A 57,671-nucleotide genomic window follows, 5' to 3' on the forward strand; every position below is an offset into this window, starting at 1 on the left:
CTCATTATTTAAATATCTTTGAACAATTTCTAATTTCTTTTCGAATGTAAATTTGGTCATAAAAACACCCCGTAAATATTAGTTTGGTGTCTAACATTTACGGGGCAGATCAAAACCAGGGGCTTTTCTAATTTTTCTTTAGTTTCAACACCATTTCTTCATCAGGAGTAACATAAACTGTCTGTTGGTTGTCATAAATGACAAAACCTGGTTTTGCGCCACTTGGTTTTTTTACATAGCGAACCTTTGTAAAATCAACCGGTACGGAGCTTGAATTTCGTGCTTTGCTGTAATAAGCAGCCAAAACGGCTGCCTCCCGAATGGTTTCATCAGAAGGTTCTTTGCTACGAATCACCACATGAGAACCAGGAATGTCCTTTGTATGAAGCCAAATTTCGTCTCTAGCAGCTAGCTTATTGGTTAAATAATCATTTTGCTTATTGTTCTTCCCAACAATGATGTCTGTTCCATCAGAAGAGACAAAGTGATCTAAAACCGGCTTTGCATTCTGAATTTTTTTGCCGTTCCTTTTCTTCCGGTCGCGGATATAGCCACCCTCTACGAGCTCCTCGCGAATTTCTTGTAAATCCTTTGGAGAGGCTGCAATTACTTGCTGCAACAAATTATCAAAGTACGCTGCTTCTTCCTGCGCTAATTCTATTTGCTCTTTTACAATGGCTACAGCATTTTTTGCCTTTTGATACTTAGAAAAATATTTTTGGGCATTTTCAGAAGGTGTTTTCCTCGGGTCTAAAGCGATGGCAATCGTACTACCATGTTCATCATAATAATTGACCACTTCTATTTCCTTCATACCCTTTTTCGCCGCATAGAGGTTAGCTGTTAATAGTTCGCCATAGCGCTGAAATTGATTGGCACGCTCAGCGTCCTTTAACGTATCCTTTAGTTTTTCAATTTTCTTTTCATTCTTTTCTTTCTCATTAGTAATAAACCGTTCAATATCATTCCCTTGCTGCTTCACCCTGTCACGTTCCGCCTTACCGAAATAAAAGCGGTCTAGCATTTCGCTAAGATTAGGATAGCTTTTCGTTTCCCCATTCAAATGCTCAAGTGGAAATAAATAAAATGATTCTTTTCCACCACTGGAAATAATAGAAGGAGAAATATGATCAGAAGCTATTCTACCTATTAACCGGGTAAAGGTTGAAGGAACGGTGGTGCGATTTGCCAGTCCGCTTTGGAAAAGTACCTCTTTAGCAAAAAGGGGAGAGGTACCGGCAAAATGTTCGACAAGCTGACGGTCAATCCTGCCTCCATTAAAATCAACCTTCTGTAAAACATCTTCTTCAACAGCTGTAAATGGGTTTACCTTATTTTGTTCTGGAGGAAATACGTAAGGCTGGCCTGGTAAAATCGCTCGATGGCTGTTAACAGCAAAAGAAACATGCTTAATACTATCAAGGATGACATTTCTTGTTTTATCTACTAAAACTATATTGCTATGCCTGCCCATAATTTCAATAATTAATTGTTTATAGCTAATATCACCGATTTCATTCCGACCTTTTATTTCAAATATAATCATTCGATCGGTTTCAACTTGATATAAGTCTTCTAATATATAGCCTTCGATATGTTTTCTAAGCAACATACAAAACATTGGTGGTTCGCTTGGATTTTCATAGGCTTCATTTGTCAGCTGTACTCTTGCGTAGCTTGGATGGGCTGAGAGGAGAAGCTTTTGATTGACTCCATTTGCCCGGATTGTAAGAATTACTTCATTTTTATATGGTTGATGGACTTTGTTGATTCGACCGCCTTTTAAGGAGCGAACAAGCTCAGCAACCATTGCTTTTGTAAATAAACCATCAAATGACATGGGAAAACATCCTTTACACTTTCATATGAATTGGTTCTGTTAAACTTGCCTGTTGATTTCCGCTCCAGGCACGAGCGGTTCGCGGGGCGGTCCGGGAGCCTCCTCGTCGCTCACTCCTGCGGGGTCTCCCGTGACCAGCTACTCCCGCAGGAGTCTTCGTGCCTTCCGCTCCAATAAGCGTTTTAACATAGCCTATGAATTAATTATATCCTACTATTTTCAAATCTGTCTTATTTATCGTTTGTTAATAGGCTGGGTTTTAACTAATTCTTTCATCATATCATAGCATTTTTTTGGACGACCCTGAATAAGCTTTCCTTAGAGTATGTCAATAAAGGGGGAAGTGAGATGGTCGGATGAAATTCCATGAAATGAAGATAGAACAAGTAGAAAAGGCCTTAGAAACCGACTTTTCTTCTGGATTATCACAGGAAGAAGTAAAAAAACGGATAGACCAGTACGGGCTAAATGAATTAGAAGAAGGAGAAAAGCAATCGGCTTTACTCTTATTTTTTAGTCAATTTAAAGATTTTATGGTCTTAGTACTTCTTGCAGCTACCTTGATATCTGGATTACTTGGCGAATATATTGATGCAATTGCGATTATCGCCATCGTCATTATAAATGGTTTTCTTGGTTTTTTCCAAGAACGGCGGGCAGAAAAGTCACTCCAGGCGCTAAAGGAATTATCTGCTCCACAGGTGTCAGCTCTTAGGGATGGTCAATGGATCAAGATTCCTTCAAAGGAAATTGTCGTAGGTGATATTTTAAAGTTTAGCAGCGGAGATCGGATTGGTGCTGATGTTCGTGTAATTGAGTCAAAAAGTTTAGAAATTGAGGAATCTGCTCTTACGGGTGAATCTGTTCCGGTTGCTAAACATATAGACAGCTTAACCAATCCAAACCCTGGAATTGGAGACATGGAAAATATCGCTTTTATGGGTACGATGGTAACTAGGGGAAGCGGCATTGGAGTTGTAATGGCGACGGGTATGAAAACCGCCATGGGGCAAATTGCTGATTTACTCCAAAGTGCACAATCACAGGATACTCCATTACAACGTCGCTTGGAGCAGCTAGGGAAAATCTTAATAACTGTTGCCTTATTGCTGACGGTCCTTGTGGTGGTAGTAGGGGTATTACGTGGACATGATTTATATGAGATGTTTTTAGCGGGGGTTTCTTTAGCTGTTGCAGCCATTCCAGAGGGATTGCCTGCAATTGTGACGGTGGCATTATCACTTGGTGTACAGAAGATGATTAGGCAAAATGCGATTGTTAGGAAGCTACCTGCAGTCGAAACACTTGGTTGCGCCTCTGTTATTTGCTCTGACAAAACTGGAACAATGACCCAAAATAAAATGACCGTAACGCATTTGTGGAGCGGTGGACAAACTTGGACTGTAGACGGCGTTGGCTACGAGCCGCAGGGCCAGTTTTACCGGGACGATCGAACCGTACAGCCTAAAGATGAGAAAGCCTTACAGCAAATGCTGATTTTTGGTATGTTATGCAATCATTCAGACCTAGTGATAAAGGATGATGAATTTACGCTGGATGGAGATCCAACGGAAGGCGCCTTATTAGTAAGTGCAATGAAAGCAGGCTTTGAAAGGACAAAGCTATTAGACGAATTTACTATTGTGAATGAATTTCCGTTTGATTCTGCAAGAAAAATGATGAGCGTTCATGTAAAAGATAAACAAGGCAGGCATTTTATTATTACAAAAGGTGCCCCAGATGTCATTTTAGGGATTAGTGAATCGATCCTATGGGATGGACGGACTCAATACTTAAATAGGGATTCGCAAAATAAGGTCCAGGATGCAATCAATGGTCTTGCTTCACAGGCACTTCGGACCATAGCTATCGCTTTTAAACCAATATCTACAAACACCGTCATTTTAAGTGAGCAGGAAGCAGAAAAACAGTTAACATTCATTGGAGTCCAAGGAATGATTGACCCGCCAAGACCTGAAGTAAAAGATGCCGTGAAAGAATGTAAGGAAGCTGGTATTAAAACGGTAATGATCACGGGAGACCACGTGATTACAGCAAAAGCAATTGCTTCCCAACTAGGCTTTTTAACTAAGAAAAGCAAGGTGTTGGATGGAAAAGCTTTATCTAATATGTCAGTGGAAGAACTTGAGGAAATAGTCGATGATGTTTCTGTTTTTGCAAGGGTTTCCCCAGAGCATAAGTTGAAAATTGTTAAAGCGTTACAAAATAGGGGGCATATTGTTGCCATGACAGGGGATGGAGTAAATGATGCTCCTGCAATAAAGGCAGCAGATATCGGCGTATCCATGGGGATTACAGGGACCGATGTGGCAAAAGAAGCTTCGGCGCTCATTCTGCTGGATGATAATTTTGCTACGATTAAAGCTGCGATTAAAGAAGGCAGAAACATTTATGAAAACATACGTAAATTTGTCCGTTATTTACTGGCATCCAATGTTGGTGAAATATTAGTCATGTTATTTGCAATGATTTTGGCATTGCCGCTTCCTCTCGTGCCAATCCAAATCCTTTGGGTTAATTTGGTTACGGATGGACTTCCTGCTATGGCACTTGGACTCGATCGACCAGAGGAAAATGTAATGAAACGAAATCCAAGAAGTCCTAATGAAGGTGTTTTCTCCCGGGGGTTAGGTTGGAAGGTTGTTTCAAGGGGATTCCTGATTGGGATTGTAACCTTATTATCGTTTATGATTGTTTATGGTAATGATCCGAGTAAGCTGCAGTATGCTCAAACAGTTGCCTTTGCCACACTAGTAATGGCTCAGTTAATCCATGTGTTTGATTGCCGGAGTGAAAAATCGGTCCTGTCAAGAAATCCATTTGGGAATCCATATCTAGTTTGGGCGGTTATTTCATCACTATTGTTAATGCTTGTTGTTATTTACTATCCACCTTTGCAGCCTATTTTCCATACACTGCCGATTCTTGCGAAAGATTGGTTGTTAATTGTAGGACTATCCTCTATTCCAACTTTTTTACTAGCAGGGACATTTTTATTAAGAAAAACAAAATAAAGTATGTTATAATCCAAAAGGTAATAGATGCCACTCTATTACCTTTTGTCTTTTTTAATAAAAAGCCGATCATTTCTCAAGGATTGGATGTGCAAGTGATGGTTATTAGTATGACAGGCTTTGGCAGAGCTAAGACTGAATCGCAGTTCTTTTCTGTAAATGTAGAAGTTAAAACGGTAAATCACCGTTTTTGTGAAATGAATATTAGAATGCCAAGGCAGTTATTAAAAATAGAAGATAAATTAAAAAAGAAACTAAGCCAGCAGATTCGACGTGGACGAGTAGAAGTTTATGTCAGTGTAGAGGGTGAGGGAGTTGTTACCCGAAAGGTTCACGTGGACTGGAATCTGATTGATGAATATTATCAATTTATAAATGAAGCACGAAGCAAATATGGTGTGGAAGGAACTGTAACTATACACGATTTGCTTGGTCGAAGTGACCTATTACATATTGAAGAAAGTGAAGTCGGCAACGAAGAACTCGAAAATTTAGTTCTAACCGCTACGGAAGAAGCTGTTCAATTATTATTACAAATGAGAATTGCGGAAGGGGAAGAAATAAAAAAAGACCTGATTGCCATCTTAGCACAATTAGAAAACGATGTATTTGAGCTTCAGAAATATGCTCCTCTCGTTGTTCAATCCTTTAAGGAACGTCTGACGAAAAGAATGCAGGAGTTTTTAAATGGGCAATTGGACGAAACAAGAATATTAACTGAAGTTGCCGTTTTTGCTGATAAAGCGGATATCAATGAGGAAATTACTCGTTTAAAAAGTCATATTCAGCAGTTCCTTCAGACGTTAAAAAGTCAGGAACCGATTGGGAGAAAGCTTGATTTTCTTGTTCAGGAAATGAATAGAGAGGCTAATACTATTGGTTCAAAAGCGAATGACTCAAACATTGCGAAACAAGTGGTAGAGATCAAGAGTTTACTTGAAAAATTGAAGGAACAGGTTCAAAATATCGAATGATTTGTTTAGAAACTGTTTACCACGGTCAAAATATATTATTGATGATTGGATGATGACCATGTCGATTAAATTAATTAATATTGGATTTGGAAATATCGTTTCGGCCAATCGGATTATTTCAATTGTTAGCCCCGAATCTGCACCAATAAAAAGAATTATTCAAGACGCCCGTGACCGGGGGTCCTTGATTGATGCTACATACGGTAGACGTACACGTGCTGTCATTGTCATGGATAGCGACCATGTCATTCTGTCAGCTGTACAGCCAGAAACGGTTGCTCATCGATTATCTGACCGTGATGAAACTATTGATGAAGGGTAGGATTCTTAATAATGCAGGAAAAAGGATTACTGATTGTACTTTCAGGGCCATCTGGTGTTGGAAAAGGAACGGTACGAAAAGAAATATTCTCTCATCCAGATACAGCTTTTGAATATTCTATATCGATGACAACTCGCTTACCACGTGAGGGAGAAGTGGATGGCGTAGATTATTTTTTTAAATCGAGAGAAGAGTTTGAAGCGTTAATTGAGCAAGGGAAACTTCTAGAATATGCAGAATTTGTTGGGAACTATTATGGCACTCCTGTTGATTATGTTCGTCAAACCTTGGATGCAGGCAAAGATGTATTTTTAGAAATTGAAGTAAAAGGTGCTAGACAGGTACGAGAAAAGTTTCCAGAAGGGCTGTTTATTTTCCTTATGCCGCCAAGCCTGTCTGAATTAAAAAATCGAATTGTTACTAGAGGAACTGAAACAGAAGATATCATTCATAATCGCATGCTCTCTGCTCGAGAGGAAATTGAAATGATGGAATTGTATGATTATGTGGTTGAAAACGACCAAGTGGAACGTGCATGCGAACGTGTTAAAGCAATCGTTACTGCAGAGCATTGTCGTAGAGAACGTGTAGAGCATCGCTATAAAAAATTATTGGAGGTTGAATAGAATGTTATATCCTTCTATCGATTCATTACTTGAAAAAATTGATTCCAAATACTCACTAGTTTCCGTTGCGGCAAAGCGTGCACGCGTAATGTCGCAAGTAAGGGACGAAAGACTAGCGAAATACGTCTCTTATAAATGTGTAGGTAAGGCGCTAGAAGAAATTTATAGCGGAGAGCTTACTTACCGTATTGCAAAAAAAGAAACATCTGATGAATAGATAAGAGTAGCGAACAGACATAAACATGAATGAAGGCCTGACGACAAAGGAAATTCCTTACGTGTCAGCCTTTTTTATTTGGCTTTAACTATGAAAGTTGAATTTTGTCGACATACAGTAGGAAAAAGATGAAAAAATGTTACTATTACAGCATAATAGAAGGTAAAGATTAATGGACGGATAAGAAATGGGGGATTCGGGTCATGGTAAAGGATAAGAAAATATTATTATGTGTGACAGGGGGAATTGCTGTTTATAAAGCAGCAGCCTTAACAAGTAAACTTGTTCAAGCTGGGGCACAGGTGAAAGTCATTTTAAGTGAATCTGCTGAAAAATTTGTTACCTCATTAACCTTTCAAGCACTGTCCCGCAATGAGGTTTATACAAACACCTTCGAAGAAAAAAATCCGCAAGTTATTGCCCATATTGATCTGGCTGACTGGGCTGATTTAATTTTAGTTGCACCGGCAACGGCTAATACCATCGCAAAATTAGCTCATGGTATTGCTGACAATATGATTACGACAACGTTGCTAGCTGCAACGGCACCCGTTTGGATTGCTCCAGCAATGAATGTACATATGTACGACCACCCGGCAGTGAAAAAAAATATTGCCACTTTAGTTGATTACGGATATCAATTTATTGAACCGAGTGAAGGTTATCTGGCTTGTGGATATGTTGGAAAAGGACGGCTTGAAGAACCAGAAAAAATTGTTGAATTAGTCCAGGCTTTTTTTAGTAAGGAAGGATTAAAACTAAAAGGTAAAACAGTCTTAATTACTGCGGGACCCACCCGTGAAAAAATTGACCCTGTACGTTTTATTTCTAACCATTCAACTGGAAAAATGGGCTATGCACTTGCAGAAGCGGCACAGAGACAAGGTGCACGTGTCATCTTAGTTTCAGGTCCAGTCCAGTTACCGTCACCTGCTGGAATGGAAGTGGTCAACATTGAAAGTGCTGACGATATGTATCACGCCGTTATGAACCACTACGAGAGTGTCGATGTTGTAATTAAGACTGCAGCTGTAGCTGATTATAGGCCTAAAACAACCTATGACCACAAAGTGAAGAAGCAGGAAGGCGACTCCAGCATTGAATTAGAAAGAACAAAAGATATTCTGTTTGAGTTAGGTAAAAGGAAAAAGCATCAAATATTAGTTGGGTTTGCCGCAGAGACCGATCATATCGAAGAATACGCAACCAAAAAATTAAACAGAAAAAATGCAGATATGATTGTCGCCAACAATGTGAAAGCAGAGGGTGCTGGGTTCGGAACAGATACGAATATTGTAACGCTCTTTAAACGTTCTGGAACGGTTACTGAATTACCGCTCATGTCAAAACAGGCTGTTGCCGAAAAGATTATTGATGAAATTACTTCTCTTATAGAAGGATCTGGAAAATAATGAATATTGCAAGTGTTATTGTTGATGTCCCAACAAAACAAACGGATAAGACCTTCGATTATTTAATACCCGAAGAATGGATAGGGACCATTCAACCAGGGATGAGGGTAGTTGTCCCTTTCGGACCGAGAAATATTCAAGGATTTGTTATGGACATCAAAGCTGAATCGAAATTTAAAAAGTTAAGAGAAATCATTGAACCAATGGACCTCGAACCCGTGTTGAATCATGAATTATTAGAACTTGGTGACTGGCTGACAGAGAATACACTTTGCTTTAAAATTTCTGCCTTTCAGGTCATGCTGCCGGCTGCATTAAAAGCAAAGTATGAAAAAAAAGTGAAGCTTGCCTCGAATGCAAGGGTTTCTGACCTTCCGCTAAATCTTCAGGATTTGTTTACAAACAATGGAATGGTAAAGTGGGAAGAGGCAATATCTACTGGAATTGTCCCTGTCTTGCAACGTGAAGCAGCCAAACACAATCTTGAAGTAATTTACGAAGTCAAAGAACGAGTACGAAAAAAACAAATGAAGTTTATTCGCCCGCTCGTGTCTCTTGAGGAATTGAAGGAAGAAGCAAAACGTTTATCTGCTAGAGCTGAAAAGCAAAAGCAAGTATTATACTATTTTGTTGAGAATTTTGATGCTATTGAGTTAAGAAAGTTGACAGCAGAAATAAACACCACTTCCTCTACCATTAAAACCCTGGTTGATAAGCAGCTACTTACAGAGTTTGAATTGGAGGTTTATCGGGATCCTTATGAAAATCGATCATTTGAACGAACCAAACCATTACCTCTAACTTCTTCGCAGCAAACAGCCATTGAACCGATTTTAGATTCTATTGAGAATCAAAAACATGAAGTATTTCTCCTCTATGGTGTTACAGGAAGTGGGAAAACGGAAATATACTTACAATCCATACAGGAAGTAATCGAAAAAGGAAAAGAAGCCATTGTTCTTGTTCCAGAAATAGCTCTAACTCCTCAGATGGTTAATCGCTTTAAAGGGAGATTCGGGGATTTAGTTGCGGTATTGCACAGTGGGTTATCAGCTGGTGAAAAATACGATGAATGGCGAAAGATTCAACGTAAGGAAGTAAAGGTGGTTGTCGGAGCTCGTTCCGCTATCTTTGCTCCCTTTGAAAACCTTGGAATTATTATTATTGATGAGGAACATGAAACGAGCTATAAGCAGGAAGAAATGCCGAGGTATCATGCAAGAGACGTGGCAGTTCAAAGAGCTAAGACGTACAACTGTCCCGTAGTCCTTGGCAGTGCTACCCCATCCCTTGAATCGTTTGCAAGGGCACAAAAAAAGGTGTACCAGCTATTGTCGCTGCCAAGTCGTATGAATAACCAATCGCTTCCCTCTGTCGATATTATTGATATGCGAGAGGAGCTTCGTGAAGGAAATCGGTCGATGTTTTCCAGAAAGCTTTTTGAAAAGCTCCAAGATCGGATTGAGAAAAAGCAACAATCTGTCTTATTTTTAAATAAACGAGGTCATTCATCCTTTGTTATGTGCCGGGATTGTGGATATGTCATGAATTGTCCATACTGCGATATTTCCCTTACCTACCATCGGGTAAATGAGCATATGAAATGCCATTATTGCGGTTATGAGACGTATGTTCCTAGTAATTGCCCTGAATGTTCAAGTGAGTATATCCGCTATTTTGGAACGGGCACACAAAAGGTTGAAGAAGAGCTCGGGAAAATTCTCCCAGAAGCAAGAATCATCAGGATGGATGTGGACACAACTGGAAGAAAGGGAGCGCACGAAAGGTTACTAAAGGATTTTCAAGATGGAAAGGCAGATATTTTGTTAGGCACTCAAATGATTGCTAAAGGGCTTGATTTTCCAAATATCACACTAGTTGGTGTGCTTTCGGCAGATACTATGCTCCATTTACCAGATTTTCGGGCCTCTGAAAAAACCTTTCAGCTTTTAACCCAAGTGAGTGGGAGGGCTGGGCGCCACAAACTGCCAGGGGAGGTTGTTATTCAAACCTATACCCCTGAACATTACAGTGTGGAGTTAGCTGGCACGCAAGATTATGATCTATTTTATCAGCGGGAGATGATGATTCGTAAAACCCACCATTATCCGCCGTTTTATTACCTCTCACTCATTACTATCAGTCATGAGCAGTTGATCACAGTAGTATCAGCTACAGAGAAAATTGTAAACTATGTCCGCTCACAGCTTTCAAAGGAAGCAGTAGTTTTGGGACCTGCGGCTTCACCGATCCCTAGGATTAATAATAGATATCGCTATCAATGTCTGATAAAATACAAGCGGGAACCGAACATGACAAAAACGTTAAAAACCATTCTAGATCAATATCAAATGGATACAAAGAGTGGTTTACTGGTTTCTATTGATGTCAACCCGTTTATCTTAATGTAAACTGGGTGAAAATAATAATAAAAGAATGCTCTTTAATGGGCATAACGGAGGAACTGATTTGGCAGTAAGAAATGTTGTTATTCATCCTGCAGAGATACTAGAGCAAAACTGTGAGGCAGTGTTGAATTTTGATAAGAAGCTAGCGAAAATACTAGATGATATGTATGATACGATGATTGAATATGACGGGGTGGGTCTAGCCGCACCCCAAATAGGATTGAATGCACGGATTGCCATTGTTGATATTGATGACGAATTAGGGACTATTGAAATGATTAATCCCCGTGTTCTAGAAACATCGGGCGAACAGACAGGTCCTGAAGGCTGTTTAAGTTTCCCAGGATTATTTGGTGAGGTGACAAGGCCTAATTTTGTTAAGATAGAGGCATTTGATCGAAAAGGCAGGAAATATACTTTAGAAGCAGAAGAGTTCCTGGCTAGAGCGATTCAACATGAAATTGACCATCTTAACGGAATCTTATTTACATCAAAGGTAACAAGATACCTTGAGGAAGATGAGTTAAAAGGAGTAGAAAGTGAATGACGAAAATTGTTTTTATGGGTACCCCGGATTTTTCGGTCCCCGTTCTTCAAAAAATTATTGAGGACGGCTATGAGGTAATAGGCGTAGTCACTCAGCCTGATAGGCCGGTAGGAAGAAAAAAGGTGTTAACCCCACCTCCTGTTAAAGTGGAAGCCTTGAAACATGGCATCCCCGTTTTCCAACCAGAAAAAATCCGTCAAGAAGAAGAGCTTAGTAAAATCCTTTCCTTAGAGCCGGATCTTATTGTAACAGCTGCTTTTGGTCAAATATTACCTAAAAAGCTGTTGGATGCTCCTAAATACGGCTGCATAAATGTACATGCATCCCTTCTGCCAGAACTTCGTGGCGGTGCCCCAATCCACTACGCTATCATTCAAGGGAAAAAGAAAACCGGTGTGACAATCATGTATATGGTAGAGAAATTAGATGCCGGGGATATTTTAACAACTGTGGAGGTTCCAATCACTGAAGAAGACAACGTAGGAACACTCCATGATAAGTTAAGTGCTGCTGGATCAAAATTGTTATCAGAAACCTTGCCACTTTTATTAGATGGAAAGCTTACCTCACAACCTCAAAATGAGGAACAGGCTACATTTGCATCCAATATTAAACGTGAGCAGGAAAAGATTGACTGGAGCCAGACAGGTGAACAAATTTATAACCATATCCGTGGATTAAACCCGTGGCCCGTTGCTTTTACCACTATGGAGGGGCAGGTAGTGAAAATTTGGCGAACCGAAAAAGTTGCTGACTCAAAGAGAAATGAGCCAGGAACGATTGTAAAAATAGAACCAGATGGATTAATAGTAAGTACAGGAAATGAAACGGCTATAAAAATCCTAGAGCTTCAGCCTTCAGGTAAAACCAAAATGATGAGTGAGCAATTTTTACGCGGTGCCGGTTCAAAAATATCATTAGGCAGTAAGCTGGGAGAATAAAATGACAACGAAGAAAAATAATGTACGTGAAATTGCCTTGGACCTATTAACAACAATTGAGAAAAACCAATCATATAGCAATTTACTTCTTAACACGACGATTGAAAAAAATGAGCTGTCACAAAAAGATGTAGGATTGTTAACGGAATTAACCTATGGAACCTTGCAAAGAAAAATGGCCTTGGACTTCTACCTGAATCCGTTTATCAAAGATAATAAAAAGTTAGCTGATTGGATTCATCATTTACTCAGGCTTACGCTTTATCAGATGGTGTATCTTGATCGTATTCCAGATCGAGCAGCTATCTACGAAGCAGTGGATATTGCGAAGAAGCGAGGACATAAAGGAATTGCCAGTTTGGTAAATGGAGTTTTACGAAGTATACAAAGAAAAGGACTCCCTTCATTAAATGAAATTTCTGATCCAAACAAAAGATTAGCAATGGAAACAAGTCATCCAGAATGGCTCGTAACTAGATGGGTGGATCAATTTGGGTTTGATAAAACAAAAGAAATGTGTGAAATTAACTTAACAGCACCAATGCAAACAGCAAGAGTGAATCTGACAAAAATTTCGCGAGATGAGTGTGTTGCTCTTTTAGAAGAGGATGGCTTTCAAATTGAAAAAAGTCCTATAATACCTGAAGCAATTAGATGTTTAAAGGGAAACTTAGCTTCCACGATTTCCTTTAAATATGGAATGTTTACCATTCAGGATGAAAGCTCCATGCTTGCTACTTACGCATTAGGGGCAGAGAAAGATGAGTTTGTCCTCGATGCTTGCGCAGCACCTGGTGGAAAAAGTACACATATTGCTGAAAAAATGAATAATACGGGTGAAGTGATCTCGGTTGATCTCCATCAGCATAAGGTACGATTAATTAACGATAACGCACGCCGTTTAGGGTTAGAAAATATTAAAACAAGTGTATCTGATTCTAGACATTTACAGGATAAGTTTAAGGATGTATTATTTGACCGCATTCTTCTCGATGCTCCATGTTCTGGCCTTGGAGTAATGAGACGAAAGCCCGATATGAAATATACAAAAACTGAAAAAGATTTAGAGCGGTTAAGTACCATACAGCAGGATTTATTGAAGTCAGTATCGCCTTTACTAAAAAAGGGTGGCATTCTTGTCTACAGTACATGTACAGTGGATAAAGAGGAGAATGAAAATACTGTATTGAAGTTCTTGGAGAATAATTCAGACTTTGAACCTGATTTAACTTTTAAAGATAGGATGCCGGAAGCTGTTCAGCCATTCATAACAGGATATGATTTGCAAGTCTTTCCACAGGATTTTGGCTCAGACGGTTTTTATATTGCAGTACTAAAAAAAGTATAAGCGCCTAGGTGCTGAAGTTAGACAATTGAAAGAAGGTGTAAACAGTTGGAACAATTAAATACAACTGAGAAGAAAACAACATTAGATAATAACCTGCCCTCCATCTATTCCTTGGAGCTTCATCAATTAAAGGAATGGTTATCAGAGAATGGAGAAAAACCATTCCGTGCAGAGCAAATCTTCGATTGGCTTTACAAAAAAAGAATTACTTCTTTTGAAGAGATGAGCAACTTAGCAAAAGGCTTAAGAGATAAGCTAGCAAATCATTTTCAAATCACTACCTTAAATACGGTCATTCAACAGACTTCAGCTGATGGAACGATTAAGTTCTTATTTGAACTTCATGATGGATATTCGATTGAAACCGTTCTAATGCGTCATGATTACGGGAACTCCGTTTGTGTTACAACTCAGGTTGGCTGTCGAATTGGCTGTACTTTTTGTGCATCGACATTAGGTGGATTGAAAAGGCATCTAGAAGCAGGCGAGATTGTTGCCCAAGTAGTTAAGGTACAACAGGCACTTGATGAAACAGAGGAACGTGTAAGCTCTGTGGTCATTATGGGTATTGGTGAACCATTTGATAACTATGATAATATGATGTCTTTTCTAAAAATAATCAATCATGATAAAGCACTAAATATCGGAGCGCGGCATATTACCGTTTCGACTAGTGGTATTGTACCTAAAATTTATCAGTTTGCTGATGAAGATTTGCAGATTAATTTTGCTATTTCACTCCATGCTCCGAATACGGAATTGCGTTCAAGGTTAATGCCAATCAATAAAGCCTATAAACTTGATGACTTAATGAAAGCAGTACGATATTATATCGATAAGACAGGTCGTCGAATTAGCTTCGAATACGGTCTTTTTGGTGGAGTGAATGATTCCACAGAGCATGCAGAGGAATTAGCAACTCTTTTAAATGGGATTAAATGCCATGTGAATCTTATTCCAGTTAATTATGTCCCTGAAAGGGATTATGTTCGTACTCCAAGGGACAAAATTTTTGATTTTGAAAAAACACTTAAAAAACGTGGTATTAATGTGACAATTCGCCGAGAGCAGGGGTCAGATATTGCTGCAGCATGTGGACAACTTCGTGCAAAGGAGCGAAAAGAGGAGACGAGGTAAATATATGAAAGCAGTTTTCATGACAGATCGAGGGAAAGTACGACTTCATAATGAGGATGCTGGAGGAGTATTTGTAAACCAGGATGGTGATCGCCTAGCCATTGTTGCTGATGGGATGGGAGGTCACCGTGCAGGTGATGTTGCCAGTGAAATGACAATCGCACAATTAAAAAGTGAATGGGAAGCCTCTAAAGGGATTTCTACTGCTGAGGAAGCCGAGCAATGGTTGAAGGAAAAAATAACAATAGTTAATCAAATACTGTTCGACCATGCGAAGAATCATCCTGAATGTGACGGAATGGGTACAACGATCGTTGCGGCTATAGCCACTGATCTCTTTGCAACTTTAGCAAATATTGGAGACAGCCGTGGCTATATTTATAATGAATCTGGATTTAAACAGGTTACAGAAGACCATTCACTTGTAAATGAACTTGTGAGGTCTGGACAAATCTCGAAAGAAGATGCCGAACACCATCCAAGAAAAAATGTGTTACTCCGAGCTTTAGGAACAGAGAAAATGGTTGAGATGGATACTAAAACCATAATGTTCGAAGAAGGGGATATTATCCTTTTATGTTCAGATGGTCTTTCAAATAAAGTAAGTGAAAAAGAAATGATGACCATTCTTTTAAATGAAGATCATTTAGAACAAAAAGCAGATTCACTTATCTCACTAGCCAACAACTACGGTGGAGAAGATAACATTACACTGGCTATTGTAGAGTTTAGTGATGTCAGCGAGGGTGATGCATAAATGATGATTGGAAAAAGATTAAGCGGCCGCTATAAAATCTTGGATATGGTTGGCGGAGGCGGAATGGCTAATGTTTATTTAGCCCACGATATGATCCTTGATCGTGATGTGGCTGTTAAAATGCTTCGCCTTGATTTTGCCAATGACGAGGAATTTATCCGGAGATTCCGTAGGGAAGCTCAATCAGCAACAAGCCTTGCACACCCTAATATTGTTAGTATTTACGATGTGGGCGAAGAAAATGATTTATATTATATTGTGATGGAATATGTGGATGGACAGACATTAAAACAATACATACAGCAGAATTCTCCATTAAAAGTCGAGGATGCCATCGGGATCATGAGGCAGTTAACTTCAGCCATTTCTCATGCTCATCAAAATCATATAATCCATCGTGATATTAAGCCTCATAATATCTTGGTTGACCATGATGGGAATGTAAAGGTGACTGATTTTGGAATTGCTATGGCACTAAGTGCAACAAGCATCACACAGACTAATTCAGTCTTAGGCTCTGTTCATTATTTATCACCCGAGCAAGCACGTGGTGGAATGGCAAATGGAAAGTCGGATATATATTCCTTAGGAATTGTTATGTTTGAATTGTTGACTGGCCGGCTCCCATTCTCAGGTGAATCAGCCGTATCCATCGCTTTAAAGCATCTCCAATCGGAAACACCTTCTGTAAGAAGGTGGAACTCAAACATTCCACAAAGTGTGGAAAACATTGTTCTTAAGGCAACTGCCAAAGATCCTTTTCATCGCTATAACAGTGTAGAAGAAATGGAAGAAGACTTACGCACGGCGCTTGACACAGAAAGGGTAAATGAAGCAAAGTTTGTTATTCCGATAGATAATGATGCGACAAAAGCGATTCCAGTTATAACAAATGATAAACCCCTTAAAAATTTGGATGAAACATTAGTTCATAGTAATGAGAAGCCATTGCCTGGTCCAAAGGATGACTTAAAGGGGAATTCCGGCAAAAAGAAACGTAAAAAGTGGCCAGTAATATTAATATCTACCTTTCTTGTATTAGCCATTCTTGGAATATTAGCAATTACCTTTTTACCTGGATTATTATCTGCGAAGGATGTAAAAATCCCAGATGTAAGCGGCCTTGAGCTGGATGAAGCAATATCCAAGCTCAAGCTAAGTGGGTTAGAAGTGGACAAAAAGATTGAGATCGAAGATGAAAACGTAGAAAAAGGAAATGTGGTAAAGACTAATCCTGAAAGCGGCACTACAGTAAAGGAAAATTCAAAAATAAACCTTTATATCAGTACGGGCAAAGAAAAATTTGAACTATCCGATTATGTGGGCCGGCAATATGAAGATGTCATTCGTTTGTTGGATAATTATAATTTCAAAGATATTAAAAAAATCGAGAAACACGATGATAGTGAGCCTGGAACCATCATAAGTCAGAATCCTTCAGGTGGCGAAAAGGTTGTACCTGAGGAAACTGAATTAGAGTTTGAAGTAAGTAAGGGGCCGGAAAAAATTGTATTAAAGGATTTAACACAATACAATTTAAAAGGAGCTCAAGATTATGCGGCTCTAGTGGGATTAACCCTTGATGCTTCACAAGAAAAATATGATGATAATATCCCGGCAGGTATGGTTATGTCCCAATCTCCTGAACCAGGAACCGAGTTGAAAAAGGGAGACAAGGTGACGGTCGTGATATCAAAAGGGAAAGAAGATAAACCACCAAAAGAGGTTATCATTGAACTAGATATTCCTTTTGAGCCAGCAGTTCCAGGAGAGCCCGGTCAGAAGCAGCTTGTTACGATCTTGATTGAGGATATGAATCATAGTATGACAGAACCTGCAGAGACCTTCTATATTACGGAAAACACAAAGAAACAAATTAAATTGATGATTCCGTACGGGAAGAAAGCCGGCTACAAGGTCATTCGTGATTCAAAAGTTATTATTGATGAAAATAAAAACTACTCAGATGTGGAATAAATGTAGCTAAATCTGCCTGTATAAAAATGAATGCGCTCGTACAGATTTTAAAGGGAAGCCTAACGATTTGTTTAGAATTAGAGGCAAGGAGTGTAGCTATGCCAGAAGGAAAAATTGTTAAAGCATTAAGTGGTTTTTATTATGTTCTTCATAATGAAAGACTGATCCAGTGTAGGGGAAGAGGCGTCTTTCGGAAAAACAAGATTACCCCACTTGTGGGAGATGAGGTCGTTTTTCAAGCGGAAAATGATTTAGAAGGATACATTTTAGAAGTGAAAGAGCGCAAAAATGAATTGGTGCGGCCACCCATTGCCAATGTTGATCAGGCTATTCTTGTGTTTTCGGCTGTTGAACCTGACTTTAGTACAGTACTATTGGATAGGTTTCTAGTTTTAGTTGAGTATAATCACATCGAACCACTAATCTGTATTACAAAAATGGATTTAACAAATGAAGCGCAAAAACAAGTGATATCTGAATTCGCAGAACACTATCGGAAAGCTGGTTATGAGGTCATTCTTACATCATCAGAAACAGAAATGGGGATTGAATTGTTAAATCCACATGTGGAGAATAAAATTTCTGTTTTTGCAGGTCAATCGGGAGTAGGAAAGTCTTCCTTATTAAATGTACTGAGACCTGATTTAGAATTAAAAACAAATGATATATCATCACATCTAGGCCGAGGGAAGCATACAACAAGACATGTTGAACTCATTCAAATTGGCCAAGGTCTCATTGCAGATACACCAGGATTTAGCTCATTAGAATTTACAAACATTGAAGCAGAAGAGTTAACTTTTTGTTTTCCGGAGATACAAAGAGCCAGTGAAAATTGTAAGTTTAGAGGATGTTTACATGTGACTGAGCCTAAATGTGGAGTAAAGTCGGGAGTTGAATCAGGTGAAATACCGGGTTACCGGTATCAACATTATGTGGACTTCCTCCAAGAAATAAAAGATAGAAAGCCGAGGTACTAACATGGTGAAAATAGCACCCTCAATTCTTTCAGCTGATTTTTCTAAATTAGGAGAAGAGGTTTTAGCTGTTGAGAAAGGAGGAGCTGACTACATTCATATTGATGTCATGGACGGTCATTTTGTACCCAATATCACAATTGGTCCACTTATAGTGGAAGCTATTCGTCCAGTCACAAAATTGCCGCTTGATGTTCATTTAATGATTGAAAATCCTGATCAGTATATAGAAGCGTTTGCTAAAGCGGGAGCTGATTATATAACTGTTCATGTGGAAGCATGTCGTCATCTCCACCGAACCATTCAGAGTATTAAATCATTTGGAATTAAGGCAGGGGTGGTCTTAAATCCAGCGACCCCAGTTGAAACCATCCAACATATTATTGGTGACATTGATATGGTGTTATTAATGTCAGTCAATCCAGGGTTTGGGGGACAAACATTCATCCCTGAGGTTCTTCCCAAAATCAAAAAAGTAAAAGCGTTAGCTGAGCAAAAAGGGGTAGATATCGAAATCGAAATTGATGGCGGTGTCAACCCTGAAACAGCAAAGGATTGCATTGAAGCAGGGGCAACTATCCTTGTTGCAGGATCAGCTGTATATAATCAACCTGACTATGCAAAAGCAATTTCATTAATAAGAGGCTAGAAAGAAGAGGTTGACACGCAGTCAGCCTCTTTCCTTATTGAAAAAGGGGAATTTTATATGATGATTATTAACATTCTTGCGGGAGGTCCAGAAGACCTGCTCCCGGACTTAACAGAATATATAGAAGAAAACAGCATTTGGATTGGAGTAGACCGCGGAGTATATCATTTATTAAGAAAAAACATCAAACCAACCATTGCATTTGGAGACTTTGATTCTGTTTCACAGGAAGAATGGAACTTCATTGAAGGACAGGTTTCTGAACTTAAGAAATTTAAACCAGAGAAAGACGAAACTGACATGGAACTTGCCCTTAACTGGGCATTAGAGCAGAAACCAGTTATTGTCCGATTATTTGGGGCAACCGGGGGAAGATTAGACCATTTATTGGCCAATGTACATCTTTTGTTAAACCCTTTAAGAGCAAAAAACCCCGCTCATGTGACCTTGATCGACCGCTTTAACACGGTTTTTTTAAGTGATCCAGGAAGCTATACCATTGAAAAAAGAAAAGGACAAAAATACATTTCATTTGTACCGTTAACCCTTGAGGTTAGTAAACTCACACTGGAAGGCTTTAAATTCCCATTGAAAAACCGGCATATTTCACTCGGGTCGACACTATGTATTAGTAATGAACTTATTAGTGATTATGGTACTTTTTCATTTTCCGAAGGCATATTAATAGTGATAAGAAGTCACGATTAATAGGCAAAACTATTAGGTACTGATTTCGTTCGTTAGAATAAACTGTTAGGGCGTACGAAAAAAGTGAGATTAAATAAGCAGGGAGATTTGTGAGGAGGGACAGTATGAAATTTTATACAATTAAACTGCCAAAATTTTTAGGCGGACTAGTCCGAGCGATGATTGGGGCATTTAAAAAGAATGAATAGAAATATATAAAAGTACAAGAATGGTATCGTTTTTAATTAATACCCTTTTTTTGGCACCCGCCTCGTCTGGGTGCTTTTTATTTTCTTAATTGGGAATAATAAAAGAATGGAGTACATTTGTACTTTTTTGTTAAATACTTAGTAAATCCTTTTTGGGCAAAAAGAAAGAGCATCCAAACATAGGATGCTCAGGTCCTTTATTATACGCGTTCTACTTTACCTGATCTTAACGCTCTTGCAGAAACCCAAACACGCTTAGGCTTTCCATCAACAAGAATACGTACTTTTTGTAGGTTAGCACCCCATGTACGCTTGTTTGCGTTCATAGCGTGTGAACGTGCGTTACCAGTTGTTGTTTTCTTTCCAGTGACTACACATTTACGTGGCATAATGATTTCCCTCCTTAACTACCAAAAGGCTTTATACAGCTATCTTTTAGATGCTCATCTGGATATAGAAAATTGACTAACCAAATTTTCTAGTCTTGAGATACCTTAATAATTTATCACACAACCCAATTGAATGCAATAGTTGTATATAAACCTTTCAAGAAAAAAACCTTGACATAGGTATAAATTAAATGCTCTTATATTATACAGGCAAGTATGACTTTCAATATTGGGTTGACTATAGTAAAATGACTGTAGTCAAGGAGCAATTTTCCAAAGGGGGAACGATTCATGTCCATCGAATTAAAAACTAAGTACGGACAAATTGATATTTCAAACGAAGTAATCGCTACCATTGCCGGAGGAGCAGCTATCGAATGCTATGGTATCGTCGGTATGGCCTCTAAAAATCAAATTAAAGATGGGATTACGGAAATACTACGAAAAGAAAACTTTACTCGAGGCGTAATTGTGCGCCAGGAAAATGAGGCATTACATATTGATATGTACATTATTGTTAGCTATGGAACGAAGATTTCCGAAATTGCCCACAACGTGCAATCAAAGGTTAAATATACCCTCGATAAGACAGTTGGACTTGCCGTTGACTCGGTAAATATTTACGTTCAGGGAGTTCGAGTAACGAATCCGTAAGTTCGTACTGCGAACCGCAAGTAGAGGAGGAAAATTTTGTGTCAATAACAGCATTAGATGGAAAACGTTTTGCCGAAATGGTAATTCAAGGTGCAAATCATTTGGCAGCAAATGCTAAAATGGTTGATGCTTTGAACGTTTTTCCTGTGCCCGACGGTGATACTGGAACAAATATGAACTTATCAATGACCTCCGGGGCGAAGGAAGTAAGAAATAATGTTCAGGAACATATTGGTAAAGTTGGAGTTTCCCTTTCAAAAGGGTTGCTAATGGGAGCACGTGGAAATTCAGGAGTTATTCTTTCCCAATTATTCCGCGGCTTTTCTAAAGCGGTTGAATCGAAAGCTGAGATTTCCGCGAAAGATTTTGCACAAGCATTAGACGCAGGCGTAGAAACAGCTTATAAAGCGGTAATGAAGCCTGTAGAAGGAACGATCCTAACAGTTGCGAAGGATTCGGCTAAGAAGGGTGTGCAAGTTGCCCAAAAATCCAATGATATTATTATGATCATGGAAGAAGTGGTGAAAGAAGCAAAGGCTTCATTAAAGCGTACGCCTGATTTACTACCCGTATTAAAAGAAGTAGGTGTGGTAGATAGTGGCGGACAAGGACTTGTTTTCGTTTACGAAGGCTTCCTTGCAGTTTTAAAGGGTGAAGAGCTTCCTGAATCTCCCATTACTCCCTCGATGAACGAAATGGTTAATGCTGAGCATCATAAAAGTGTCCAGAGTCATATGAATACAGCGGATATTGAATTTGGATATTGTACAGAATTCATGGTAAGGTTTGAAGCTGATAAGGTGACTAAGCATCCATTTGATGAAGGCGATTTCCGTAACGACCTAAGTAAGTTAGGTGATTCTTTGTTGGTGATTGCTGATGAAGATGTAGTAAAAGTGCATATTCATTCTGAGCAGCCTGGTGAAGTATTAACCTACGGACAAAAGTATGGAAATTTAATTAACATGAAAATAGAAAATATGCGTCAGCAGCATACTAATATTGTAGGTGAATCCCATACAGCAAAAGATTCCGAGCTTCCTAAAGCTCCAAAAGAACTTCAAGAATACGGAATAGTTACTGTTTCGATGGGTTCAGGAATTGCGGAATTATTTAAGAGTATTGGTGCGCATGCTGTCATTGAAGGCGGGCAGACGATGAATCCGAGCACGGAAGATATCGTTAAAGCCGTTAAAGAAGTTAATGCAAAAAAGGTATTTATCTTACCGAATAACAAAAATATTATCATGGCCGCTCAGCAGGCAGCTGATGTTTCAGACGAAGAAATTTATGTCATCCCGTCAAAAACGGTTCCTCAAGGACTATCAGCATTGTTAGCTTTCAATCCTTCAACAGATGTGAAGGCTAACGAGTCTGCAATGATGGATGCCCTACAGCATGTTAAGACGGGACAAATTACGTTCGCCGTTCGAGACACGCAAATTGATGGCTTAGAAATTGAAAAAGATGATTTCATGGGCATCTCTGAGGGGAAAATTGTTATAAAAAACAAAGACAAAGAAAACGCAGCGAAAGAACTGCTTTCTCAGATGTTAGACGAAGATTCAGAAATTCTAACCATTATCTTCGGTGAGGATGTTACAGAGGAAGAAGTAACCAGTCTTACACAATTTGTGGAAGAAAACTTTGCTGATGTTGAAATAGAAGTACATAATGGTGGTCAGCCATTATATTCTTTTATCTTTTCAATTGAATAAGGAACGGCTAAAATAGAAGGGGTTACCCTTCTATTTTTTTTGATATAAGTGTCGTTTAATAATTTTTAGAATAATGTTTAGAGATAGATTCAGGCAAAGGGAGAGAATGCATGTGAAGTATAGAAGTGTGTTCGACATTATTGGTCCGGTTATGATAGGCCCATCCAGTTCACATACGGCAGGGGCCGCGAGAATAGGTCGTGTGGCAAGAAGTTTATTTGGCAGAGAACCCAAATGGGCAAATATCTCATTGTATGGGTCCTTTGCAAAAACGTATAAGGGTCATGGAACAGATGTAGCCATAGTTGGTGGATTATTAGATTTTGACACAGATGATAAAAGAATTATAAATGCTATTGATATCGCAGAAGCTAGTGGCATGAAATTACGTTTTATAGAAGAAGATGCTGTGACAGATCATCCAAATACAGCTAGAATCTTCATTGGCGATCATGATGGGGAACTAGAGTTAGTAGGAATCTCAATAGGCGGCGGGAAAATTGAGATTACTGAGCTTAATGGCTTTGAACTAAAGTTATCAGGGAATCATCCTGCTATTCTTGTTGTTCATAACGACCGTTTTGGAGCCATAGCTGCTGTTTCCAACACTCTTGCTAAATATGAAATAAATATTGGTCACATGGAGGTATCCCGAAAAGAAAAAGGGAAACTGGCACTGATGACTATTGAAGTGGATCAAAATATGGATAATAGCATTTTACTAGAGCTTGAACAACTTCCAAATATTTTAAAAGTGACCAAAATTGTAGATTAACAACTAGAGGGAGGAAGATATGTGTTTCGTAATGTTGCTGAATTAGTTGAACTTGCCAATAGTCAAAATAAAAAAATCTCAGAAATTATGATAGAACAGGAAGTTTCCGTTACAGGCAGATCAAGAGAAGAAGTCTTTGCATTTATGGACCGAAATCTAAAAGTGATGGAAGAAGCTGTTGAAAGAGGGATAAAAGGAGTTTCCTCTCATTCTGGATTAACCGGAGGCGATGCGGTTCTTTTACAAAAGTATATTGAAAAGGGAAATTTCTTATCAGGAGAAACGATTCTTGATGCAGTAAGTAAAGCTGTCGCTACGAATGAAGTGAATGCAGCAATGGGAACCATCTGTGCTACACCAACGGCAGGTTCTGCTGGTGTAGTTCCAGGAACCTTATTTGCTGTTCAAAGGAAGCTTAAGCCAACTCGGGAGCAAATGATTTCCTTTCTATTTACTGCAGGGGCATTTGGTTTTGTTGTTGCAAATAATGCTTCTATCTCAGGTGCTGCTGGAGGCTGTCAGGCGGAAGTTGGGTCAGCTGCTGGAATGGCTGCGGCTGCGATTGTTGAACTGGCAGGCGGTACCCCGGAGCAGTGCGCAGAAGCGATGGCCATTACACTAAAGAACATGCTTGGTTTAGTTTGTGACCCAGTTGCAGGGCTTGTAGAGGTTCCGTGTGTGAAACGAAATGCGATGGGCGCTGCAAATGCGATGGTTGCAGCTGATATGGCGTTAGCAGGCATTACAAGTCGTATTCCATGTGATGAGGTCATTGACGCCATGTATAAAATTGGTCAATCGATGCCTACAGGACTAAAAGAAACCGCGCAGGGAGGGTTGGCGGCTACACCGACAGGTCGAAGACTCGAAGCGAAGATTTTCGGTATACCGCTCAAAGATAGTGAATCCAAATCTTAACCAATCAATTACAGTCTTAAAGGGAATTGGTGAAGAAACTGCAGAGATATTCTCAGAAATGAAGATTTTTACGATTCAAGATTTACTTGAGTATTTTCCATATCGTTATGAAGATTATTCGTTAAAAGAACTGACGGAAGTACAGCATGATGAGAAAGTAACGGTTGAAGGGAAGGTTCATAGCGAGCCTTCTCTTGTCTATTATGGCAGGAAGAAATCCAAATTAACGTTCCGTCTTTTTGTTGGATCGTACTTAATTAAAGTAGTTTTTTTTAATCAGCCCTATTTAAAAAATAAAATCATAATGAATGAAACCATAACTGTAACGGGAAAATGGGATGCACATCGGCAAACCATTACAGCCAATGAGATGCAGGCAGGACCAAATGCAAAATCCAAAGACTTTGAGCCCGTTTACTCATTACGAGGGAAGTTAACAATTAAGGGAATGCGGAAATTTATTCACCTGGCCTTCCATCAATACGGGGGTGATCTTGAGGAAACTCTTCCGACTGCTTTTGTAAAAAAATATCGTCTCTTGGGCAGGAAAGAAGCATTGAGAGTCATGCATTTCCCTGATAGCCCGGAGGAAGTGAAACAGGCAAGACGTCGTTTTGTTTATGAAGAGTTCCTCTTATTTCAATTAAAAATGCAGGCATTGAGGAAATTTGAGAGAGAGCATTCTCCAGGAGTAGAACAAAACTATGATTTAACTAAAGTAAAGGATTTTATTGAAGGTCTTCCTTTTCCATTAACAAATGCTCAAAAACGAGTGGTTAATGAAGTGTTGTCGGAGTTAAAATCTAAACTCCGCATGAACCGCCTTTTACAGGGAGATGTTGGGTCTGGTAAGACAGTGGTTGCTGCGATTGGTTTATATGCCAGTGTAACAGCTGGTTATCAAGGGGCGCTTATGGTCCCAACTGAAATCTTAGCTGAACAGCATGCAGAATCATTAAAGAATTTACTCGAACCGTTTAAGGTGAAATGCGAGCTATTAACAAGCTCCGTTAAAGGAAAACGCAGGAGGGAAATCCTGCAAGAATTAGCAGAAGGAAAAGTAGATATATTAATTGGTACACATGCCCTGATTCAAGATGAGGTGATCTTTAAGAAGCTTGGTTTTGTTATTACCGATGAACAGCATCGTTTCGGCGTGGAGCAGCGAAGAGTATTAAGGGAAAAAGGAGAGAATCCTGATGTACTCTTTATGACAGCCACTCCGATTCCTCGGACATTAGCGATTACGGTCTTTGGTGAAATGGATGTTTCCATTATTGATGAGATGCCAGCGGGAAGAAAGGCGATTGAAACTTACTGGGCAAAGCCAGAAATGCTAGAGCGTGTACTTTCCTTTGTCGAAAAAGAATTAAGGAAGGGACATCAAGCCTATGTTATATGCCCGTTAATTGAGGAATCGGACAAGCTTGATGTTCAAAATGCAATTGATGTGCATACTACTTTAAACCACTATTTTAAGGACCGTTATAAAGTGGGGCTTATGCATGGCCGCTTGAGTTCAGAAGAAAAGGATTCTGTTATGAAGGCTATTAGTATGAACGAAGTACAGGTACTCGTTTCAACTACTGTGGTGGAAGTAGGGGTAAATGTACCGAATGCAACGATGATGGTTATTTATGATGCAGAAAGATTTGGGTTGTCTCAGCTCCACCAGCTTCGCGGGCGTGTGGGGCGTGGTAGTGATCAATCGTATTGTATTTTACTTGCCAATCCAAAGTCAGAGGTCGGTCAAGAGAGAATGAGAATCATGACAGAGACAACTGATGGGTTTGTACTTAGTGAAAAGGATCTTGAATTAAGAGGACCTGGTGACTTCTTTGGTCGAAAACAAAGCGGTGTGCCTGAATTTAAAGTAGCTGACATGGTTCATGATTACAGAGCCCTCGAAACAGCACGAAATGATGCTGCAATGCTGATCCAATCGGAGGTATTTTGGAACGAGCCAGACTATGAATACCTAAGAAAAAAACTAGAAGAATCAGGAGTGTTAGAAGGCGAAAAGCTAGATTAAAACTTGGTATTATGTTGAGTGAATCGGTAGGCCCGAAGACTTCTGAAACAAAGAAAGCAGATATGTAGGATGAAAATTAATCTTGCAATCTGCTTTTTCAAATTTTATACTACTATTAGTACCTAGTCATAAGATCTCGGACGGTGTGAAAAATAATGAGAAAAAGTAAAAAAGAACGTCAACACTTGTTGACGACCACTATAAAAGATAATCCCTTTATTACCGATGAGGATTTAGCTGAAAATTTTCAAGTGAGTGTACAAACGATTCGTCTTGACCGTCTTGAATTGTCCATTCCCGAACTGCGTGAGCGGATTAAAACAGTCGCTGAGAAACGATTTGAAGACGAAGTGCGCTCATTACCACTTGAAGAAGTTATCGGTGAAATCATTGATATAGACTTAGATCAAAGTGCGATCTCTATTTTTGATGTAAAAGAAGAACATGTCTTCAAGCGCAATAATATTGCTCGGGGACATCACGTTTTTGCACAGGCCAATTCTCTTGCAGTTGCAGTAATTAATGATGAATTAGCGCTAACAGCAAAAGCAAATATTCAATTTAAGCGGTCGGTAAAATTAAATGAACGAGTAATAGCGAAAGCAAAAGTGACAAAAATAGATGAGAAGGTTGACAGAACTTTTGTTGAAGTAACTAGTTTTGTGAATAATGAGCTCGTATTTACTGGAGAATTTGAAATGTACCGTTCGAAAAATGGTTAAAGGATGAGAAAAATGAAATTAGCAATTGATGCTATGGGTGGCGACAATGCCCCAAAAGAGATTGTCTTAGGTGCACTGAAAGCTGTTGAAACATATTCTGATATACATATCACCCTAGTAGGGGATGAAAATAGAATAAAAGAAACCCTTACTAGTCATGACCGAATTTCAATTTTACATACGACAGAAGTGATACTTGGAACGGATGAACCAGTTAGAGCGGTTCGTCGAAAAAAGACTGCTTCCATGGTGTTAGCTGCCCAACAGGTAGCTGACGGAGCAGCCGATGCTTGCATTTCAGCAGGCAATACAGGTGCATTAATGGCAGCGGGCCTTTTTGTTGTCGGTAGAATTGAAGGTATTGACCGTCCGGCCTTAGCACCTACACTGCCAACGATTGGTGGAGAGGGCTTCCTGCTCTTAGATGTCGGGGCAAACGCAGATGCCAAGCCCGAGCATTTGCTTCAAAATGCCATCATGGGCTCTATATACAGCCAAAAAGTAAGAGGGATTGAAAAACCTAGAGTCGGTCTTTTAAATATTGGTACTGAAGAAAAGAAAGGGAATGAGCTGACTAGGCAGGCTTTTGACCTTTTAAAAAATGCAGATTTAAATTTTGTTGGCAATGTTGAAGCAAGAGATTTGCTTGAAGGTGTAGCTGATGTAGTCGTAACCGATGGATTTACGGGCAATATGGTATTAAAAACGCTTGAAGGTACTGCTCTTTCCATGTTTAAAATGTTAAAAACTGCTCTTATGAGTAGTTTTACAAGTAAACTAGCTGCTGCGGTTCTAAAGCCTAATCTTATGACTTTAAAAAATACAATGGATTATTCCGAGTATGGCGGTGCTGGATTGTTCGGATTAAAAGCACCCGTTATTAAGGCGCATGGTTCTTCTAATGCTCAATCGATTTTTAGTGCGATCCGCCAAACGAGAGAAATGGTTAGTAATGATGTCGTTGGCTTAATTAAGCACACGGTTGAAGCGGACAATACTGCAAAATAGAACGTTAAAAGGAGTGTCGATATGAGTAAGGTAGCATTTGTGTTTCCTGGACAAGGGTCACAGACAGTAGGAATGGGGAAAGAACTGGCTGAAAAATACTCCGAGGTAATGGGATATTTTGAAAAAGCAGATAAAACACTAGATACCAAACTCAGCCAGCTTATTTTTGAAGGTCCGAAAGAAGAATTGACCAAAACCTATAATACCCAGCCTGCATTGTTAACAACAAGTATGGCCATTTTAGACTTTTTTCGAAAATCTGGAATCCAAGCTGACTTTGTTGCTGGACATAGCCTAGGAGAGTACACGGCATTAGTAGCGGCAGGTGTATTAAGCTTTGAAGAGGGTGTATTTGCGGTTAGGAAACGTGGAGAGTTTATGGAACATGCTGTACCGAATGGCGAAGGTTCTATGGCTGCAGTGCTTGGCCTAGATCGTGACCCTCTTTCAGACGTAACAAAAGCAGTAAGTGAAGAGGGCTTCCCGGTTTCTTTAGCTAATTTAAACTGTCCCGGACAAATTGTCATTTCTGGTTCACGAGAAGGGGTAGAACGAGCAGGTGTGAAAGCGAAAGAAGCCGGCGCCAAAAGAGTCCTTCCTTTAGAGGTAAGCGGGCCTTTCCATTCATCATTAATGAAACCAGCTGCAGAACAGTTGCGTGAAGTGCTAGATGGGATGGAGATGAAGGATGCTGAAATACCGGTTGTCATAAATGTTACAGCTCAACCTGTTAGTAATGCTTCTGAAATAAAGGATAAGTTAATCGAGCAGTTATATTCCCCAGTACAATGGGAGGATTCTGTTACTAAAATGATTGACCTTGGAGTCGATACTTTCATCGAGATTGGTCCTGGAAAAGTTCTGTCAGGATTAATCAAAAAAATTGATAAAACAGTTAAGACATACGCAGTAACTGATGAGGAAAGTGCAATGGCAGTAATGGAAGCTTTAAAGGAGGAAAAACTATGAGTTTAGCAGGGAAGGCAGCGCTTGTTACCGGAGCATCAAGAGGAATCGGCAGGGAAATTGCTCTTGAGCTGGCAAGACAAGGAGCAAATGTTGCAGTAAATTTTTCTGGTAGCGAAGCAAAAGCAAATGAAGTAGTTGATGAGATTAAAGCCCTCGGCAGAGATGCTGTGGCGATAAAATGTGATGTTTCAAATACAGTAGAAGTGACTGAAATGGTTAAAGCATCGATTGACCGCTTTGGTAAACTAGACATCCTCATAAATAACGCAGGTATTACAAGGGACAACCTTTTAATGCGAATGAAGGAAGAAGAATGGGATGATGTAATTAATACTAACCTTAAAGGTGTATTCCTTTGTACAAAAGCGGTAACAAGACAAATGATGAAACAACGAGTGGGCCGCATCATTAATATTGCTTCCGTTGTTGGTGTAAGTGGGAATCCAGGGCAAGCTAACTATGTAGCTGCAAAAGCGGGAGTTATTGGCTTAACAAAAACAACTGCTAAGGAATTAGCGTCACGTAATATTACAGTGAATGCAGTTGCTCCAGGGTTTATTACTACTGATATGACAGATAAATTATCTGAGGAAGTAAAAGCGGAAATGTTAAAACAGATCCCGTTAGCAAGATTAGGAGAAGCTAAGGATATCGCTAAAATCACTGCTTTCATAGCTTCTGATGACTCATCGTATATTACTGGCCAAACCTTCCATGTAAATGGCGGTATGGTAATGTAATTAGAAAAGCGGAAGCGCCTTGTTCAGCCCCGACAGGCAAATGTTCTTCGGCGGGAAAAGTCCGCCTTTTGACTTTTCTTGCCGAAGGTTATTTGACCCGAGGGGCTAGGCGCTGGAGCTAGAGCTGGACAATTTTCAATGTAGAGGGTTCATATCTAAGTAGTTAAAAATCAGTAATCTAATTTTAATCAAAAACAACATTTATTATTTTATTGAAATACTCTATAATAGCTTGAGGGGAGGTGAACGAGCATGGCAGAGGTATTAGAACGTGTTACAAAAATCATCGTTGACCGCTTAGGTGTTGATGAGTCTCAAGTAAAGCTTGAAGCTTCTTTTAAAGATGATCTTGGCGCTGATTCCCTTGACGTAGTTGAACTAGTAATGGAATTGGAAGATGAGTTCGATATGGAAATTTCTGACGATGATGCTGAAAAAATCAGCACTGTTGGTGATGCTGTTAATTACATAAATAGCAGTAAGTAATCTCGTTAGATTTTATTCACAAAGCTCCGTTTTCAAACGGAGCTTTATTCTGTATGATAGAACTTGGCAGAGTAAACTATCTGCCAAGTTTCTTTGCGTTTTCAAAGAAACTTTTTTAAACTCATAATAGGCAATGTCTGTAAACTAAATGCAAGGTGGAGACTTTATGCGCAAAAACGGTAAAGAAAAAGAGTTGAACAATCGCGCAAAGGAAAATCAATTTAAGGATTTTCAAACGACAATTGGAATTACTATTGAAAATGAAAAATTACTAAAGCAAGCTTTTACTCATTCATCCTATGTGAATGAGCATCGCAGAAAGCCTTTCGAGGATAATGAAAGACTTGAATTTTTAGGAGATGCTGTACTGGAGCTAACTGTTTCCCAATTTCTTTTTAAGAAATATCCTACCATGACAGAAGGAGAATTAACGAAACTAAGAGCAGCCATTGTGTGTGAGCCATCACTCGTTTCTTTTGCTAATGAGCTTAAGTTTGGTAATCTCATTTTGTTGGGAAAAGGGGAAGAAATGACAGGCGGAAGAGAACGCCCTGCTTTATTAGCGGATGTGTTTGAGGCGTTCATAGGAGCTCTCTATTTAGATCAAGGAATTGATAAAGTCATTGAATTCCTTGAATTGGTCGTTTTTCCTAAAATAAATGCTGGTGCTTTTTCTCATGTGATGGATTTTAAAAGTCAATTACAGGAACTCATTCAAAGAGATGGAACAGGTACATTAGAATACAAAGTCTTATTAGAAAAAGGTCCAGCACATAACAAGGAGTTTGTTTCCAAAGTGTCCTTAAATGGAGATGAGCTAGGAGTAGGAACTGGGAAATCGAAAAAAGAAGCCGAACAGCATGCCGCCCAAATGGCACTGGACGTATTAAAAGCGAAAACAACCTAGAAATGTCAAAATGTTTGCAGGAGAAATCCCGGGTTGCATGGGGAGGATAATGAAATGTTTTTAAAACGGTTGGACATCATTGGATTTAAATCGTTCGCAGACCGCATTGGAGTTGATTTTGTTCCTGGGGTTACGGCTGTAGTGGGTCCCAATGGGAGTGGCAAAAGTAATATAACTGATGCGATCCGCTGGGTCCTAGGTGAACAGTCCGCTAAATCTTTACGAGGAAGTAAAATGGAAGATATCATTTTTGCCGGCAGTGATACTAGAAAAGCTCTGAATTTCGCTGAGGTATCACTGACACTGGATAATCAGGACCAAGGAATCGGGTTAGATTACAATGAAGTAAGTGTGACCAGACGTGTCTCACGTTCAGGCGAAAGTGAATTTTACATTAACAAACAGCCCTGCAGGCTGAAGGATATTATCGATTTGTTTATGGATTCAGGTCTTGGCAGAGAAGCCTTTTCCATCATTAGTCAAGGAAAAGTAGAAGAAATATTAAACAGTAAAGCTGAGGATCGCAGAACTATCTTCGAAGAAGCAGCTGGTGTTTTAAAATACAAAAACCGGAAGAAAAAAGCAGAGGTAAAATTATTTGAAACACAGGATAATTTAAACCGAGTGAATGATATTTTACACGAACTGGAAAGTCAGGTAGAGCCACTTAAAATTCAAGCATCGATGGCTAAGGATTTTCTGGAGAAAAAAGAAGAACTAGAAAAAATAGAAGTAGCATTAACTGTGTTTGAAATTGAAGACCTACACCAGAAATGGGAAAACCTTTCTAAACAACTAGAAGAACATCAGCAGGAAGAGTTAAAGCTATCATCAGATTTACAGGTCAAAGAAGCTAAAATAGTTGAAACAAGAGACCGAATTTCTGCATTAGACGAATCGATTACAGACCTGCAAAATGTTTTACTTCATGCAAGTGAAGAACTTGAAAAGCTCGAAGGCCGTAAAGAAGTATTGAAGGAACGGAAAAAGAATGCTGCTCAAAACAAAGAACAGCTGAAAATGAATATCACTGAGTTGACTGGAAAAATCAGCCAGCTTCAAAAAAATAGGGACATGCAGGCAAAGTCAGTTAATGAACTAGGTGAACAGGTTCATTCATTACAGGCCGAACTAAAGGAAAAACAAGAAAAGCTACAACTTTTCACCGAAAATATAGAAGAAAAAATTGATAGCTTAAAAAGTGAATATATTGAGCTGCTCAATCAGCAGGCTGGTGCTAAAAATGAATTGAAATATATTGACCAGCAATTGGAGCAACAAGAGAGAAAAAGCTCGCGTCTTGATTCAGAGAATACGAAATACATTCAAGAACGACAAATTGCTCAATCCAAGATGGAGCAAATTCAATCTTTATTAGCAGATTTTCAAAAACAATTAGCAGACCAAGTGGTAGCGTTTCGCGATCAACACAAAAAGCTTGAAATGGTAAAAAATAATTATGAAAAACAAGAAAAGATGCTGTATCAAGCCTATCAGCTGCTTCAACAGGCAAAATCAAGAAAAGAAATGCTCGAAGAGATGGAAGAAGATTATTCCGGGTTCTTCCAAGGGGTTAAAGAGGTTCTAAAGGCAAGGGATCATAAGCTAAAGGGAATTGAAGGCGCAGTAGCAGAATTAGTTACCGTTCCAAAAGAATATGAAACAGCACTCGAAACAGCTTTTGGGGGTGCCCTTCAGCATATTGTTGTTGATACCGAGCAAAATGCACGGACAGCGATCCAATATTTAAAACAACATTCATATGGACGAGCAACCTTCTTACCGCTTAGCGTTATTAAAGGCAGGCCTTTATCCGCTGCACAATTATCGTCCATTCAAAATCATCCATCCTTGATTGGAACAGCTGTCAGCCTTGTTAAATTTGAGTCAAGGTATGCTGAGGTAATGAATAACTTATTAGGGAATGTTGTGATTACAAAAGACCTGAAGGGTGCCAATGAATTGGCAAAAATCCTTCAGTACCGCTGCCGTTTGGTCACGCTTGAGGGGGATATTGTTAATCCTGGTGGTTCCATGACGGGTGGTGCGGTTAAACAAAAGACATCCTCTCTATTAACTAGAAAAGGTGAACTAGAAGATTTAAAAGCCAAATTGGTTATTATGGAGAAAAAAACAGCTAGTCTAGAAAAAACGGTTAAATCCTTAAAAGAAGAAGTTCAACTGACTGATCAACAGCTAGACGAAATTCGAAAGAATGGCGAAGAATTGAGACTTAACGAGCAGGCTGTAAAGGGAGAACTGCGTGAAGCTGAGCTTGGAGTAAAAAATATTAACGAGCGGTTAGCGATATATGACCTTGAAAAAGGACAGTTTTCTGATGAAAAGAACGGCTTACTAAAACGAAAAGACGAATTATTTAATGCGCTAGAAACCTATCAAGTAAATGTTACAGAACTGGATACTCAAATTGTTAAATTAACAGAACAAAAAACCAGTGATTTAACTTCAAAGGAAACTTTGACGAATGAAATAAATGATTTAAAGGTAGAGTTTGCTTCTAAAAACGAGCAATTTACGAATATAAAAGAGAGATTTACGCTTACGATTGAGGACTTAGAAGAAAGCGAAAAAAAGCTAGCGCTTTATACGGAGGACCTTAGCCTATTGTCTTCTGAAATGACAAACAGTTCATCAGGTGAGGAGCAGCTTGAGGCTGCAGCTAAGTTGAAGCAGCAAGACAAAGAAGCCACTCTACAGCTAATTACTACTAGAAGACAGGAACGATTGTCCTTAGTGGATGTTCTTGAAGACATGGAATTAGAAGCTAAAGAGTTGAAAAGGCTCCATAAAGGAATGATCGTGGTATTAAAGGATGAGGAAGTCAAAATCAATCGTCTTGATGTCGAGCTTGAAAATCGACTGACACATCTTCGAGAAGAATATTTATTGTCATTTGAAGGGGCGAAGGAACAATATCCATTAACAATTCCTGTTGAGGAAGCACGGAAAAAGGTCAAGCTCATCAAACTTGCCATTGAAGAACTAGGAAGTGTGAATCTTGGTGCAATTGAAGAATATGAGCGTGTATCTGAGCGATATGAGTTTTTAAATGAGCAAAAGTCCGATCTCCAGGAAGCAAAAGATACCCTTTACCAGGTGATTGAAGAAATGGATATAGAAATGAAGAAACGCTTCGAACAAACCTTCAATGGAATTCGTGAGCACTTCGAACCAACCTTCCGAGCTCTTTTCGGTGGAGGAAGAGCGGATTTAGTTCTAACAGTACCCGAAGATTTATTAAATACCGGGGTAGAAATCGTTGCTCAACCTCCTGGGAAGAAGCTGCAGAATTTGGGACTCCTTTCAGGTGGAGAACGTGCATTAACTGCTATAGCCTTATTATTTTCTATCTTAAAGGTACGGCCTGTTCCATTTTGTATCCTTGATGAAGTGGAAGCGGCCCTAGATGAAGCCAATGTCTACCGTTTTAGCCAATATTTAAAGCAATATAGCAAGGAAACACAATTTATCGTGATAACCCATCGGAAAGGAACCATGGAAGAAGCAGATGTCCTTTATGGAGTAACTATGAAGGAATCAGGCGTATCCAAACTTGTATCAGTCCGACTAGAAGAAACAAAGGAACTCGTAGAATCTTAATTTTAGACTAAATTAATGCATTATGTTAATTTAACACACCTGTTGATTGGAGCGGAAGGCGCGAAGACTCCTGTGGGAGTATGGTTCAGGGGAGACCCCGCAGGCGCGTGCGCCGAGGAGGCTCGCCGAAACACCCACGGAAAGCGAAGTGCCTGGAGCGGAAATCAACAGACAAGTTTAACAAAGCCTAATTAAAAAGGAAGTGGTAGAATGAGTTTTTTTAAAAAACTAAAAGAGAAAATTACGAAATCAACAGATTCCGTAACCGAGAAGTTTAAGGAAGGCTTAACGAAAACAAGAGACAATTTCTCAGGAAAAGTAAACGACCTTGTAGCAAGATATCGAAAAGTCGATGAAGACTTCTTTGAAGAATTAGAAGAGATATTAATTCAAGCAGATGTCGGCTTTGATACAGTAATGCGATTAATTGAAGAATTAAAGACGGAAGTAAAACGCAGAAATATTCAGGATCCGCAGGAAGTTCAGAGTGTTATTTCTGAAAAGCTAGTAGAGATCTATAATTCTGGAGAAGAACAATCCTCTAAATTAAATATTCAAGAGGAAGGCTTAACTGTTATTTTGTTTGTCGGGGTCAATGGTGTTGGAAAAACGACCACAATTGGCAAACTTGGACATAAATTTAAGAGTGAAGGCAAAAAGGTTTTAATGGCAGCAGGGGACACTTTCCGTGCTGGTGCGATTGAACAGTTAGAAGTATGGGGTGATAGAGTCGGAGTGGAAGTCATCAAGCAGGCAGAAGGTTCTGACCCGGCAGCCGTTATGTACGATGCCATCCAGGCGGCAAAATCCCGTCAGGCAGATATTTTACTTTGCGACACTGCAGGCCGCCTGCAAAATAAAGTGAACTTAATGAAAGAGTTAGAAAAGGTGAAGCGTGTCATTGAACGGGAAGTACCAGGTGCACCACATGAAGTCATTTTAGTTCTAGATGCAACGACTGGTCAAAATGCTCTCATCCAGGCAAAGACCTTTAAAGAAGTGACAAATGTAAGTGGAATCGTTCTTTCTAAGCTAGACGGTACGGCAAAGGGCGGTATTGTTCTTGCGATTCGTAATGAATTGAAAATTCCTGTAAAATTTGTCGGTCTGGGTGAAAAAATGGATGATCTTCAAGAGTTTGATGCAGAGAAATACGTGTATGGACTCTTTGCGGATCAGGTAGAACAAACCGAATAATGGATGTAAAGGTATTATCTTGACAGAAAGTGCCTGACTGTGTAAACTACTCATGTAAAGGCTTTTCACTTAACATGATATTGGAGGGATAGGCATGCTTGAAAAAACAACACGAATGAATTATCTTTATGATTTTTATTATTCGTTGTTAACGCCAAAGCAGCAAAGCTATATGTCTCTCTATTATTTAGATGATTATTCTCTTGGTGAAATTGCCGATGAGTATGACGTAAGCCGTCAGGCCGTTTATGATAATATTAAACGGACGGAAGCCATGCTCGAGGAGTATGAGGAAAAGCTTCTATTATTCCAAAAATTTCAAGAGCGGGCAAGTTTAATCAGACATTTGAACGAATTGCTTAATGAGGAGAACCCTTCAAAGCAAGCAATGTTAGAAACCGTTGCTGAGCTTGAGAAATTAGATTAGGAGGCGGCATACATGGCATTTGAAGGATTAGCCGACCGACTGCAGAATACAATCCAAAAGATCCGTGGAAAGGGAAAGGTCTCTGAAGCGGATGTAAAAGAAATGATGCGTGAAGTTCGTCTCGCATTATTAGAAGCAGACGTAAATTTTAAAGTCGTTAAAGATTTTGTTAAAAAAGTAAGTGAACGATCTGTTGGACAGGAAGTACTGAAAAGTTTAACTCCAGGTCAACAGATTATCAAAATCGTTAATGAAGAATTGACGGCTTTAATGGGTGGCGAGCAGAGTAAGATTGCTGCATCCAACCGCCCACCTACAGTCATAATGATGGTTGGTCTGCAGGGTGCGGGTAAGACAACTACTTCTGGAAAGCTAGCTCTTTTGCTTCGAAAGAAGTACAACCGCAAACCATTGCTCGTTGCTGCCGATATTTACAGGCCTGCGGCAATTAAGCAACTCCAAACGCTGGGTAAACAATTAGATATGCCTGTTTTTTCACTTGGCGATCAAGTAAGTCCAGTTGAAATTGCGCGACAGGCGATTGCAAAAGCGAAAGAAGAACATCATGATTACGTTCTTATTGATACTGCAGGTCGACTCCATGTTGATGAAGCATTAATGGACGAGCTGAAAGATATTAAAGAGCTAACAAAGCCTGATGAAATTTTCTTAGTAGTTGATGCCATGACAGGTCAAGATGCCGTCAATGTTGCTCAAAGCTTTAACGAACAGCTTGGTCTTACCGGAGTTGTCTTAACAAAGCTAGATGGTGACACGAGGGGTGGAGCGGCACTTTCTATTCGTGCTGTCACACAAACACCGATCAAATTTGTCGGTCTTGGCGAGAAAATGGATGCCTTAGAGCCGTTTCATCCAGAACGGATGGCTTCTAGAATTTTAGGCATGGGTGATGTACTGACGCTGATTGAAAAAGCTCAAGCAAATGTCGATGAACAAAAGGCTAAAGAGTTAGAACAAAAAATGCGTACAGCTTCGTTTACCCTTGAGGATTTCTTGGATCAGCTAGGTCAGGTTCGAAATCTAGGACCCTTGGATGAATTGCTTAAAATGATGCCTGGTGCCAATAAAATCAAAGGTTTGAATAATATTCAGATCGATGAAAAACAAATTGCCCATGTGGAAGCGATTATCCAATCAATGACTAAAGCAGAAAAGAACAATCCGGAAATACTGAATGCAAACCGCAAACGCAGGATTGCTAAAGGTAGTGGACGCCCTGTCACAGAAGTAAATCGTTTATTAAAGCAATTTGAAGATATGAAAAAAATGATGAAACAAATGACAGGCATGCAACAAAAAGGCAAGAAAAAAGGCGGATTTAAATTCCCGTTTAAGCCGTTTTAAGTTGTAGAAAATTGGTAATAATGTATGTAAAGAAAAAACACTTTACAAACTATAAAAGAATTGATATTATACTATCTTGTGTGAAACTATTCGGAGGTGCTTATTTAAAATGGCAGTTAAAATTCGTTTAAAGCGTATGGGAGCAAAGAAAACTCCTTTCTATCGTATTGTTGTAGCAGATTCTCGTTCTCCTCGTGACGGACGTTACATTGAAGTAGTAGGAACTTACAATCCGGTTGTTCAACCTGCTTCAGTTCAAATCAATGAAGAATTAGCTCTTAAATGGTTAAAAGACGGTGCGAAACCATCTGATACAGTTCGTAACCTTTTCTCAAACCAAGGCATCATGGAGAAATTCCATAATGCAAAATTAAACAAGTAATCGAAGGTTAATATGAAACAATTAATCGAATCGATTGTTAAGCCTCTTGTAGATTTTCCTGAAGATGTCCAGGTTGACGTGATGGAAGATGACAGCCGCGTAACCTATCAGCTTACTGTTAACAAAACTGATATGGGAAAAGTGATTGGAAAACAAGGGCGTGTTGCAAAGGCCATTAGGACTGTTGTATATGCAGCAGGATCATCACAACAGAAGAAAATTTTTCTAGAAATTGGTGAATAGCTTTTTGCATCTAGATAAAGGGGGGATTCATTCCTCCCTTTTTTGCTATCACGAAAAGCGGAAGCGCCTTTAAGGACATCCGAAGCTTGAAGGAGGCAATTCTATGCAAATCATTCAAACTGTTGTGGTTAAGCAGGTTTTAACAGAGAGTAGCAGGCAAAAGCTCTCAGAGAAGTATCAAGGCAAAATGCTGCAGCTGAAAAAGGAATGCGATCAGCTCCATTTTGAGCTAAAGCGACTAGAAAAAACGAAAACTTTTTCCCCGGAAGCTTTAAAAAAACATTTCCAAAAAGAAATTCAAATGCGGAAGGAAAAAATCAAGCTACTTGAGTTTCAAATGGAACAATTACATATCCTACCACTAGGTAGTGAAATAAAAGAGAAGGAAGTTCAGGCTCTCAAAGAAGTTAATGTTGGTGACTCTTGGGAAGAGGTGCTTGGACAACCTTGCATTATCATTAAAGAAGGTATCATCAAGGAAATTAGATAGAAGGTGAAACATATGGAAAAATGGTTTAATGTTGGGAAGATCGTTAATACTCAGGGCATAAAAGGCGAAGTGAGAGTAATTTCAAAAACTGACTTTCCTGAAAAGCGGTACAAGGTGGGCAATGTTTTATATTTGTTTATGCCTAATTCAAACACGCCAATTGAACTAACTGTGAAAAGCCACCGGACCCATAAAAATTTTAACCTGCTTACATTTGAAGGCTTCAATAATATCAATGAAGTGGAAAAATTCAGAGATGGGATATTAAAAGTGCCAGAATCACAGCTAGAAACGCTTGAAGAAGATGAATTTTATTATCACGAAATTATTGGCTGTCTCGTAGCAACGACTAAAGGAGAAGAAATTGGTAAAGTAACTGAAATATTATCTCCAGGTGCAAATGACGTGTGGGTGGTGAAAGGAAAAGGCGGGAAAGACGTTTTGATTCCTTATATCCATGAAGTCGTGAAGAAAGTGGATGTGAAAGAAAAAGTCATATTAATTGATCCAATGGAAGGGCTACTTTCATGATGCAAATTGATATTCTCACTTTATTTCCGGAGATGTTCACCGGGGTACTGGGACAATCCATTCTGCAAAAGGCTTCTGAAAAATCAGCTGTTAACTACAATGTAGTAAATTTTCGGGATTTCGCAGATAACAAGCACTCGACGGTTGATGATTATCCATATGGCGGCGGAGCTGGTATGGTGTTAAAGCCACAGCCCATTTTTGATGCTGTTTCAGCTCTTAAAGAAAATGCCAAAAGAAAGAGCCCAAGGGTGATTCTTCTTTGCCCGCAAGGTGAACGCTATAGCCAGCGAAAAGCAGAGGAATTGGCCTGTGAAGAGCATTTGATTTTTATTTGTGGCCATTACGAGGGCTATGATGAGAGAATCCGTGAAAATATTGTAACGGATGAAATATCTATTGGTGATTACGTTTTAACTGGGGGCGAGCTCGGGGCAATGGTCGTAGTTGATAGTGTTGTCCGACTATTACCTGAAGTATTAGGAAATCAAGAATCCCATATGAAGGATTCCTTCAGCACGGGACTACTTGAACATCCTCACTATACCAGGCCGGCTGATTTCCGTGGTTTAATGGTTCCTGAAGTACTTTTATCAGGGAATCACAAATTAATTGAAGAATGGCGAAACAAAGAAGCATTAAGACGTACGCTGTTAAGAAGACCGGATTTACTTGAGAAAATAGCCCTCACCCCTCAGCAGGAAAAATGGTTAAACGAAGTAAAAAAAGAATACGAGTAGTGTTGCGAGGTTACAATAATTATGGTATGATACTTCTTGTGACTTAAACTGATACCTATCAGATTGCGGTCTTATAACGATGTTCCGCTGCAAGCTATAAGGAAAATGATATGCATGAGCATCTGTTGGAAGGAGTTGAAAACGATGCATAAATTAATCGAAGAAATCACAAAAGAACAACTTCGTTCTGATTTACCTGCGTTCCGTCCTGGTGACACTGTACGTGTACACGTTAAAGTTATCGAGGGTACTCGCGAGCGTATTCAGTTATTCGAAGGTGTAGTGATTAAGCGTCGTGGTGGTGGAATTAGCGAAACTTTCACAGTTCGTAAAGTTTCTTACGGAGTAGGCGTTGAGCGTACTTTCCCAGTACACACACCAAAAATTGCGAAGCTTGAAGTTATTCGCCGCGGTAAAGTTCGCCGTGCTAAGCTTTACTACTTGCGTAACCTTCGCGGTAAAAAAGCAAGAATTAAAGAGATTCGATAATAAGAAAAGAAAAGAGCTTGCTTGTGAGCAAGTTCTTTTTTTATACAAATCATTAAATCGGTGCATATGGTGGTATGTAAATGATTGGGTAGATTTTCCCTTAATTGTTACTGATTTATAAACGAATTATTAAAGTTTGATAAAAATTGTGATCCCATCGTGTTAAATATGTTTAAGTTATGTAAAATAGGCTTTATAAAACATTTTTTTATTACTGATTGGTGGGGATTGTATGACAAAAAAGAAAAATGAGCTATGGGAATGGACAAAGGCCTTGTTAATTGCTGTGGCCTTAGCTGCAGTAATTAGGTATTTCCTTTTTGCTCCAATTGTAGTGGATGGTCTATCGATGATGCCTACATTGAAGGATCAGGATCGAATGATTGTTAATAAATTTAGTTATGACATTGGGGAACCCAAGCGATTTGATATCATCGTTTTTCATGCCCCAGAGAAGAAAGATTACATAAAGCGTGTAATTGGCCTACCTGGAGATACAATTGAGTATAAGAATGATACTTTATATGTAAATGGAAAAGCGTATAAAGAACCATATTTGGACGAATATAAGAAACAAGTACAGGATGGTCCATTAACGGACTCGTTCACACTTGAAGAAACTCCAGTCGGCCAAAAAACAGTTCCAAAAGGGGAATTGTTTGTTATGGGAGATAATCGACGCTTCAGTAAAGACTCAAGGCATATTGGATCGGTTCCATTAAGTAAGGTAATTGGTAAAACAAGCATTGTGTACTGGCCTTTAAATGATGCACATATTGTTACAGTGAAATAGATATAGTTTAGGGGGTGGCTGCTTTGACGATCCAATGGTTTCCTGGTCATATGGCCAAGGCTCGCAGAGAGGTCACAGAAAAGTTAAAATTAGTTGATATTATCTTTGAATTGGTAGATGCAAGGATTCCGTATTCTTCAAGAAATCCAATGATTGACGAAATCATCCAACATAAGCCGAGGCTGGTCTTACTTAATAAGGCAGACATGGCTGATCCGGTAGCGACGAAGGAATGGATAGCCTCATTCGCAGAGAAGGGAATAAAGGCTCTCGCAATTAATTCCCAAGCCGGTGAAGGGATGAAACAAATTGTCCAAGCCGCAAATGAAATCCTTAAAGAGAAATTTGACCGAATGAGGGCAAAAGGAGTAAGACCGAGAGCGATACGTGCGATGATTGTTGGTATTCCTAATGCCGGAAAATCTACACTCATCAACCGACTGGCTAAAAAAAATATAGCTAAGACAGGAAATACTCCTGGAGTGACAAAATCTCAACAGTGGATTAAAGTAGGGAAAGAATTGGAACTGCTGGATACACCAGGTATTTTATGGCCGAAATTTGAAGACCAAGAGGTTGGAATGAAATTGGCTATTACCGGTGCTATTAAAGACACTTTATTAAACCTGCAGGACTTGACGGTTTATACTCTTAGGTTCTTAGAGCGGGCGTATCCAGAACGCTTACAAGAGCGGTATAAGCTTACAGAAATACCAGAAGACCTTGTTGCATTATTTGACCATATTGGAGTGTTAAGAGGCTGTCTAATGGGCGGTGGTATGGTCGACTACGATAAAGTAGCAGAATTAGTGATTAGGGAGATAAGGTCTGAAAAATTTGGACGACTTACCCTTGAACGACCAAAGGATTTCCTAAAAGTAGAAGAAAATATAGAATAACAAAAAGGCTCTCCGTTAGGGGGCCTTAATTTTTCGAGAAAAAATAGTTTGGGTGAAGAGGATGAAAAAACAATCGATTGCCGAAATCGAGGCGTACCTTTCAACAATTGTAAATGAAGAGGATCCATTCTTTATTAAAATTCAGAAAGATGAGCGAAAAGGTGTTCATCAATGCATTCAAAAGTGGCATAGACAAAAAGAGCAGGAAAGGTTGCTCCAGGAAAAATTTATTGAAATGAATCAATTCGAGCGGAACTATCGAGAGGAAGGGTTTCAATTAATTGCAGGAATTGATGAAGTTGGAAGGGGACCGCTGGCTGGACCCGTTGTGGCTGCTGCTGTTATCCTACCAGAAAATTTCTTCTTAGCCGGAATTGATGACTCTAAAAAGCTTTCTGAAAAAAAACGTCAAGAATACGATAAAATGATTAGAAGTGAAGCGCTGGCATACAGTATTTCAATGATTAGTGCGGATGAAATTGATGAAATTAATATCTATGAAGCAACCAAAAAGGCAATGTATGTAGCGGTAGCCGGTTTAGATCCGAAGCCAGATTTTTTATTAATTGATGCTATGAAGCTAGAAACTCCATATCCTTCAGATTCAATTATAAAAGGGGATGCTCGAAGTATATCGATCGCAGCTGCATCCATCGTGGCTAAGGTAGCAAGAGATGAGTTAATGAAAGAAATTTCGTTAAGCTATCCAGCATATGGTTTTCAGCAAAATATGGGGTATGGTACGAAGGAACATATTCAAGCTATTCAACAGCATGGGATTACACCGTATCATAGAAAAAGCTTTGCGCCAGTAAAAGATTATATTGCACAACTTAAGTAAACAGGCACTTGCCTGTTTTTTTTATTGAGTTATTTTCGCAAGGCAACTTAGGACAGAGTAAACAGAAACACTGTCAGAAGACAAGGCAACTTCGGACAGAGTAGGCGGGAAAGACAAAAACACTGTCAGAAGATAAGGCAACTTCGGACAGAGTAAGTGGAAAAAACAGAAACATTGTCAGAAGGCGAGGCAACTTCGGACAGAGTAAGCAGAAAAACAGAAACACTGTCAGAAGGCAAGGCAACTTCGGACAGAGTAAGCAGAAAAAACAGAAACACTGTCAGAAGACAAGGCAACTTCGGACAGAGTAGGCGGAAAAGACAAAAACACTGTCAGAAGATAAGGCAACTTCGGACAGAGTAAGTGGAAAAAACAGAAACATTGTCAGAAGGCGAGGCAACTTCGGACAGAGTAAGCAGAAAAACAGAAACACTGTCAGAAGGCAAGGCAACTTCGGACAACATGAATTATTTTAAAGGGTACACTGTCAGAACCTGAAGTAAGTTTGGACAGGATTGCCAATGAGAACCTCAAAATTGTCCAAATCCAGCCCAATTCGAATACGATTAGCATTAAGAAACACATAGCTGTATTTTATTATTTTAAAAAATAAATATGGAAACATTTACTATTGAAATTTCTTAATGTTTACTAGAGATATTTAAATATTTTTCAGAATTTTTTAAAATGAATATAATTTTTTGCTTAATGGTGGACAAGGTATGTGTCATTATATAAAATGAAAACGGAGTCAATTTTTAGAAGAGTATGATATAGGAGGATGGGAAATGAATATCCATGAGTATCAAGGGAAAGAGATCCTCAGAAAGTACGGGGTTGCGGTTCCAAACGGTAAAGTGGCATTCACTGTTGAAGAAGCTGTGGAAGCTGCAAAAGAATTAGGCACACAGGTTTGTGTAGTTAAAGCACAAATTCATGCTGGCGGACGGGGGAAAGCTGGCGGTGTTAAAGTTGCGAAAAACCTTGATGAGGTTCGTACATATGCAAGCGAAATCCTCGGTAAAACTTTGGTAACACACCAAACAGGTCCAGAAGGTAAAGAAGTGAAACGCCTGCTTATTGAAGAAGGCTGTGATATCAAAAAAGAATATTATGTTGGACTAGTTTTAGACCGTGCTACTTCACGTGTTGTTTTAATGGCTTCTGAAGAGGGCGGAACGGAAATTGAAGAGGTTGCTGAAAAGACTCCAGAGAAAATTTTTAAAGAAGAAATTGATCCAGTGGTCGGCTTACAGCCTTACCAGGCACGTCGAATTGCATTCAATATTAATATTCCAAAAGAATTAATTAATCAGGCTGTTAAATTTATGACAGCTTTATACACTGCGTACATCGATAAAGATTGCTCAATTGCAGAAATTAACCCGCTAGTTGTTACAGGTGATGGTAAAGTAATGGCACTTGATGCTAAATTAAACTTTGATTCAAATGCCTTATATCGTCAGAAAGACATTTTAGAGTACCGTGATCTTGAAGAAGAAGATGCAAAGGAAATCGAAGCATCTAAATACGATTTAAGCTATGTTGCATTAGATGGTAACATCGGCTGTATGGTTAACGGTGCCGGACTTGCAATGTCCACGATGGATATCATTAAACATTACAGCGGCGATCCTGCTAACTTCCTTGATGTTGGGGGCGGCGCGACAGCTGAAAAGGTTACAGAAGCATTCAAAATTATCCTTTCTGATCCAAACGTAAAAGGTATTTTCGTCAATATCTTTGGTGGAATCATGAAGTGTGATGTTATTGCTGAGGGTGTAGTAGAAGCAGCTAAGCAGGTTGGGCTAAGTGTTCCACTTGTTGTTCGCTTAGAAGGAACAAATGTTGAATTAGGTAAGAAAATCTTAGCTGAGTCAAGCGTAGAAATTATTGCTGCTGAATCCATGGCTGATGGCGCACAAAAAATCGTTTCATTAGTGAAATAGGATTAAAGAAAGGGGAATTAACGTGAGCGTTTTTATTAATAAAGATACAAAAGTTATTGTTCAAGGGATTACTGGTTCAACGGCCCTTTTTCATACAAAACAAATGCTTGAATATGGTACACAGATTGTCGGTGGTACATCTCCAGGAAAAGGCGGAATGGAAGTAGAAGGCGTGCCTGTTTTTAACACAGTTAAAGATGCTGTTGATGCTACAGGGGCTACTGCATCTGTTATTTACGTACCAGCACCATTTGCAGCCGATGCGATTATCGAAGCAGTTGATGCTGATTTAGATCTTGCTATTTGTATTACGGAACATATTCCGGTTTTGGATATGGTAAAAGTAAAACGTTATATGGAAGGCAAAAAGACCCGCTTAGTAGGTCCAAACTGTCCGGGTGTTATCACTCCTGATGAATGTAAAATTGGTATCATGCCTGGTTACATTCATACTAAAGGACATGTAGGGGTTGTTTCACGTTCTGGAACATTAACTTACGAGGCTGTTCATCAATTAACGCAAGCAGGAATCGGTCAAACAACTGCTGTGGGTATTGGTGGCGACCCTGTAAACGGAACAGACTTCATCGATGTATTAAAGGCATTTAATGAAGATTCTGAAACATATGCAGTAATTATGATTGGTGAAATCGGTGGTACGGCAGAAGAAGAAGCGGCTGAATGGGTTAAGGCTAACATGACAAAACCTGTGGTTGGCTTCATTGGCGGACGTACTGCACCTCCTGGAAAGCGTATGGGCCATGCTGGTGCGATTATTTCAGGTGGAAAAGGTACAGCTGACGAAAAAATCCGTGTTATGAACGAATGTGGCATTAAAGTAGCTGACACACCATCCGTAATGGGCGAAACTCTAATCGAAGTATTAAAAGAACAAGGCTTATACGAAAAGTGTAAGACCCATTAAAAACTAATCTTCACATCATCAGATTAAACAGAAATAGTCTCTCACTCATGAGGGACTATTTCTTCTTTTAATAAAAAATTTATTGGAGGTATGTATTAAATGGACGACTTTAAAGAGAAATTGATTCATTTGCTTCACTATCCAAATCTCTCGTGGAATACAATTTTACAAATCTTAAAAAAAGATCCCACCCTAAACACCCTCACTCGAATACCAACTTACTCAACACAGCAAAGCTTCAATATTCCATCCCTTACCCGCGAAGATTCCGCTCCTAAATCAACCATTCTTCCACTTCCATTCGAAGTCATTCATGACCAAATCCGCCAATACGAAACCAATGAGATTGCCGTTATCACTATTTTTGATAAAGAATATCCACATTATTTAAAAGAAATTTATCAGCCTCCATGGGCACTATTTGCTAAAGGTGATGTGTCCTTATTAAATCATGAACCTAAACTTGCAGTAGTGGGTTCGCGTCAGGCTACTCAATATGGTAGAAATGCAATTAAATCTATCTTCCCCCAACTTATTGAAAATGGCGTACTTATTGTAAGTGGCTTAGCAAAAGGAATTGATGCATTAGCACATGAATTTGCTATAAAAAATGGAGGGAAAACAATAGCTGTTATTGCTGGGGGCATCTATCATATATACCCTAAAGAAAATATGAACCTAGCTTTAGAGATGATGAAAACACAGTTGATTGTCTCAGAATATCCCCCAGATACAAAACCACTTCGATGGCATTTTCCATTTCGAAATCGAATTATTAGCGGTCTATCTAGAGGTACCTTTATTATAGAAGCAAAAAGAAAAAGCGGATCACTCATCACAGCGAATTATGCCGTAAATGAAGGTAGAGATGTATTTTCATTGCCTGGCAGTATTTATAATCCATGTTCTGCAGGGGCTAACGAGCTAATTCAACAAGGGGCAAAACTTGTGACATGTGCAGGGGATATTTTAGAGGAAATAAGATAAAACTCTAGGTTAAAAGGGAATATTGGGAATAAAAGTAGCGTTTTTGCAGGTTTTTTTCGATTAAATGGAGAAATTAGCTAAAAAAGGTTGCAATAATTTCTAATATGTTATACATTTTCCAACAGAAGTTCGAAAAAATGGCTAAACATAAAATACTATTAAAATTAACTTATAAATTGATCATTATTGGGATAGGGCAGTTTTGTAAAGTATTTTCTCCGGTTCTAGTTTTTACTCGAATTTAGGAAAACTTCTCAAATAGTAAGCACTGTAGAAACAGGCATATGCCATTTTCAAGGCGCTTTCACACTTTCCCTCTTAAGGAGGATATTGGATGGCAGACTTTCTAGTAATTGTAGAATCACCTGCAAAAGCGAAAACGATTGAACGTTATTTAGGAAATAAATATAAAGTAAAAGCATCAATGGGACATGTGAGAGACTTACCGAGAAGCCAAATGGGAGTCGGCCCAGAGAATGGATTTGAACCTAAGTATATTACCATCCGAGGCAAGGGTCCTGTATTGAAAGAATTAAAAACAGCAGCCAAAAAAGTGAAAAAAGTCTTTCTCGCAGCCGACCCCGATCGCGAAGGGGAAGCAATTGCTTGGCATTTGGCTCACAGTCTGGATGTAGATATTCATTCAGATTGTCGGGTGGTTTTTAATGAAATTACAAAAGAAGCAATCAAGGAATCTTTTAAACATCCACGTCCGATTAATATGGACCTCGTTGATGCACAGCAGGCACGAAGGGTTTTAGACCGGCTTGTAGGCTACAATATCAGTCCACTTTTATGGAAGAAAGTAAAAAAAGGATTGAGTGCAGGACGTGTTCAATCAGTTGCAGTCCGCCTGATTATTGATAGGGAAAATGAAATTAAAGCGTTTACTCCTGAGGAATATTGGACAATTGAAGGAGAATTTTTAAAGGGTAAAGACCATTTTAGTGCGTCATTTCATTCTCTTGTTGGAAATTCCCTTGTTGGAAGAGAAAAAACGGGGCTAGCCTCAGAGCAGGATGTTCAAGCGGTATTGAAGCAATTAGATGATAATAAGTTTAAAGTTGTCTCAGTCACTAAAAAGGAAAGAAGAAGAAATCCGGCACCACCTTTCATTACTTCTTCCTTACAACAAGAAGCAGCGAGGAAACTTAATTTTCGTGCGAAGAAAACCATGATGCTTGCACAGCAGCTGTATGAAGGTATTGAGCTTGGGAAAGAAGGAACAGTTGGACTCATTACCTATATGAGAACAGATTCAACAAGAATTTCCGAAGTAGCTCAAACAGAAGCCGCTACTTATATAAAAGCGGAGTTCGGTGAAAGCTTTTTAAAAGAAGAACAAAGAAAAGAGAAAAAGCAGTCGAATGCTCAAGATGCCCACGAAGCTATACGTCCGACAAGTACATTAAGGGATCCGAACAGCATGAAGGAATTTCTTTCTCGAGATCAATTCCGCCTCTATAAATTAATTTGGGAGCGCTTCTTAGCAAGCCAAATGGCACAAGGTGTAATGGATACGATGAGTGTAGATTTGCAAAATGGAAATGTGATATTCCGTGCAACTGGATCGAAGATCAAGTTTCCTGGTTTCATGAAGGTGTATGTAGAAGGATCGGACGATCAGGTAGATGGCCCAGATAGAATGCTACCGGATTTAAAAGAAGGAGATGAGGTCATTAAAAAAGACATCGAACCTAAGCAGCATTTCACACAGCCACCACCAAGATACACCGAGGCGAGATTGGTGAAAACGCTAGAAGAACGGGGTATTGGCCGCCCGTCTACCTATGCACCAACTCTTGATACGATTCAAAAGCGCGGCTATGTTGCCTTGGACAATAAGCGATTTGTGCCAACGGAACTTGGTGAAATTGTTCATGAGTTAATGGTCGAGTTTTTCCCAGATATATTAAATGTGGAATTTACTGCTAAGATGGAAAAAGGCTTAGATAATATAGAAGATGGTAAGGTTCGTTGGGTTCAAATAATTGATGAGTTTTACCAAGACTTTGAAACGCATTTAAAAATAGCCGAAAAAGAGATGCAGTCTGTAGAAATCAAAGATGAGCCTGCAGGCGAAGACTGTGAAAACTGTGGAAGTCCAATGGTGTATAAAATGGGACGCTATGGAAAATTTATGGCATGCAGTAATTTTCCAGATTGTCGAAACACCAAGCCAATAGTAAAAGAAATTGGTATGACTTGTCCTAGTTGTAAGGAAGGTCAGGTTGTTGAACGAAAGAGTAAGAAAAAGAGACTTTTTTACGGTTGTACCAAATACCCAGAATGTGAATTCATCTCTTGGGATAAGCCGCTACCAAGACCTTGTCCAAAATGTGAGGGCTTGCTGGTAGAAAAGAAATTGAAAAAAGGTGTACAGGTACAATGTACGGAATGTGACTATAAGGAAGAGCAACAGAGTTAAAAGGGTGGGAAATCTCCGCTCTTTTTTTTATTTGTGAAATAAAAAACTTTTTTGTTTTTAATTCGTATAGTACAATGCAAGATGGACTTAAATGAGGGAAAGCTAATTGTATATGCTATTTCTCTTTAAAAATTGGGTATAAATGTAATAGGAAGTACATCAGGAGGTATATTGATGAAGGATGTAACAATAAATGTTGTCGGTGCTGGCTTAGCAGGAAGTGAAGCAGCATGGCAAATAGCTAAACGTGGTGTAAAGGTCCGTCTTTACGAAATGCGTCCTGTGAAACAGACTCCTGCCCACCATACAGATAAATTTGCTGAATTGGTTTGTAGTAATTCACTGCGAGCAAATACATTAACCAATGCAGTAGGTGTGCTTAAAGAAGAAATGCGAAAGCTGGATTCTGTCATCATGGCAGCAGCAGATGCTTGTTCCGTTCCAGCTGGTGGAGCTTTAGCGGTTGATCGCCATGAATTTGCTGCTAAGGTAACGGAGTTAGTCAAGAATCATGAAAATGTAACGGTAGTAAATGAAGAGGTAACCAAAATCCCTGAAGGTCCAACGGTTATTGCTACTGGTCCTCTAACGAGTGCAGACCTCTCTGCAGAATTAAAGAACCTTACTGGTGAGGAATATCTTTATTTTTATGATGCAGCAGCGCCTATTCTTGAAAAAGAAAGCATTGACATGGACAAGGTTTACTTGAAGTCACGCTATGATAAGGGTGAAGCAGCCTATCTTAATTGTCCTATGACGGAAGAAGAGTTTAATCGCTTTTATGAAGCACTTATTTCTGCGGAAACAGTTCCGTTAAAGGAATTTGAAAAGGAAATCTTCTTTGAAGGTTGTATGCCAATTGAAGTAATGGGTTCAAGAGGAAAAAAGACAATGCTGTTCGGTCCATTAAAGCCAGTTGGATTAGAAGATCCAAAAACAGGGAAAAGACCATTTGCAGTCGTACAGCTTCGTCAAGATGATGCAGCCGGAACATTGTTTAATATTGTCGGTTTTCAGACACATTTAAAGTGGGGAGCACAAAAAGAGGTAATTCAGTTAATACCGGGTCTTGAAAATGCTGAAATTATCCGTTATGGTGTTATGCATCGCAACACCTTTATAAACTCTCCAAAAGTACTTAAGGCAACTTATCAATTCCGGAATAGAGAAGATTTATTTTTTGCTGGCCAAATGACTGGTGTGGAAGGTTATGTGGAATCTGCAGCAAGTGGTCTGATTGCTGGGATTAATGCTGCAAGGTTAGTTCAGGGGATGGAAACCGTTGAATTTCCAGCTGAAACAGCTATAGGGAGTATGGCTCGTTATATTACTACCGCTAATGCAAAAAACTTCCAGCCTATGAATGCTAATTTTGGCTTATTCCCTGAACTCCCAGTTAAAATTAAGGGTAAACAGGAAAGAAATTTAGAGCATGCAAATCGAGCACTAGACACAATTCAGAACTTTGTGAAAGTTTTGTAAAATTTATTGCAAGGGCTTTAGAAGTATGTTACGATTTAGTAGCCCTTGTGAGGTGAATTTTGTGACAAATGTGAATGTTTTCTTAAAGTTATTTCTGGAGTATTTACAAATGGAACGTAATTACTCAAAATATACAATTGAACATTATCAACATGATATCAGTGATTTCTTTGTGTTCATGGCTGAGCAAGCCGTAAATCAAGTCGAAATGGTGCAATATCATGATGCAAGACTCTATCTTACCAGATTATTTGAAAAAAAACTTGCAAGAAAAACGGTTGCCAAAAAAATATCTGCATTAAGAAGTTTCTATAAATTTTTGCTTCGGGAAAAGTATGTAGAAAGTAATCCATTTTTGCTTCTAACAATACCAAAGCTTGAAAAACGGTTACCGCAATTCTTTTATGAAAATGAACTTACACTGCTATTTGATTCATGTGAAACTAATACACCCTTGGGTCAACGGAACAAAGCACTACTTGAACTTTTATATGGGACAGGGATACGAGTAAGTGAGTGCTGTCAAATCAGCTTAAAAGATCTTGATTTTTACCTTTTAACAATACTGATTCATGGAAAAGGGAACAAAGAACGTTATGTACCTTTCGGAAGCCAAGCAAAAGCTGCATTAGATTTATACATAAACGATGGCAGGAAAAAGCTAATAGCCGATAAGCAATCCATTGAGACTTTATTTGTTAATAACCGTGGCGGTCCATTAACAACTAGGGGTACGAGAAAAATATTGAATCGAATGATTGAAAAATCTGCTTTGGATTCAAGTATTCATCCACATAAGCTGCGGCATTCCTTTGCCACCCACTTACTCAATAATGGTGCAGATCTACGTTCAGTCCAAGAATTGTTAGGGCATGCTTATTTATCTTCCACCCAGGTGTATACACATGTAACCAATGATCACTTAAGGAAAACGTATATGGCCCATCATCCAAGGGCATAAATGTATAATATTTTTCATATGGATTTTTAATGGTTACTTACAATTTACTCTTTGTCTGTAAACGGAAAATACTCCTATAGGAGGTCAATTAAATGAACCAATTTCATGCAACAACGATTTTTGCTGTTCACCATAATGGTCAGTGCTCTATGTCAGGTGATGGTCAAGTTACGTTTGGTAATGCAGTAGTGATGAAGCACACTGCAAAAAAAGTTAGAAAGATATTTAATGGTAGAGTGTTAGCCGGTTTTGCTGGGTCTGTTGCTGATGCTTTCACCTTGTTTGAGTTATTTGAAGGCAAATTAGAGGAATATAACGGCAACCTACAAAGAGCGTCAGTTGAACTGGCTAAAGAGTGGAGAAGTGACAAAATTCTTAGAAAACTTGAAGCCATGCTGATTGTTATGGACCGGGAAAATTTATTATTAGTATCCGGTACCGGTGAAGTCATCGAACCAGACGATGGCATACTTGCGATTGGTTCAGGTGGGAATTATGCACTTGCGGCAGGTCGTTCCCTGAAAAAATATGCTGGTGATCATTTGACGGCGAAAGAAATAGCGAAAGCTTCTTTAGAAATAGCTGCGGAAATATGTGTGTATACGAACCACAATATTATTGTTGAAGAGCTATAACGGAAAGGAGACTGAAGAATGGGAAAAACTAATACCAATAATTTAACCCCTCGCCAAATCGTCGAAAGACTTGATCAATATATTATTGGACAGAAAGATGCTAAGAAAGCAGTTGCTGTCGCCCTTAGAAACCGCTATAGAAGAGGTTTATTGAATGACAAGATTCGGGATGAGGTCATTCCTAAAAATATTTTAATGATCGGACCTACGGGTGTTGGGAAAACAGAGATTGCCCGGAGGATTGCAAAGCTTGTTGGTGCACCGTTTATTAAGGTTGAAGCGACTAAATTCACTGAAGTTGGTTATGTTGGCCGTGACGTTGAATCAATGGTAAGAGATTTGGCTGAAACGTCTGTTCGTTTAGTTAAAGAAGATCGAATGCAAAGTGTGAAAGAGCGTGCCGAGGAAAATGCTAACAGCAGGCTGGTTGATTTACTCGTTCCTTCAGCAAAAAAATCAACCAACTATAAAAACCCGCTTGAAATGTTATTTGGTGGAGGAAATTCCTCTTCTGAACCGGAGGCACCTCAAGAAGATTATTCCGTTCAGGAAAAACGGAAAATCGTCAAAGAGAAATTGGCATTAGGTCAATTAGAGGATGAAATGGTTACGGTAGAAGTTGAGGAACAAGCGCCTTCAATGTTTGATATGCTTCAAGGTTCAGGCATTGAACAAATGGGTATGAATATGCAAGATGCACTTAGCAGCTTTATGCCTAAAAAACGCAAGAAAAGGAAACTAACTGTTCGGGAAGCCAGGAAGGTTTTAACCAATGAAGAAGCCTCCAAGCTAATAGATATGGATGAAGTAACATCTGAAGCTATTTATCGTGCTGAACAGACTGGTATTATTTTCATTGATGAAATTGATAAAATTGCCAGCAAGAATTCAGGTGGTTCTTCAGCAGATGTATCAAGAGAAGGGGTTCAACGAGATATTCTTCCAGTGGTTGAAGGTTCTACAGTTGTAACCAAATATGGTTCCATTAAAACCGACCATATTTTATTCATTGCTGCAGGGGCATTTCACATGGCTAAGCCGTCCGATTTAATTCCTGAACTTCAAGGACGTTTTCCAATTCGTGTGGAACTCACAAAGCTTACTGTAGATGACTTCTTTAGGATTTTAATCGAACCTGATAATGCTTTAATTAAGCAATATCAAGCTTTATTGGAAACAGAAGGTATACAAATTGAATTTTCTGACGATGCTATTCGTAGAATTGCAGAAGTAGCCTTTGATGTGAATCAAAATACCGACAATATTGGTGCGAGACGACTTCATACAATCTTAGAAAAGCTTTTAGAAGATTTATCTTTTGAAGCGCCAGATATCACGATGGACAAAATCACCATCACTCCACAATATGTAGACGAGAAACTTGGAGCAATCTCCAAAAACAAAGACTTAAGTCAATTTATCCTATAGGAATGTCTAGTTTGTCGATTGGCAAAATTCTCATTCTTTATATACCTATTACGTCAAAATAGTTACATTTAAAAATTTTATAATGGTTGTAGTCAATTAGGAGGAAGAAACAGATGGATTTACTTACAAAAACTAGACGGATTAACGTATTATTACAAAAAGCAGCAGGAAAACCGGTAAACTTTAAGGAAATGTCTGAGACATTAAGTGAAACGATTGAAGCGAATGTTTACATTGTAAGCCGTCGTGGAAAACTTCTTGGATTTTCAATTTATCAACAAATTGAAAACGAGAGAATGAAGAAAATGTTCGAAGATCGTCAATTTCCTGAGGAGTATACAAAAGGCTTATTCAATATTCAAGAAACTTCTTCAAACTTGGATATTGAAAGTCAATATACAGCTTTCCCTGTAGAAAATAGAGATTTATTCCGTGAAGGTTTAACAACAATCGTTCCAATTATCGGTGGGGGAGAACGTCTTGGTACATTAATCCTTGCAAGATTGCAAGAGAAGTTCCATGATGATGACCTAATCCTTGGTGAATATGGTGCGACTGTAGTAGGTATGGAGATTTTACGTGAAAAATCAGAAGAGATTGAAGAAGAGGCTAGAAGCAAAGCTGTCGTTCAAATGGCTATTAGTTCATTATCGTATAGTGAACTTGAAGCAATTGAACATATTTTTGAAGAACTTAATGGTTCTGAAGGCTTGCTTGTTGCATCAAAAATTGCTGACCGCGTTGGTATTACTCGTTCTGTTATCGTAAACGCTCTAAGAAAGCTTGAAAGTGCAGGGGTAATTGAATCTCGTTCCCTTGGAATGAAAGGTACGTATATCAAAGTCTTAAATGATAAGTTCCTTGTAGAACTTGATAAATTAAGATCTAACTAAAAAGTAAATCTCCAGGTGCGCCTGGAGATTTTTTTTTAAAAGTATACTTGATTGTTATTTATACATGTGCTATATTATTTCATGGTGTTAATACACACGCTCGTTGATTTAAACAGATGGTGCTGTTGATTACAGTTTCTGTTTAAAGATGATAGGAGCGGAGGAAATCAAACCATTAGGAGGAAACAAAACATGTCAGTTATTTCAATGAAACAATTGCTTGAAGCTGGTGTACACTTCGGACACCAAACTCGCCGTTGGAACCCTAAAATGAAGAAATATATCTTCACAGAGCGTAACGGTATCTACATCATCGACCTTCAAAAGACAGTTAAGAAGGTAGAAGAAGCTTACAATTGGGTTAAGGACCTTGCTGGTAACGGTGGTACTATCCTTTTTGTTGGTACAAAGAAACAAGCTCAAGATTCTGTTAAAGAAGAAGCAGCTCGTTCTGGTATGTACTATGTTAACCAACGTTGGTTAGGTGGTACACTAACAAACTTTGAAACAATCCAAAAGCGTATTGGCCGCTTAAAAGATATTGAAAGAATGTCTGAAGACGGCACTTTCGAAGTATTACCTAAAAAAGAAGTTGTTCAATTAAAGAAAGAACAAGAACGTCTTGAGAAGTTCTTAGGCGGAATTAAAGATATGAAGCAACTTCCTGATGCACTATTCATCATCGACCCTCGTAAAGAGCGTATCGCAGTTGCTGAAGCTAAAAAATTAAACATTCCTATCGTAGGTATTGTTGATACAAACTGTGATCCAGACGAAATCGACGTTGTCATTCCTGCAAACGACGATGCAATTCGTGCGGTTAAGCTTTTAACTGGTAAAATGGCTGATGCTATCCTAGAAGCTAAACAAGGTGAAGAAGTTACTGCTTAATTAATTTAAGTGCTTAACAATAAAAAGGTGATAAGAGGGAGCACCCTTTATCACCTTTTTTTAAAGAAAACCCGCTATTCTTGTACTTAACAAAAGTACAGTAGTGAAAGAATGTTTATCTTAGCTAACAATGGCTAAGATATGAATATAGTACATAGTATTTAAAGGAGGAAGTTAATTATGGCAGTTACTGCTCAAATGGTAAAAGAACTTCGTGAAAAAACTGGCGCAGGTATGATGGATTGTAAAAAAGCGTTAACAGAAACAGATGGTGATATGGAAAAAGCAATTGATTTCTTACGTGAAAAAGGAATTGCAAAAGCTGCAAACAAAGCTGACCGTATTGCTGCAGAAGGTTTAACTTCTATCGTTGTAGATGGTAATGAGGCTGTAATTCTTGAAGTAAACTCTGAAACAGACTTCGTTGCAAAAAATGAAGCATTCCAAGCACTTGTTAAGGAAATTGCTGAACACCTTCTTAAAAACAAACCAGCAACTGTTGAAGAAGCAGCTGCTCAAACAATGGAAAACGGTGCAACTGTAGCAGATCACATCAATGCTTCAATCGCTAAAATTGGTGAAAAACTTTCTCTTCGTCGCTTTGCAGTAGTTTCTAAAACTGATAACGATGCGTTTGGTGCTTACCTACACATGGGTGGACGTATCAGCGTATTAACAGTTCTTGAAGGTACTACTGATGCAGATTCTGCAAAAGATATTTCTATGCACATCGCTGCATTAAAACCAAAATACGTATCACGTGACCAAGTATCACAAGAAGAAGTTGAGCGTGAGCGTCAAGTATTAACTCAACAAGCTCTTAACGAAGGTAAGCCTGAAAATATCGTTGCGAAAATGGTTGAAGGCCGTCTTGGAAAGTACTTTGAAGATGTTTGTGTACTTGACCAAACTTTCGTTAAAAACCCTGACCAAAAAGTTCGTCAATTTGTTGAATCTAAGGGTGCAACTCTTCGTGAATTCGTTCGTTACGAAGTTGGAGAAGGTATCGAGAAGCGTGAAGATAACTTCGCTGAAGAAGTTATGAACCAAGTAAATAAACAATAGTCAAATATTCTCTTGTTTAAAAACATAAGCTTTAAGGGAATGTTACTGAAATAAGTTTTTGAATAGGGGACACGATGTGTTCCCTATTTTTCAAGAAAAATATTGTTTAGCAAAGCGCTGAAATGTAGCGCTAGTGCTTTCAAATTTACATACGGAGGTTTATATGAGCGGTCCTAAGTACAAACGCGTAGTTTTAAAATTGAGCGGAGAAGCACTTGCTGGTGAATCTAGCTTTGGTATAAAACCTTCTGTAATCAAATCGATTGCCATCCAAGTAAAAGAAATAGCTGAACTTGGAGTGGAGGTAGCAGTAGTCGTAGGTGGCGGTAACATTTGGCGTGGGAAAATCGGCAGTGAAATGGGTATGGATCGAGCTAATGCTGATTATATGGGTATGCTTGCAACAGTGATGAATTCTTTGGCACTTCAAGATAGTTTGGAGAACTTAGGAATAGAATCACGGGTTCAAACCTCGATTGAAATGCGTCAGGTTGCAGAACCATACATTAGACGTCGTGCAATTAGACATTTAGAAAAGAAACGTGTAGTTATTTTTGCAGCAGGAACAGGGAACCCATATTTCTCAACAGATACTACTGCAGCGTTAAGAGCAGCAGAAATCGATGCT

55 protein-coding genes (1 of these 55 running past the window's edge) are annotated in these 57,671 nt (G+C 39.0%); 53 read left to right on the top strand and 2 right to left on the bottom strand.

Translation table 11 applies throughout. From position 1 onward, the window contains the following. Nucleotides 1-127 precede the first annotated feature (127 nt). Nucleotides 128-1,840, bottom strand: a complete 1,713-nt coding sequence (locus AC3A54_RS13090; RefSeq protein WP_487654778.1) for an Rqc2 family fibronectin-binding protein — start codon at nucleotides 1,838-1,840, stop codon at nucleotides 128-130. Between the two features lie 356 nt (nucleotides 1,841-2,196). Here AC3A54_RS13090 and AC3A54_RS13095 point away from each other — a divergent pair, with 356 nt between their 5' ends. The 17 genes from AC3A54_RS13095 to spoVM all read left to right on the top strand — a co-directional run bounded on the left by AC3A54_RS13095 (nucleotide 2,197) and on the right by spoVM (nucleotide 20,063). After that, entirely contained in the window at nucleotides 2,197-4,875 is a 2,679-nt protein-coding gene (locus AC3A54_RS13095; protein WP_487654779.1) for a calcium-translocating P-type ATPase, SERCA-type, read from the top strand. Nucleotides 4,876-4,973: 98 nt separating this feature from the next. Next, nucleotides 4,974-5,849: a YicC/YloC family endoribonuclease gene (locus AC3A54_RS13100; RefSeq protein ID WP_487654780.1), complete on the top strand. Its 876-nt coding sequence runs from the start codon at nucleotides 4,974-4,976 to the stop codon at nucleotides 5,847-5,849. A 58-nt stretch (nucleotides 5,850-5,907) separates the two neighbouring features. Then, on the top strand, nucleotides 5,908-6,171 hold the full coding sequence (remA, locus tag AC3A54_RS13105) for an extracellular matrix/biofilm regulator RemA (protein WP_066068779.1): 264 nt from the start codon (nucleotides 5,908-5,910) through the stop codon (nucleotides 6,169-6,171). 11 nt (nucleotides 6,172-6,182) lie between these two features. After that, nucleotides 6,183-6,797, top strand: a complete 615-nt coding sequence (gmk, locus tag AC3A54_RS13110; protein ID WP_308080224.1) for a guanylate kinase — start codon at nucleotides 6,183-6,185, stop codon at nucleotides 6,795-6,797. 1 nt (nucleotide 6,798) lies between these two features. Further along, nucleotides 6,799-7,014: a DNA-directed RNA polymerase subunit omega gene (gene rpoZ, locus AC3A54_RS13115; protein WP_308080223.1), complete on the top strand. Its 216-nt coding sequence runs from the start codon at nucleotides 6,799-6,801 to the stop codon at nucleotides 7,012-7,014. A 203-nt stretch (nucleotides 7,015-7,217) separates the two neighbouring features. Next, nucleotides 7,218-8,426, top strand: a complete 1,209-nt coding sequence (gene coaBC, locus AC3A54_RS13120) for a bifunctional phosphopantothenoylcysteine decarboxylase/phosphopantothenate--cysteine ligase CoaBC (RefSeq protein ID WP_487654781.1) — start codon at nucleotides 7,218-7,220, stop codon at nucleotides 8,424-8,426. Continuing rightward, complete coding sequence (priA, locus tag AC3A54_RS13125) at nucleotides 8,426-10,837, top strand: primosomal protein N' (RefSeq protein ID WP_308080221.1); 2,412 nt, start codon at nucleotides 8,426-8,428, stop codon at nucleotides 10,835-10,837. Before coaBC ends, priA begins: the two co-directional genes overlap by 1 nt. 58 nt (nucleotides 10,838-10,895) lie before the next feature. Then, the gene (gene def, locus AC3A54_RS13130; protein ID WP_308080220.1) at nucleotides 10,896-11,381 is read left to right on the top strand and encodes a peptide deformylase; all 486 of its coding nucleotides are present in this window, start codon (nucleotides 10,896-10,898) and stop codon (nucleotides 11,379-11,381) included. Then, on the top strand, nucleotides 11,378-12,322 hold the full coding sequence (gene fmt, locus AC3A54_RS13135; protein ID WP_487654782.1) for a methionyl-tRNA formyltransferase: 945 nt from the start codon (nucleotides 11,378-11,380) through the stop codon (nucleotides 12,320-12,322). The genes def and fmt overlap by 4 nt, the downstream gene beginning before the upstream one ends. 1 nt (nucleotide 12,323) lies before the next feature. Next, entirely contained in the window at nucleotides 12,324-13,670 is a 1,347-nt protein-coding gene (gene rsmB / locus AC3A54_RS13140; RefSeq protein WP_487654783.1) for a 16S rRNA (cytosine(967)-C(5))-methyltransferase RsmB, read from the top strand. A gap of 45 nt (nucleotides 13,671-13,715) precedes the next feature. Continuing rightward, the gene (gene rlmN, locus AC3A54_RS13145) at nucleotides 13,716-14,807 is read left to right on the top strand and encodes a dual-specificity RNA methyltransferase RlmN (protein ID WP_487654784.1); all 1,092 of its coding nucleotides are present in this window, start codon (nucleotides 13,716-13,718) and stop codon (nucleotides 14,805-14,807) included. 4 nt (nucleotides 14,808-14,811) lie between these two features. Beyond that, the gene (locus AC3A54_RS13150; RefSeq protein ID WP_487654785.1) at nucleotides 14,812-15,564 is read left to right on the top strand and encodes a Stp1/IreP family PP2C-type Ser/Thr phosphatase; all 753 of its coding nucleotides are present in this window, start codon (nucleotides 14,812-14,814) and stop codon (nucleotides 15,562-15,564) included. Continuing rightward, the gene (gene pknB / locus AC3A54_RS13155) at nucleotides 15,565-17,541 is read left to right on the top strand and encodes a Stk1 family PASTA domain-containing Ser/Thr kinase (RefSeq protein WP_487654786.1); all 1,977 of its coding nucleotides are present in this window, start codon (nucleotides 15,565-15,567) and stop codon (nucleotides 17,539-17,541) included. It begins immediately after the preceding gene. A gap of 98 nt (nucleotides 17,542-17,639) precedes the next feature. Continuing rightward, complete coding sequence (gene rsgA, locus AC3A54_RS13160) at nucleotides 17,640-18,521, top strand: ribosome small subunit-dependent GTPase A (RefSeq protein ID WP_487654787.1); 882 nt, start codon at nucleotides 17,640-17,642, stop codon at nucleotides 18,519-18,521. A 1-nt stretch (nucleotide 18,522) separates the two neighbouring features. After that, complete coding sequence (gene rpe / locus AC3A54_RS13165; protein ID WP_487654788.1) at nucleotides 18,523-19,167, top strand: ribulose-phosphate 3-epimerase; 645 nt, start codon at nucleotides 18,523-18,525, stop codon at nucleotides 19,165-19,167. Nucleotides 19,168-19,227: 60 nt separating this feature from the next. Then, nucleotides 19,228-19,875, top strand: coding sequence for a thiamine diphosphokinase (locus AC3A54_RS13170; RefSeq protein WP_487654901.1), 648 nt, complete (start codon nucleotides 19,228-19,230; stop codon nucleotides 19,873-19,875). Between the two features lie 104 nt (nucleotides 19,876-19,979). Continuing rightward, nucleotides 19,980-20,063 carry a stage V sporulation protein SpoVM gene (gene spoVM / locus AC3A54_RS13175; RefSeq protein ID WP_035445740.1) on the top strand — a complete coding sequence of 28 codons (84 nt, stop codon included), beginning with the start codon at nucleotides 19,980-19,982 and terminating at the stop codon, nucleotides 20,061-20,063. A gap of 200 nt (nucleotides 20,064-20,263) precedes the next feature. Here spoVM and rpmB read toward each other — a convergent pair whose 3' ends face one another. Beyond that, the gene (rpmB, locus tag AC3A54_RS13180; RefSeq protein WP_007087786.1) at nucleotides 20,264-20,452 is read right to left on the bottom strand and encodes a 50S ribosomal protein L28; all 189 of its coding nucleotides are present in this window, start codon (nucleotides 20,450-20,452) and stop codon (nucleotides 20,264-20,266) included. 291 nt (nucleotides 20,453-20,743) lie between these two features. Between rpmB and AC3A54_RS13185 the strand changes: the two genes are divergently transcribed. The 36 genes from AC3A54_RS13185 to pyrH form a co-directional block, all read left to right on the top strand. Then, the gene (locus tag AC3A54_RS13185) at nucleotides 20,744-21,106 is read left to right on the top strand and encodes an Asp23/Gls24 family envelope stress response protein (RefSeq protein WP_144548976.1); all 363 of its coding nucleotides are present in this window, start codon (nucleotides 20,744-20,746) and stop codon (nucleotides 21,104-21,106) included. A 38-nt stretch (nucleotides 21,107-21,144) separates the two neighbouring features. Next, a complete protein-coding gene (locus tag AC3A54_RS13190) occupies nucleotides 21,145-22,824 on the top strand; it encodes a DAK2 domain-containing protein (RefSeq protein WP_335544828.1) in 1,680 nt (559 codons plus the stop codon). Nucleotides 22,825-22,936: 112 nt separating this feature from the next. Continuing rightward, nucleotides 22,937-23,599 carry an L-serine ammonia-lyase, iron-sulfur-dependent subunit beta gene (gene sdaAB, locus AC3A54_RS13195; RefSeq protein WP_335544829.1) on the top strand — a complete coding sequence of 221 codons (663 nt, stop codon included), beginning with the start codon at nucleotides 22,937-22,939 and terminating at the stop codon, nucleotides 23,597-23,599. A gap of 21 nt (nucleotides 23,600-23,620) precedes the next feature. Then, a complete protein-coding gene (sdaAA, locus tag AC3A54_RS13200; RefSeq protein ID WP_487654789.1) occupies nucleotides 23,621-24,517 on the top strand; it encodes an L-serine ammonia-lyase, iron-sulfur-dependent, subunit alpha in 897 nt (298 codons plus the stop codon). After that, nucleotides 24,501-26,549, top strand: coding sequence for an ATP-dependent DNA helicase RecG (gene recG / locus AC3A54_RS13205; protein ID WP_487654790.1), 2,049 nt, complete (start codon nucleotides 24,501-24,503; stop codon nucleotides 26,547-26,549). The genes sdaAA and recG overlap by 17 nt, the downstream gene beginning before the upstream one ends. 155 nt (nucleotides 26,550-26,704) lie before the next feature. Beyond that, nucleotides 26,705-27,271 (top strand): transcription factor FapR, encoded by a 567-nt coding sequence (fapR, locus tag AC3A54_RS13210; RefSeq protein ID WP_335544832.1) that lies wholly within the window; start codon nucleotides 26,705-26,707, stop codon nucleotides 27,269-27,271. Between the two features lie 12 nt (nucleotides 27,272-27,283). Continuing rightward, the gene (gene plsX / locus AC3A54_RS13215) at nucleotides 27,284-28,279 is read left to right on the top strand and encodes a phosphate acyltransferase PlsX (RefSeq protein WP_335544833.1); all 996 of its coding nucleotides are present in this window, start codon (nucleotides 27,284-27,286) and stop codon (nucleotides 28,277-28,279) included. A 21-nt stretch (nucleotides 28,280-28,300) separates the two neighbouring features. Then, the gene (gene fabD, locus AC3A54_RS13220) at nucleotides 28,301-29,248 is read left to right on the top strand and encodes an ACP S-malonyltransferase (RefSeq protein WP_487654791.1); all 948 of its coding nucleotides are present in this window, start codon (nucleotides 28,301-28,303) and stop codon (nucleotides 29,246-29,248) included. Continuing rightward, nucleotides 29,245-29,988 (top strand): 3-oxoacyl-[acyl-carrier-protein] reductase, encoded by a 744-nt coding sequence (fabG, locus tag AC3A54_RS13225; protein WP_308080204.1) that lies wholly within the window; start codon nucleotides 29,245-29,247, stop codon nucleotides 29,986-29,988. Before fabD ends, fabG begins: the two co-directional genes overlap by 4 nt. Nucleotides 29,989-30,240: 252 nt before the next feature. Then, nucleotides 30,241-30,474, top strand: coding sequence for an acyl carrier protein (gene acpP / locus AC3A54_RS13230; protein ID WP_098528750.1), 234 nt, complete (start codon nucleotides 30,241-30,243; stop codon nucleotides 30,472-30,474). A gap of 166 nt (nucleotides 30,475-30,640) precedes the next feature. Then, nucleotides 30,641-31,381 (top strand): ribonuclease III, encoded by a 741-nt coding sequence (rnc, locus tag AC3A54_RS13235; RefSeq protein WP_487654792.1) that lies wholly within the window; start codon nucleotides 30,641-30,643, stop codon nucleotides 31,379-31,381. A 54-nt stretch (nucleotides 31,382-31,435) separates the two neighbouring features. Then, nucleotides 31,436-35,002 carry a chromosome segregation protein SMC gene (gene smc / locus AC3A54_RS13240; RefSeq protein WP_487654793.1) on the top strand — a complete coding sequence of 1,189 codons (3,567 nt, stop codon included), beginning with the start codon at nucleotides 31,436-31,438 and terminating at the stop codon, nucleotides 35,000-35,002. A 210-nt stretch (nucleotides 35,003-35,212) separates the two neighbouring features. After that, the gene (gene ftsY, locus AC3A54_RS13245; RefSeq protein ID WP_335544844.1) at nucleotides 35,213-36,199 is read left to right on the top strand and encodes a signal recognition particle-docking protein FtsY; all 987 of its coding nucleotides are present in this window, start codon (nucleotides 35,213-35,215) and stop codon (nucleotides 36,197-36,199) included. A 94-nt stretch (nucleotides 36,200-36,293) separates the two neighbouring features. Next, nucleotides 36,294-36,626 (top strand): putative DNA-binding protein, encoded by a 333-nt coding sequence (locus AC3A54_RS13250; RefSeq protein ID WP_309865045.1) that lies wholly within the window; start codon nucleotides 36,294-36,296, stop codon nucleotides 36,624-36,626. Between the two features lie 12 nt (nucleotides 36,627-36,638). Then, entirely contained in the window at nucleotides 36,639-37,991 is a 1,353-nt protein-coding gene (ffh, locus tag AC3A54_RS13255) for a signal recognition particle protein (RefSeq protein ID WP_335526323.1), read from the top strand. Between the two features lie 109 nt (nucleotides 37,992-38,100). Then, nucleotides 38,101-38,373, top strand: coding sequence for a 30S ribosomal protein S16 (gene rpsP / locus AC3A54_RS13260; protein WP_308080198.1), 273 nt, complete (start codon nucleotides 38,101-38,103; stop codon nucleotides 38,371-38,373). A 12-nt stretch (nucleotides 38,374-38,385) separates the two neighbouring features. Continuing rightward, nucleotides 38,386-38,616 carry a KH domain-containing protein gene (locus AC3A54_RS13265; protein WP_308080197.1) on the top strand — a complete coding sequence of 77 codons (231 nt, stop codon included), beginning with the start codon at nucleotides 38,386-38,388 and terminating at the stop codon, nucleotides 38,614-38,616. A 103-nt stretch (nucleotides 38,617-38,719) separates the two neighbouring features. After that, nucleotides 38,720-39,106, top strand: a complete 387-nt coding sequence (locus tag AC3A54_RS13270; RefSeq protein WP_487654794.1) for a YlqD family protein — start codon at nucleotides 38,720-38,722, stop codon at nucleotides 39,104-39,106. Nucleotides 39,107-39,118: 12 nt separating this feature from the next. Beyond that, nucleotides 39,119-39,637, top strand: a complete 519-nt coding sequence (rimM, locus tag AC3A54_RS13275; RefSeq protein WP_308080195.1) for a ribosome maturation factor RimM — start codon at nucleotides 39,119-39,121, stop codon at nucleotides 39,635-39,637. Then, nucleotides 39,634-40,377, top strand: coding sequence for a tRNA (guanosine(37)-N1)-methyltransferase TrmD (gene trmD / locus AC3A54_RS13280; protein WP_487654795.1), 744 nt, complete (start codon nucleotides 39,634-39,636; stop codon nucleotides 40,375-40,377). The genes rimM and trmD overlap by 4 nt, the downstream gene beginning before the upstream one ends. Nucleotides 40,378-40,521: 144 nt before the next feature. After that, on the top strand, nucleotides 40,522-40,866 hold the full coding sequence (gene rplS / locus AC3A54_RS13285; protein WP_235743156.1) for a 50S ribosomal protein L19: 345 nt from the start codon (nucleotides 40,522-40,524) through the stop codon (nucleotides 40,864-40,866). Between the two features lie 232 nt (nucleotides 40,867-41,098). After that, on the top strand, nucleotides 41,099-41,659 hold the full coding sequence (gene lepB, locus AC3A54_RS13290) for a signal peptidase I (RefSeq protein WP_335526315.1): 561 nt from the start codon (nucleotides 41,099-41,101) through the stop codon (nucleotides 41,657-41,659). A 23-nt stretch (nucleotides 41,660-41,682) separates the two neighbouring features. Then, nucleotides 41,683-42,558, top strand: a complete 876-nt coding sequence (ylqF, locus tag AC3A54_RS13295; RefSeq protein ID WP_335544839.1) for a ribosome biogenesis GTPase YlqF — start codon at nucleotides 41,683-41,685, stop codon at nucleotides 42,556-42,558. Nucleotides 42,559-42,619: 61 nt separating this feature from the next. Then, nucleotides 42,620-43,399, top strand: coding sequence for a ribonuclease HII (rnhB, locus tag AC3A54_RS13300; RefSeq protein ID WP_487654796.1), 780 nt, complete (start codon nucleotides 42,620-42,622; stop codon nucleotides 43,397-43,399). Nucleotides 43,400-44,187: 788 nt separating this feature from the next. Beyond that, nucleotides 44,188-45,348: an ADP-forming succinate--CoA ligase subunit beta gene (gene sucC, locus AC3A54_RS13305; RefSeq protein ID WP_308080190.1), complete on the top strand. Its 1,161-nt coding sequence runs from the start codon at nucleotides 44,188-44,190 to the stop codon at nucleotides 45,346-45,348. Nucleotides 45,349-45,370: 22 nt separating this feature from the next. Then, a complete protein-coding gene (gene sucD / locus AC3A54_RS13310; protein WP_308080189.1) occupies nucleotides 45,371-46,273 on the top strand; it encodes a succinate--CoA ligase subunit alpha in 903 nt (300 codons plus the stop codon). 99 nt (nucleotides 46,274-46,372) lie between these two features. Then, nucleotides 46,373-47,260 carry a DNA-processing protein DprA gene (gene dprA / locus AC3A54_RS13315; RefSeq protein WP_487654797.1) on the top strand — a complete coding sequence of 296 codons (888 nt, stop codon included), beginning with the start codon at nucleotides 46,373-46,375 and terminating at the stop codon, nucleotides 47,258-47,260. Nucleotides 47,261-47,594: 334 nt separating this feature from the next. Further along, nucleotides 47,595-49,688: a type I DNA topoisomerase gene (topA, locus tag AC3A54_RS13320; RefSeq protein ID WP_487654798.1), complete on the top strand. Its 2,094-nt coding sequence runs from the start codon at nucleotides 47,595-47,597 to the stop codon at nucleotides 49,686-49,688. A gap of 174 nt (nucleotides 49,689-49,862) precedes the next feature. Further along, the gene (trmFO, locus tag AC3A54_RS13325; RefSeq protein WP_335548068.1) at nucleotides 49,863-51,170 is read left to right on the top strand and encodes an FADH(2)-oxidizing methylenetetrahydrofolate--tRNA-(uracil(54)-C(5))-methyltransferase TrmFO; all 1,308 of its coding nucleotides are present in this window, start codon (nucleotides 49,863-49,865) and stop codon (nucleotides 51,168-51,170) included. A gap of 25 nt (nucleotides 51,171-51,195) precedes the next feature. Continuing rightward, on the top strand, nucleotides 51,196-52,131 hold the full coding sequence (gene xerC / locus AC3A54_RS13330; protein WP_487654799.1) for a tyrosine recombinase XerC: 936 nt from the start codon (nucleotides 51,196-51,198) through the stop codon (nucleotides 52,129-52,131). A 92-nt stretch (nucleotides 52,132-52,223) separates the two neighbouring features. Further along, a complete protein-coding gene (gene hslV / locus AC3A54_RS13335; RefSeq protein WP_308080183.1) occupies nucleotides 52,224-52,766 on the top strand; it encodes an ATP-dependent protease subunit HslV in 543 nt (180 codons plus the stop codon). Nucleotides 52,767-52,784: 18 nt separating this feature from the next. Then, a complete protein-coding gene (gene hslU, locus AC3A54_RS13340) occupies nucleotides 52,785-54,194 on the top strand; it encodes an ATP-dependent protease ATPase subunit HslU (protein WP_335548071.1) in 1,410 nt (469 codons plus the stop codon). Nucleotides 54,195-54,307: 113 nt separating this feature from the next. Beyond that, nucleotides 54,308-55,087: a GTP-sensing pleiotropic transcriptional regulator CodY gene (gene codY / locus AC3A54_RS13345; RefSeq protein WP_308080181.1), complete on the top strand. Its 780-nt coding sequence runs from the start codon at nucleotides 54,308-54,310 to the stop codon at nucleotides 55,085-55,087. A 192-nt stretch (nucleotides 55,088-55,279) separates the two neighbouring features. Next, a complete protein-coding gene (gene rpsB / locus AC3A54_RS13350) occupies nucleotides 55,280-55,978 on the top strand; it encodes a 30S ribosomal protein S2 (RefSeq protein ID WP_308080180.1) in 699 nt (232 codons plus the stop codon). Between the two features lie 180 nt (nucleotides 55,979-56,158). Continuing rightward, nucleotides 56,159-57,043: a translation elongation factor Ts gene (tsf, locus tag AC3A54_RS13355; RefSeq protein WP_487654800.1), complete on the top strand. Its 885-nt coding sequence runs from the start codon at nucleotides 56,159-56,161 to the stop codon at nucleotides 57,041-57,043. A gap of 163 nt (nucleotides 57,044-57,206) precedes the next feature. After that, nucleotides 57,207-57,671 carry the 5' portion of a UMP kinase gene (gene pyrH, locus AC3A54_RS13360; RefSeq protein ID WP_308080178.1) on the top strand. It continues 261 nt past the right edge of the window, so 465 of the gene's 726 nt are visible here — the first part of the coding sequence; it begins with the start codon at nucleotides 57,207-57,209; its stop codon lies off the right edge, out of view.

It is taken from the genome of Neobacillus sp. Soil_C_43, assembly GCF_057656715.1.

Coding starts and splice junctions, on each gene's coding strand:
- AC3A54_RS13090 (WP_487654778.1), bottom strand. CDS start 1,840: ATGTCATTTGATGGTTTATTTACAAAAGCAATGGTTGCTGAGCTTGTT.
- AC3A54_RS13095 (WP_487654779.1), top strand. CDS start 2,197: ATGAAATTCCATGAAATGAAGATAGAACAAGTAGAAAAGGCCTTAGAA.
- AC3A54_RS13100 (WP_487654780.1), top strand. CDS start 4,974: ATGGTTATTAGTATGACAGGCTTTGGCAGAGCTAAGACTGAATCGCAG.
- remA (WP_066068779.1), top strand. CDS start 5,908: ATGTCGATTAAATTAATTAATATTGGATTTGGAAATATCGTTTCGGCC.
- gmk (WP_308080224.1), top strand. CDS start 6,183: ATGCAGGAAAAAGGATTACTGATTGTACTTTCAGGGCCATCTGGTGTT.
- rpoZ (WP_308080223.1), top strand. CDS start 6,799: ATGTTATATCCTTCTATCGATTCATTACTTGAAAAAATTGATTCCAAA.
- coaBC (WP_487654781.1), top strand. CDS start 7,218: ATGGTAAAGGATAAGAAAATATTATTATGTGTGACAGGGGGAATTGCT.
- priA (WP_308080221.1), top strand. CDS start 8,426: ATGAATATTGCAAGTGTTATTGTTGATGTCCCAACAAAACAAACGGAT.
- fmt (WP_487654782.1), top strand. CDS start 11,378: ATGACGAAAATTGTTTTTATGGGTACCCCGGATTTTTCGGTCCCCGTT.
- rsmB (WP_487654783.1), top strand. CDS start 12,324: ATGACAACGAAGAAAAATAATGTACGTGAAATTGCCTTGGACCTATTA.
- AC3A54_RS13150 (WP_487654785.1), top strand. CDS start 14,812: ATGAAAGCAGTTTTCATGACAGATCGAGGGAAAGTACGACTTCATAAT.
- pknB (WP_487654786.1), top strand. CDS start 15,565: ATGATGATTGGAAAAAGATTAAGCGGCCGCTATAAAATCTTGGATATG.
- rsgA (WP_487654787.1), top strand. CDS start 17,640: ATGCCAGAAGGAAAAATTGTTAAAGCATTAAGTGGTTTTTATTATGTT.
- rpe (WP_487654788.1), top strand. CDS start 18,523: ATGGTGAAAATAGCACCCTCAATTCTTTCAGCTGATTTTTCTAAATTA.
- AC3A54_RS13170 (WP_487654901.1), top strand. CDS start 19,228: ATGATTATTAACATTCTTGCGGGAGGTCCAGAAGACCTGCTCCCGGAC.
- spoVM (WP_035445740.1), top strand. CDS start 19,980: ATGAAATTTTATACAATTAAACTGCCAAAATTTTTAGGCGGACTAGTC.
- rpmB (WP_007087786.1), bottom strand. CDS start 20,452: ATGCCACGTAAATGTGTAGTCACTGGAAAGAAAACAACAACTGGTAAC.
- AC3A54_RS13185 (WP_144548976.1), top strand. CDS start 20,744: ATGTCCATCGAATTAAAAACTAAGTACGGACAAATTGATATTTCAAAC.
- fapR (WP_335544832.1), top strand. CDS start 26,705: ATGAGAAAAAGTAAAAAAGAACGTCAACACTTGTTGACGACCACTATA.
- plsX (WP_335544833.1), top strand. CDS start 27,284: ATGAAATTAGCAATTGATGCTATGGGTGGCGACAATGCCCCAAAAGAG.
- fabD (WP_487654791.1), top strand. CDS start 28,301: ATGAGTAAGGTAGCATTTGTGTTTCCTGGACAAGGGTCACAGACAGTA.
- fabG (WP_308080204.1), top strand. CDS start 29,245: ATGAGTTTAGCAGGGAAGGCAGCGCTTGTTACCGGAGCATCAAGAGGA.
- acpP (WP_098528750.1), top strand. CDS start 30,241: ATGGCAGAGGTATTAGAACGTGTTACAAAAATCATCGTTGACCGCTTA.
- rnc (WP_487654792.1), top strand. CDS start 30,641: ATGCGCAAAAACGGTAAAGAAAAAGAGTTGAACAATCGCGCAAAGGAA.
- smc (WP_487654793.1), top strand. CDS start 31,436: ATGTTTTTAAAACGGTTGGACATCATTGGATTTAAATCGTTCGCAGAC.
- ftsY (WP_335544844.1), top strand. CDS start 35,213: ATGAGTTTTTTTAAAAAACTAAAAGAGAAAATTACGAAATCAACAGAT.
- AC3A54_RS13250 (WP_309865045.1), top strand. CDS start 36,294: ATGCTTGAAAAAACAACACGAATGAATTATCTTTATGATTTTTATTAT.
- ffh (WP_335526323.1), top strand. CDS start 36,639: ATGGCATTTGAAGGATTAGCCGACCGACTGCAGAATACAATCCAAAAG.
- rpsP (WP_308080198.1), top strand. CDS start 38,101: ATGGCAGTTAAAATTCGTTTAAAGCGTATGGGAGCAAAGAAAACTCCT.
- AC3A54_RS13265 (WP_308080197.1), top strand. CDS start 38,386: ATGAAACAATTAATCGAATCGATTGTTAAGCCTCTTGTAGATTTTCCT.
- AC3A54_RS13270 (WP_487654794.1), top strand. CDS start 38,720: ATGCAAATCATTCAAACTGTTGTGGTTAAGCAGGTTTTAACAGAGAGT.
- rimM (WP_308080195.1), top strand. CDS start 39,119: ATGGAAAAATGGTTTAATGTTGGGAAGATCGTTAATACTCAGGGCATA.
- trmD (WP_487654795.1), top strand. CDS start 39,634: ATGATGCAAATTGATATTCTCACTTTATTTCCGGAGATGTTCACCGGG.
- rplS (WP_235743156.1), top strand. CDS start 40,522: ATGCATAAATTAATCGAAGAAATCACAAAAGAACAACTTCGTTCTGAT.
- lepB (WP_335526315.1), top strand. CDS start 41,099: ATGACAAAAAAGAAAAATGAGCTATGGGAATGGACAAAGGCCTTGTTA.
- rnhB (WP_487654796.1), top strand. CDS start 42,620: ATGAAAAAACAATCGATTGCCGAAATCGAGGCGTACCTTTCAACAATT.
- sucC (WP_308080190.1), top strand. CDS start 44,188: ATGAATATCCATGAGTATCAAGGGAAAGAGATCCTCAGAAAGTACGGG.
- dprA (WP_487654797.1), top strand. CDS start 46,373: ATGGACGACTTTAAAGAGAAATTGATTCATTTGCTTCACTATCCAAAT.
- topA (WP_487654798.1), top strand. CDS start 47,595: ATGGCAGACTTTCTAGTAATTGTAGAATCACCTGCAAAAGCGAAAACG.
- trmFO (WP_335548068.1), top strand. CDS start 49,863: ATGAAGGATGTAACAATAAATGTTGTCGGTGCTGGCTTAGCAGGAAGT.
- xerC (WP_487654799.1), top strand. CDS start 51,196: ATGTTACGATTTAGTAGCCCTTGTGAGGTGAATTTTGTGACAAATGTG.
- hslV (WP_308080183.1), top strand. CDS start 52,224: ATGAACCAATTTCATGCAACAACGATTTTTGCTGTTCACCATAATGGT.
- hslU (WP_335548071.1), top strand. CDS start 52,785: ATGGGAAAAACTAATACCAATAATTTAACCCCTCGCCAAATCGTCGAA.
- codY (WP_308080181.1), top strand. CDS start 54,308: ATGGATTTACTTACAAAAACTAGACGGATTAACGTATTATTACAAAAA.
- rpsB (WP_308080180.1), top strand. CDS start 55,280: ATGTCAGTTATTTCAATGAAACAATTGCTTGAAGCTGGTGTACACTTC.
- tsf (WP_487654800.1), top strand. CDS start 56,159: ATGGCAGTTACTGCTCAAATGGTAAAAGAACTTCGTGAAAAAACTGGC.